General features: G+C 66.9%; 48 protein-coding genes and 1 riboswitch (1 of these 49 running past the window's edge). Of the genes, 23 read left to right on the forward strand and 25 right to left on the reverse strand.

Going from position 1 to position 57,056, the window contains the following annotated elements:
- The 5 genes from AASM09_RS16990 to prpB form a co-directional block, all read right to left on the reverse strand.
- Positions 1–363 (reverse strand): type II toxin-antitoxin system RelE/ParE family toxin, encoded by a 363-nt coding sequence (locus tag AASM09_RS16990; protein WP_049430070.1) that lies wholly within the window; start codon positions 361–363, stop codon positions 1–3.
- Positions 360–602 (reverse strand): type II toxin-antitoxin system ParD family antitoxin, encoded by a 243-nt coding sequence (locus AASM09_RS16995; RefSeq protein ID WP_049430069.1) that lies wholly within the window; start codon positions 600–602, stop codon positions 360–362. The genes AASM09_RS16990 and AASM09_RS16995 overlap by 4 nt, the downstream gene beginning before the upstream one ends.
- 100 nt (positions 603–702) lie before the next feature.
- On the reverse strand, positions 703–3,321 hold the full coding sequence (gene acnD, locus AASM09_RS17000; protein WP_049430068.1) for a Fe/S-dependent 2-methylisocitrate dehydratase AcnD: 2,619 nt from the start codon (positions 3,319–3,321) through the stop codon (positions 703–705).
- A 97-nt stretch (positions 3,322–3,418) separates the two neighbouring features.
- The gene (gene prpC / locus AASM09_RS17005; RefSeq protein ID WP_008265338.1) at positions 3,419–4,576 is read right to left on the reverse strand and encodes a bifunctional 2-methylcitrate synthase/citrate synthase; all 1,158 of its coding nucleotides are present in this window, start codon (positions 4,574–4,576) and stop codon (positions 3,419–3,421) included.
- A gap of 36 nt (positions 4,577–4,612) precedes the next feature.
- Complete coding sequence (gene prpB, locus AASM09_RS17010; RefSeq protein ID WP_010482769.1) at positions 4,613–5,506, reverse strand: methylisocitrate lyase; 894 nt, start codon at positions 5,504–5,506, stop codon at positions 4,613–4,615.
- A gap of 154 nt (positions 5,507–5,660) precedes the next feature.
- On the opposite strand from prpB, the gene prpR reads away from it, so the two are divergent.
- Entirely contained in the window at positions 5,661–7,244 is a 1,584-nt protein-coding gene (prpR, locus tag AASM09_RS17015; protein WP_049430067.1) for a propionate catabolism operon regulatory protein PrpR, read from the forward strand.
- A gap of 74 nt (positions 7,245–7,318) precedes the next feature.
- On the opposite strand, the gene AASM09_RS17020 is transcribed toward prpR, so the two are convergent.
- Both AASM09_RS17020 and pdxH read right to left on the reverse strand, forming a co-directional pair.
- The gene (locus AASM09_RS17020) at positions 7,319–7,780 is read right to left on the reverse strand and encodes a DoxX family protein (protein WP_049430066.1); all 462 of its coding nucleotides are present in this window, start codon (positions 7,778–7,780) and stop codon (positions 7,319–7,321) included.
- A 187-nt stretch (positions 7,781–7,967) separates the two neighbouring features.
- Complete coding sequence (gene pdxH, locus AASM09_RS17025; RefSeq protein WP_049430065.1) at positions 7,968–8,567, reverse strand: pyridoxamine 5'-phosphate oxidase; 600 nt, start codon at positions 8,565–8,567, stop codon at positions 7,968–7,970.
- Between the two features lie 40 nt (positions 8,568–8,607).
- Between pdxH and AASM09_RS17030 the strand changes: the two genes are divergently transcribed.
- A complete protein-coding gene (locus AASM09_RS17030) occupies positions 8,608–9,435 on the forward strand; it encodes a kinase (protein WP_049430064.1) in 828 nt (275 codons plus the stop codon).
- Positions 9,436–9,441: 6 nt separating this feature from the next.
- Here the strand turns inward: AASM09_RS17030 and AASM09_RS17035 are convergent, their stop codons facing one another.
- Entirely contained in the window at positions 9,442–9,645 is a 204-nt protein-coding gene (locus AASM09_RS17035) for a dodecin family protein (RefSeq protein ID WP_005410663.1), read from the reverse strand.
- A 98-nt stretch (positions 9,646–9,743) separates the two neighbouring features.
- On the opposite strand from AASM09_RS17035, the gene AASM09_RS17040 reads away from it, so the two are divergent.
- From AASM09_RS17040 to mdtD, 5 genes are all read left to right on the forward strand, one after another.
- Entirely contained in the window at positions 9,744–10,286 is a 543-nt protein-coding gene (locus AASM09_RS17040; RefSeq protein WP_049430063.1) for a shikimate kinase, read from the forward strand.
- Positions 10,283–11,395, forward strand: a complete 1,113-nt coding sequence (aroB, locus tag AASM09_RS17045) for a 3-dehydroquinate synthase (RefSeq protein ID WP_049430062.1) — start codon at positions 10,283–10,285, stop codon at positions 11,393–11,395. Before AASM09_RS17040 ends, aroB begins: the two co-directional genes overlap by 4 nt.
- Before the next feature lie 119 nt (positions 11,396–11,514).
- Positions 11,515–11,754 (forward strand): WGR domain-containing protein, encoded by a 240-nt coding sequence (locus AASM09_RS17050; RefSeq protein ID WP_032127800.1) that lies wholly within the window; start codon positions 11,515–11,517, stop codon positions 11,752–11,754.
- Between the two features lie 26 nt (positions 11,755–11,780).
- The gene (hemE, locus tag AASM09_RS17055) at positions 11,781–12,863 is read left to right on the forward strand and encodes a uroporphyrinogen decarboxylase (protein ID WP_012481016.1); all 1,083 of its coding nucleotides are present in this window, start codon (positions 11,781–11,783) and stop codon (positions 12,861–12,863) included.
- A 92-nt stretch (positions 12,864–12,955) separates the two neighbouring features.
- Positions 12,956–14,365, forward strand: a complete 1,410-nt coding sequence (mdtD, locus tag AASM09_RS17060; protein WP_010482759.1) for a multidrug transporter subunit MdtD — start codon at positions 12,956–12,958, stop codon at positions 14,363–14,365.
- A 505-nt stretch (positions 14,366–14,870) separates the two neighbouring features.
- On the opposite strand, the gene AASM09_RS17065 is transcribed toward mdtD, so the two are convergent.
- Complete coding sequence (locus AASM09_RS17065; protein WP_343368549.1) at positions 14,871–18,398, reverse strand: hybrid sensor histidine kinase/response regulator; 3,528 nt, start codon at positions 18,396–18,398, stop codon at positions 14,871–14,873.
- 95 nt (positions 18,399–18,493) lie between these two features.
- Entirely contained in the window at positions 18,494–22,039 is a 3,546-nt protein-coding gene (locus tag AASM09_RS17070; protein WP_343368550.1) for a hybrid sensor histidine kinase/response regulator, read from the reverse strand.
- Between the two features lie 164 nt (positions 22,040–22,203).
- Between AASM09_RS17070 and AASM09_RS17075 the strand changes: the two genes are divergently transcribed.
- From AASM09_RS17075 to AASM09_RS17085, 3 genes are read left to right on the forward strand one after another with little or no spacing between them, the layout of a single operon-like run.
- Positions 22,204–22,836, forward strand: a complete 633-nt coding sequence (locus AASM09_RS17075) for a YceI family protein (RefSeq protein ID WP_049428094.1) — start codon at positions 22,204–22,206, stop codon at positions 22,834–22,836.
- A 10-nt stretch (positions 22,837–22,846) separates the two neighbouring features.
- The gene (locus AASM09_RS17080) at positions 22,847–23,419 is read left to right on the forward strand and encodes a cytochrome b (protein WP_049428096.1); all 573 of its coding nucleotides are present in this window, start codon (positions 22,847–22,849) and stop codon (positions 23,417–23,419) included.
- Positions 23,420–23,422: 3 nt separating this feature from the next.
- Positions 23,423–23,995, forward strand: coding sequence for a YceI family protein (locus AASM09_RS17085; RefSeq protein ID WP_006384701.1), 573 nt, complete (start codon positions 23,423–23,425; stop codon positions 23,993–23,995).
- Between the two features lie 105 nt (positions 23,996–24,100).
- On the opposite strand, the gene AASM09_RS17090 is transcribed toward AASM09_RS17085, so the two are convergent.
- Positions 24,101–24,328: a glutaredoxin family protein gene (locus AASM09_RS17090; RefSeq protein WP_049428098.1), complete on the reverse strand. Its 228-nt coding sequence runs from the start codon at positions 24,326–24,328 to the stop codon at positions 24,101–24,103.
- Positions 24,329–24,428: 100 nt separating this feature from the next.
- On the opposite strand from AASM09_RS17090, the gene AASM09_RS17095 reads away from it, so the two are divergent.
- On the forward strand, positions 24,429–25,811 hold the full coding sequence (locus AASM09_RS17095; RefSeq protein WP_024956918.1) for an L-serine ammonia-lyase: 1,383 nt from the start codon (positions 24,429–24,431) through the stop codon (positions 25,809–25,811).
- A 192-nt stretch (positions 25,812–26,003) separates the two neighbouring features.
- Positions 26,004–26,999, forward strand: a complete 996-nt coding sequence (locus AASM09_RS17100) for an alpha/beta fold hydrolase (protein WP_049428099.1) — start codon at positions 26,004–26,006, stop codon at positions 26,997–26,999.
- Positions 27,000–27,108: 109 nt separating this feature from the next.
- On the opposite strand, the gene AASM09_RS17105 is transcribed toward AASM09_RS17100, so the two are convergent.
- From AASM09_RS17105 to metX, 3 genes are read right to left on the reverse strand one after another with little or no spacing between them, the layout of a single operon-like run.
- Entirely contained in the window at positions 27,109–28,176 is a 1,068-nt protein-coding gene (locus AASM09_RS17105; RefSeq protein ID WP_049428101.1) for a homoserine dehydrogenase, read from the reverse strand.
- On the reverse strand, positions 28,173–29,408 hold the full coding sequence (locus AASM09_RS17110; protein WP_049428103.1) for an O-succinylhomoserine (thiol)-lyase: 1,236 nt from the start codon (positions 29,406–29,408) through the stop codon (positions 28,173–28,175). Before AASM09_RS17110 ends, AASM09_RS17105 begins: the two co-directional genes overlap by 4 nt.
- On the reverse strand, positions 29,405–30,436 hold the full coding sequence (gene metX / locus AASM09_RS17115) for a homoserine O-succinyltransferase MetX (protein WP_049428105.1): 1,032 nt from the start codon (positions 30,434–30,436) through the stop codon (positions 29,405–29,407). Before metX ends, AASM09_RS17110 begins: the two co-directional genes overlap by 4 nt.
- A gap of 77 nt (positions 30,437–30,513) precedes the next feature.
- Positions 30,514–30,632, reverse strand: a riboswitch (SAM riboswitch).
- Positions 30,633–30,780: 148 nt separating this feature from the next.
- On the opposite strand from metX, the gene AASM09_RS17120 reads away from it, so the two are divergent.
- The 4 genes from AASM09_RS17120 (at position 30,781) to AASM09_RS17135 (ending at position 36,220) form a co-directional block, all read left to right on the forward strand.
- Positions 30,781–31,677: a M23 family metallopeptidase gene (locus tag AASM09_RS17120; RefSeq protein ID WP_049428107.1), complete on the forward strand. Its 897-nt coding sequence runs from the start codon at positions 30,781–30,783 to the stop codon at positions 31,675–31,677.
- Between the two features lie 66 nt (positions 31,678–31,743).
- A complete protein-coding gene (locus tag AASM09_RS17125; RefSeq protein WP_049428108.1) occupies positions 31,744–33,348 on the forward strand; it encodes a peptide chain release factor 3 in 1,605 nt (534 codons plus the stop codon).
- Positions 33,349–33,525: 177 nt separating this feature from the next.
- The gene (gene trhA / locus AASM09_RS17130; RefSeq protein ID WP_010482744.1) at positions 33,526–34,164 is read left to right on the forward strand and encodes a PAQR family membrane homeostasis protein TrhA; all 639 of its coding nucleotides are present in this window, start codon (positions 33,526–33,528) and stop codon (positions 34,162–34,164) included.
- Between the two features lie 82 nt (positions 34,165–34,246).
- Entirely contained in the window at positions 34,247–36,220 is a 1,974-nt protein-coding gene (locus tag AASM09_RS17135) for an AsmA family protein (RefSeq protein ID WP_049428110.1), read from the forward strand.
- 504 nt (positions 36,221–36,724) lie between these two features.
- Here the strand turns inward: AASM09_RS17135 and AASM09_RS17140 are convergent.
- From AASM09_RS17140 to mtgA, 3 genes are read right to left on the reverse strand one after another with little or no spacing between them, the layout of a single operon-like run.
- The gene (locus AASM09_RS17140; protein ID WP_012511858.1) at positions 36,725–37,156 is read right to left on the reverse strand and encodes a CBS domain-containing protein; all 432 of its coding nucleotides are present in this window, start codon (positions 37,154–37,156) and stop codon (positions 36,725–36,727) included.
- A complete protein-coding gene (locus AASM09_RS17145) occupies positions 37,116–38,135 on the reverse strand; it encodes a glycosyltransferase family 2 protein (protein ID WP_049428112.1) in 1,020 nt (339 codons plus the stop codon). Before AASM09_RS17145 ends, AASM09_RS17140 begins: the two co-directional genes overlap by 41 nt.
- A gap of 46 nt (positions 38,136–38,181) precedes the next feature.
- The gene (gene mtgA, locus AASM09_RS17150) at positions 38,182–38,931 is read right to left on the reverse strand and encodes a monofunctional biosynthetic peptidoglycan transglycosylase (protein WP_049428115.1); all 750 of its coding nucleotides are present in this window, start codon (positions 38,929–38,931) and stop codon (positions 38,182–38,184) included.
- Between the two features lie 77 nt (positions 38,932–39,008).
- Here mtgA and AASM09_RS17155 point away from each other — a divergent pair, with 77 nt between their 5' ends.
- On the forward strand, positions 39,009–39,902 hold the full coding sequence (locus AASM09_RS17155) for an Hsp33 family molecular chaperone HslO (protein ID WP_343368551.1): 894 nt from the start codon (positions 39,009–39,011) through the stop codon (positions 39,900–39,902).
- Between the two features lie 150 nt (positions 39,903–40,052).
- Entirely contained in the window at positions 40,053–40,865 is an 813-nt protein-coding gene (locus AASM09_RS17160; protein ID WP_024956328.1) for a hypothetical protein, read from the forward strand.
- 188 nt (positions 40,866–41,053) lie between these two features.
- Here AASM09_RS17160 and AASM09_RS17165 read toward each other — a convergent pair whose 3' ends face one another.
- The gene (locus AASM09_RS17165) at positions 41,054–44,011 is read right to left on the reverse strand and encodes a TonB-dependent receptor domain-containing protein (RefSeq protein WP_049428118.1); all 2,958 of its coding nucleotides are present in this window, start codon (positions 44,009–44,011) and stop codon (positions 41,054–41,056) included.
- A gap of 231 nt (positions 44,012–44,242) precedes the next feature.
- A complete protein-coding gene (locus AASM09_RS17170) occupies positions 44,243–44,842 on the reverse strand; it encodes a TetR/AcrR family transcriptional regulator (protein WP_005410690.1) in 600 nt (199 codons plus the stop codon).
- Between the two features lie 141 nt (positions 44,843–44,983).
- On the opposite strand from AASM09_RS17170, the gene AASM09_RS17175 reads away from it, so the two are divergent.
- From AASM09_RS17175 to AASM09_RS17185, 3 genes are all read left to right on the forward strand, one after another.
- Positions 44,984–45,901 (forward strand): alpha/beta fold hydrolase, encoded by a 918-nt coding sequence (locus AASM09_RS17175; RefSeq protein WP_049428119.1) that lies wholly within the window; start codon positions 44,984–44,986, stop codon positions 45,899–45,901.
- Complete coding sequence (locus AASM09_RS17180) at positions 45,898–48,375, forward strand: acyl-CoA dehydrogenase (RefSeq protein WP_049428122.1); 2,478 nt, start codon at positions 45,898–45,900, stop codon at positions 48,373–48,375. Before AASM09_RS17175 ends, AASM09_RS17180 begins: the two co-directional genes overlap by 4 nt.
- 76 nt (positions 48,376–48,451) lie before the next feature.
- Positions 48,452–48,919 (forward strand): hotdog fold domain-containing protein, encoded by a 468-nt coding sequence (locus tag AASM09_RS17185; protein WP_049428124.1) that lies wholly within the window; start codon positions 48,452–48,454, stop codon positions 48,917–48,919.
- 506 nt (positions 48,920–49,425) lie between these two features.
- On the opposite strand, the gene AASM09_RS17190 is transcribed toward AASM09_RS17185, so the two are convergent.
- Complete coding sequence (locus AASM09_RS17190) at positions 49,426–49,776, reverse strand: DUF1304 domain-containing protein (protein ID WP_049431740.1); 351 nt, start codon at positions 49,774–49,776, stop codon at positions 49,426–49,428.
- Positions 49,777–49,852: 76 nt separating this feature from the next.
- Positions 49,853–51,181, reverse strand: a complete 1,329-nt coding sequence (locus AASM09_RS17195; protein WP_049431745.1) for an NTP/NDP exchange transporter — start codon at positions 51,179–51,181, stop codon at positions 49,853–49,855.
- Between the two features lie 286 nt (positions 51,182–51,467).
- Here AASM09_RS17195 and AASM09_RS17200 point away from each other — a divergent pair, with 286 nt between their 5' ends.
- Positions 51,468–52,868 carry a serine hydrolase domain-containing protein gene (locus AASM09_RS17200; RefSeq protein WP_049431748.1) on the forward strand — a complete coding sequence of 467 codons (1,401 nt, stop codon included), beginning with the start codon at positions 51,468–51,470 and terminating at the stop codon, positions 52,866–52,868.
- A 142-nt stretch (positions 52,869–53,010) separates the two neighbouring features.
- On the opposite strand, the gene AASM09_RS17205 is transcribed toward AASM09_RS17200, so the two are convergent.
- Positions 53,011–53,769 carry an SDR family NAD(P)-dependent oxidoreductase gene (locus tag AASM09_RS17205; RefSeq protein WP_049431750.1) on the reverse strand — a complete coding sequence of 253 codons (759 nt, stop codon included), beginning with the start codon at positions 53,767–53,769 and terminating at the stop codon, positions 53,011–53,013.
- 114 nt (positions 53,770–53,883) lie between these two features.
- Here AASM09_RS17205 and AASM09_RS17210 point away from each other — a divergent pair, with 114 nt between their 5' ends.
- Positions 53,884–54,777, forward strand: a complete 894-nt coding sequence (locus tag AASM09_RS17210) for a LysR substrate-binding domain-containing protein (protein ID WP_049431754.1) — start codon at positions 53,884–53,886, stop codon at positions 54,775–54,777.
- A gap of 120 nt (positions 54,778–54,897) precedes the next feature.
- Here the strand turns inward: AASM09_RS17210 and AASM09_RS17215 are convergent, their stop codons facing one another.
- The 3 genes from AASM09_RS17215 to gcvT all read right to left on the reverse strand — a co-directional run.
- A complete protein-coding gene (locus AASM09_RS17215; RefSeq protein ID WP_010482724.1) occupies positions 54,898–55,404 on the reverse strand; it encodes a hypothetical protein in 507 nt (168 codons plus the stop codon).
- A gap of 774 nt (positions 55,405–56,178) precedes the next feature.
- A complete protein-coding gene (gene gcvH, locus AASM09_RS17220; RefSeq protein ID WP_005410701.1) occupies positions 56,179–56,574 on the reverse strand; it encodes a glycine cleavage system protein GcvH in 396 nt (131 codons plus the stop codon).
- A gap of 93 nt (positions 56,575–56,667) precedes the next feature.
- Positions 56,668–57,056, reverse strand: partial view of a glycine cleavage system aminomethyltransferase GcvT gene (gene gcvT / locus AASM09_RS17225; RefSeq protein ID WP_049431756.1) — the final stretch only. It continues 724 nt past the right edge of the window; the window shows 389 of its 1,113 coding nt (coding positions 725–1,113); its start codon lies off the right edge, out of view; it ends in the stop codon at positions 56,668–56,670.

Consider the following 57,056-nt stretch of genomic DNA (forward strand, 5'->3'; position numbering starts at 1 on the left):
TCAGTATCCTGGATGCGACGAACCAATATCGGGGTTGAGCTCCTCGCCTTCGAACAGCGCTTCCATGCCCCGCGAAGCATTCCAGATGCGCACGATGGAAACATGCTCAGGTAGCTCCACGTAATAGACCAGGTAGCCGTCGAAGCGACGAACCGGATGAAAACGCAACGGCGCTGGCAGCGAGGGCAACAGACCCGCATGCAGTGCGGAACCAGCACCCGGATGGGCCTCGATCAGCTTGACGACGGATTCCACCGCATCGATGAAGCCGACTTCCAGCACTTCTCCGCCCTGATCTGCATACCAGGCTGCTGCCTGATCAAGATCTCGAACCGCTGAAGGTGACCAATGCGAAGGCTTCACTTGCGGTTCCGTGCGCGCTCACGCAGCTTGTCAAAATGGTCTGGCGCCAAAGGCACGGCAGGCCCCGATGCCAGACCCTCGGCAATCAACTGCCGCAGCAGGTCTTCGGCCTTGCTGCGCTGGCGCTGGCGGATCAGGTCGCGCACGTAGTCGGAGGTGCTGGAATAGCCGCCTTCACGTACTTCCTCGTCCACGAACTGCTTGAGCGGGTCGGTCAGCGAGATGTTCATCGTGGCCATGAGACTCTCCATTGGCAATATTTGCCAAGCAAGTGTGCGCCGCGCCTGTGTGTCGGACAAGCCCGCCCCCAACCGTAGGGGGCAGGCATTCAGCCCACCATCACGCCACCTTGGCGCCTTCCAGGAAGTCCTGGGCGAAGCGCTGCAGCACGCCACCGGCTTCGTAGATGGCCACTTCCTCGTCGCTGTCCAGGCGGCAGGTGACCGGCACGATCACGTCCTGGCCGTCGCGGCGGTGGATGACCAGGGTCAGCTCGGCACGCGGGGTACGCTCGCCGATCACGTCAAAGCTCTCCGTGCCGTCGATGCCCAGGGTCAGGCGGGTGGTGCCCGGCTTGAACTCCAGCGGCAGCACGCCCATGCCGATCAGGTTGGTACGGTGGATGCGTTCGAAGCCCTCGGCCACGATCGCTTCCACGCCCGCCAGGCGCACGCCCTTGGCGGCCCAGTCACGCGAGCTGCCCTGGCCGTAGTCGGCGCCGGCGATGATGATCAGCGGCTGCTTGCGCTCCATGTAGGTCTCGATCGCTTCCCACATGCGCATCACCTTGCCTTCCGGCTCCACGCGCGCCAGCGAGCCCTGCTTCACGCTACCGTCGTCGTTGCGCACCATCTCGTTGAACAGCTTCGGATTGGCGAAGGTGGCGCGCTGCGCGGTCAGGTGGTCGCCGCGGTGGGTGGCGTAGGAATTGAAGTCTTCTTCCGGCAGGCCCATCTTCGCCAGGTATTCGCCGGCGGCGCTGGAGGCCATGATCGCGTTGGACGGCGACAGGTGGTCGGTGGTGATGTTGTCCGGCAGCACCGCCAGCGCGCGCATGCCCGCCAGTGAGCGCTCACCGGCCAGTGCGCCTTCCCAGTACGGCGGACGGCGGATGTAGGTGCTCTGCGGACGCCAGTCATACAGCGGGCTGACCGCGGCGCCGTGCTCGACGCGCACGTTGAACATCGGGTTGTAGACCTTGCGGAACTGCTCCGGTTTCACCGCCGCCTTGACCACGGCGTCGATCTCGGCGTCGCTCGGCCAGATGTCCTTCAGCCGCACCTCGTTGCCATCGGCGTCCACGCCCAGCACGTCCTTTTCGATATCGAAGCGGACGGTACCGGCAATGGCGTAGGCGATGACCAGCGGCGGCGAGGCCAGGAAGGCCTGCTTGGCATACGGATGAATGCGGCCATCGAAGTTGCGGTTGCCAGACAGCACGGCCGTGGCGTACAGGTCACGATCGATGATTTCCTGCTGGATCTTCGGGTCCAGCGCGCCGCTCATGCCGTTGCAGGTGGTGCAGGCGAAGGCGACGATGCCGAAGCCGAGCTGCTCCAGGTCCGGCAGCAGGCCGGATTCTTCCAGGTACAGCTGCACGGCCTTGGAGCCCGGCGCCAGCGAAGACTTCACCCACGGCTTGCGCTGCAGGCCACGCGCATTGGCGTTGCGCGCCAGCAGTGCTGCGGCAATCACGTTGCGCGGGTTGGAGGTGTTGGTGCAGCTGGTGATGGCGGCGATGATCACCGCGCCATCGGGCATCAGGCCCTGCGCCTGTTCGGCCTTGCCCGCTTCCAGCTTGGCTTCGTCGGCGATGCCGCGCTCGGCCAGCTCGGCGGTGGCCACGCGCTTGTGTGGGTTGGACGGGCCGGCCATGTTGCGCACCACGCTGGACAGGTCGAAGTGCAGCACGCGTTCGTACTGCACGGTCGCCAGATCGTCGGCCCACAGGCCGGTGGTGCGTGCGTAGTTTTCCACCAGCGCCACCTGCGATTCCTCGCGGCCGGTCAGGCGCAGGTAATCGATGGTCTGCTGATCGATGTAGAACATCGCGGCGGTGGCGCCGTATTCGGGGCACATGTTGGAGATGGTGGCGCGGTCACCGATGGTCAGTGCCGCGGCACCCTCGCCGAAGAATTCAAGCCAGGCGCCGACCACGCGCTCCTTGCGCAGGAACTCGGTCAGGGCCAGCACCACGTCGGTGGCGGTGATGCCTGGCTGCGGGCGGCCGCTCAGTTCGACGCCGACGGTGTCCGGCAGGCGCATCCACGAGGCACGGCCGAGCATCACGTTCTCGGCTTCCAGACCACCGACACCGATGGCGATCACGCCCAGCGCGTCCACGTGCGGGGTATGGCTGTCGGTACCGACGCAGGTATCCGGGAACGCCACGCCGTCCTGCACGTAGACCACCGGCGACATCTTCTCCAGGTTGATCTGGTGCATGATGCCGTTGCCCGGCGGAATCACATCCACGTTCTGGAACGCCAGCTTGGTCCAGTCGATGAAGTGGAAGCGGTCTTCGTTGCGGCGGTCTTCAATGGCGCGGTTCTTCTCGAACGCCTGCGGATCGAAACCACCGCACTCCACCGCCAGCGAGTGATCGACGATCAGCTGCACCGGCACCACCGGATTCACCTTGGCCGGGTCGCCGCCCTTGTCGGCGATCGCATCACGCAGGCCGGCCAGGTCCACCAGCGCGGTCTGGCCAAGGATATCGTGGCAGACCACGCGCGCCGGGAACCACGGGAAATCGAGGTCGCGACGGCGCTCGATCAGCTGCGTCAGCGCAGCGGTCAACGTGGCCGGATCGCAGCGGCGTACCAGGTTCTCGGCCAGCACGCGCGAGGTGTACGGCAGCGTGGCGTAGGCGCCAGGCTGGATCGCATCGACGGCGGCACGCGCATCGAAATAGTCCAGCGTGCTGCCGGGGAGGTTCTTGCGGTAATCGGTATTCATGGGCTGGCGGAGTACTTGGGGCGGGCCGGGTGCCGGCAATGCGGCGGCGAATGCATCCGGCCGGCGCAGGGCCGGCCGGATGGGTACAGCGGGTGGATCAGACGCGCTTGTCGATGGCGACGAAGTCGCGGTCTTCCGGGCCGATGTAGTTGGCGCTCGGGCGGATGATCTTGCCGTCGATGCGCTGCTCGACGATGTGCGCGCTCCAGCCGGCGGTGCGGGCGATCACGAACAGCGGGGTGAACATCGCGGTCGGCACGCCCATCATGTGGTAGCTGACGGCGCTGAACCAGTCCAGGTTCGGGAACATCTTTTTGATGTCCCACATCACCGACTCCAGGCGCTCGGCAATGTCGTACATCTTCATGCTGGACTGTTCTTCGGACAGCTCGCGGGCCACGTCCTTGATCACCTTGTTGCGCGGATCGGAGACGGTGTAGACCGGGTGGCCGAAACCGATCACCACTTCCTTGCGCTCGACGCGGGCCTTGATGTCTTCCTCGGCCTCATCAGGGTTGTCGTAGCGCTTCTGCACTTCGAACGCCACTTCGTTGGCGCCGCCGTGCTTCGGGCCACGCAGCGCGCCGATGCCACCGCAGATCGCGCTGTACATGTCGCTGCCGGTGCCGGCGATGACGCGGCAGGTGAAGGTCGAGGCGTTGAACTCGTGCTCGGCGTACAGGATCAGCGAGGTGTGCATCGCCTTCACCCACGAATCCTGTGGCTTTTCGCCGTGCAGCAAGTGCAGGAAGTGGCCACCGATCGAGTCGTCGTCGGTTTCCACGTCGATGGCGCGGCCGTTGTGGCTCCAGTGGTACCAGTACAGCAGCATGGAACCGAGGCAGGCCATCAGCTTGTCGGCGATGTCGCGCGCGCCCGGATGGTTGTGGTCATCCTTCTCCGGTGCCACGCAGCCGAGCACGGATACGCCGGTGCGCATCACGTCCATCGGGTGCGCCGACGGCGGCAGTTCTTCCAGTGCGGCCTTCACTGCGGCCGGAATGCCACGCAGCGACTTCAGCTTGGCCTTGTACGAGACCAGCTCGGCGCGGGTCGGCAGCTTGCCGTGCACCAGCAGGTAGGCGATTTCCTCGAATTCGCTGGTGTTGGCCAGGTCCAGGATGTCGTAGCCACGGTAGTGCAGGTCGTTGCCACTGCGGCCAACGCTGCACAGCGCGGTGTTGCCGGCAGCGGTGCCGGACAGGGCGACGGACTTCTTCGGCTTGAAGGTCGGGGTTGCGGTCGTATCGTTCATGTTTCCCTCCGAAAACTTGATGGTGCAGGGTACTGCTTATTTCTTGGCGGCGAACAGTGCGTCGAGCTGCTGCTCGAAGGCGTGGTAGCCGATGCGGTCGTAGAGTTCTTCGCGGGTCTGCATGGTCTCCACCACGTTGCGCTGGTGGCCATCGCGGCGCACCGCCTGGTAGACATTCTCGGCCGCCTTGTTGGCGGCGCGGAAGGCAGACAGCGGGAACAGCTGGATGGCGACGCCGGCCGAGGCCAGTTCATCGCGGCTGAACAGCGGGGTGGCACCGAACTCGGTGATGTTGGCCAGCACCGGCACCTTCACCGCGTCGACGAAGCGGCGGTAGGTGTCCAGATCGTAGGCCGCCTCAGCGAAGATGCCGTCGGCACCGGCCTCTACGCAGGCGATGGCGCGCTCGATGGCCTTGTCCACGCCGTCCACCTGGATGGCGTCGGTACGCGCGATCAGGAAGAAGTCCGGATCGGTCTTGGCATCGGCGGCAGCCTTCACGCGGTCGACCATTTCACCCTGCGAGACGATCTCCTTGCCCGGGCGGTGACCGCAGCGCTTGGCGCCGACCTGGTCTTCGATATGGCAGGCGGCTGCGCCGGCCTTGATCAGCGACTTCACGGTACGCGCGATGTTGAACGCGCTCGGGCCGAAGCCGGTGTCGATGTCCACCATCAGCGGCAGGTCGCAGACATCGGTGATGCGGCGCACGTCCACCAGCACGTCTTCCAGGGTGTTGATGCCCAGGTCCGGCAGGCCCAGCGAGCCGGCGGCAACACCGCCACCAGACAGGTAGATGGCGCGGAAGCCGGCGCGCTTGGCCAGCAGGGCGTGGTTGGCGTTGATGGCGCCGATCACCTGCAGCGGCGATTCGGCAGCCAGCGCCTCACGGAAGCGGGCACCGGCGGAGAAAGGAGTGGAAGCGGTCATGCGGCAATCCAGGTTGAAGTACGGGAAAGAGAGCGCAAGCACCATGCCAAGCCGCAAGCCGTTGATTTCACGGGGATGACCGCCACGCAATAGTGAAACATATGAAACATTGAAACGGCTGTATCATGAAACACCCCGCCGACCTCCCGCCGCCATGTACCTGCCCCGCTCCCCCCTGCGCCACGCCGACGCCGACCCCGGACGCCCGGTGATCTGGACGGTCAGCGTTTCGCGGCTGACCGGTCTGCTCGGCGACGTCATTCCGGAGTTCGACCGCCGCGCGCGCATCGAGCAGATCAACCTCGGTTTCGAGGAAGCGGTGGATGTGATCGGCCAACGCCTGCGCCGCGAGCACTGCGACGTGGTCATCGCCGGCGGCTCCAACGCCGCCTGGCTGCGCAGCCGGCTGGAACTGCCGCTGGTGCCGATCCAGGCCAACGGCTTCGACCTGATGGAGGCGCTGGCGCGTGCGCGGCGCATCGCCAGCCGCATCGGCCTGGTCACCCACGCCAGCGACGTACCGGTGTTCAGCAACTTCCAGCAGAGCTTTGGCCTTGATATCGAGCATCGCCGCTTCGTCACCCGCGAAGACGCCCGCGACTGCATTGCCGACCTGCGGGCCAATGGCATCGAAGTGATCGTCGGCACCGGCATGGCCATCGACCATGCCGAACAGGCCGGCCTGCCCGGTGTGCTGCTGTACTCGGCCGACTCGGTGCGGCAGGCGTTCGAACATGCGCTGGAACTGACCCAGGCGCTGGCCCGCTCCAGCGGCAACCGAGCCGCCCCGCGCCGGCGCCCTGCAGCGCGTGCCGATACGCATGAACTGCTCGGCGACAGCGAAGCGATGGCCAAGGTGCGCGCACAGATCGCGCTCTATGCACCGCATGACAGCACCGTACTGGTGACCGGCGAAACCGGCACTGGCAAGGAACTGGTGGCGCGGCAGCTGCACGCCGCCAGTGGCCGTCGCGGACGCTTCGTGGCGCTGAACTGCGGCGCCATCAGCGAATCACTGCTGGAAGCGGAACTGTTCGGGTATAGCGACGGCGCCTTCACTGGTGCACGGCGTGGTGGTCGCGTGGGCCTGGTCGAGGCCGCAGACGGTGGCACCCTGTTCCTGGATGAAATTGGCGAACTGCCGCTGCCATTGCAGACCCGCCTGCTGCGGGTACTGGAAGAACGCGAAGTGCTGCGCGTGGGCGCCACCGAACCGACCCCGGTCGACCTGCGTGTGGTAGCCGCCACGCTGCAATCGCTGGAGCAGCGCGCAGCAGCAGGCAGCTTCCGTCGCGACCTGTATTACCGGCTGGCGGCGCTGCGCATCGCCCTGCCCTCGCTGCGTGCCCGGCGCGGGGACATTCCGCTGCTGGCACAGCACTTCTTCCGCCAGCTGCGCGGCATCGACGCGCCACTGGACGAAGCTGCGATGGCAATGTTGACCGCCGCCGAGTGGCCCGGCAACGTGCGCGAACTGCGCAATCTGGTGGATCGCCTGCGCATCCACTGGCAGCCCAGTGAAGGCCCGATCGATGCTGCGCGACTGCTACAGCTGGCGCCCGAGCTGGCAAGCGAAGGTGCAACGGCACTGCCACTGGAAAGCAACGGCAAGCGCCCGCCGCGTGCACAACTGGAAGCACTGCTGCAGGAACATCGCAATGACCGCGAAGGCATGGCGCAGGCGCTGGGCGTATCGCGCACCACACTGTGGCGCTGGCTGCGCGCGGAGGGCCTGTAGAGCCGAGCCCATGCTCGGCTGCTGTCTCCGTAGAGGCAGCCGAGCAAGGGCTCGGCTCTACAGGATGCGTGCCGTCAGCGCGCCCAGCGCGCCTCTATCGCGAACCGGCCACTGCCCACCGCCGCCACCCACAGCAACAGCACACCCAATGGCACTTCGCTCAGATAGAAGAACCAGCTGAACCAATCCGGCACGCTCAGGCCAGCAGGAATGCGCGCGATACCATCGGTCAGCGCCGCCACCGCGCAGATCGCCGCCAACAGCAGGGCCGAAGGGCGGCTCAACAACCCCAGCACCAGCAGGCCACCCGCAATCCATTCAATCGCACCGAGCACCGGCGCACTGAACACCGGGAACGGGATGCCGGCATCGACCAGCGTATGCACCATGCGCTCGCGCCCGGCATCGGTGAACACCTTGTTCCAGCCGGAGACACAGAACATCACACCGGCGACGATGCGGGCGAGCAGCAACAACAACGCTTCCACGCCGCGGCGTGGTGGCGGCACGGCAAACAGGCAACGCCAGCAGGGCATGGCAACTCCGCAGATCGAGGGCATCGCAGCGAGTGTGCCTGTGGCCGACCTGCTCGCGCATGAAGCGGACCAGTCCGTTCGCGACAAACGCAGGTTTCTGTAGAGCCGAGCCCATGCTCGGCTGATGTTCTCGCAGGAGCAGCCGAGCGTGGGCTCGGCTCTACAGCAACCCCAGCACCACCCCGACTTACGGGTACAACAGGCGCTTGCTCCAGCGGCCTTCGGCACCGGCTTCATAGCACCAGCGTTCGTGCAGGCGGAACTGCGCGCCGTACCAGAACTCGATGCGGTCAGGCACCACGCGCAGGCCGCTCCAGCCGTCCGGGCGCGGCACGTCCTTGCCTTCGAAGCGGGCTTCGACCTCGGCCACGCGCGCATCGAACTCCTCGCGCGTGGCCAGCGTCTTCGACTGCTGCGAGGCCCAGGCACCGATCTGGCTCATGCGTGGGCGGCTGGCGAAATAGGCGTCGGCCACGGCATCGGCCACCTGCTCGACACGACCCTCGATGCGCACCTGGATGCCGGCCTCGCGCAGGCTGCGCCACAGGAACAGCAGTGCAGCCTGCGGATTGGCCTGCAGCTCCCGGCCCTTGTGGCTGTCCAGGTGGGTGTAGAACACGAAGCCTCGCTCATCGAACGCCTTCAGCAGCACGGTGCGCGCCGACGGACGGCCATGCGTATCTGCGGTGGCCACGGTCATCGCGTTCGGCTCGACCTCGCGGCTCTGCCTAGCCTCTTCGAACAGGCTGGCAAACGTGGACAGGGCTTCGGCGTACAGGTCGCTCATGATTGCGTTCTTCTCACACGGATTGGGCTATTGTGGCTGCATGGCCGCTGCTGCGTATATGCCCCAGGTGAAAGGATTCCCCGAAACATTGGCCGAACAGGTGCTGGACGACGCACTGGGCAGTGGCGCAGCGGTTCCAGTATTGGCGATCAGCGGCCTGCAGGGGAGCGGCAAATCGACGCTGGCCGCGCAGGTCGTGGCCCGCGCCCAGGCACGCGGCCTGAACGCGGCCACGCTGTCGATCGACGACGTGTACCTGACCCGCGCACAGCGCCAGCGGCTGGCCCGACAGGTGCATCCACTGCTGATCACCCGCGGCCCGCCCGGCACTCATGACCTGCCACTGGCCCACGGAGTATTGGACGCCGTAGCCGCACGCCAGCCCTTTGCGATGCCGCGCTTCGACAAGCTGGCCGACGAACGCCTGCCCGAAGCGCAATGGCCACGTATCGAGCAGCCCCTCGACCTGCTGGTGTTCGAAGGCTGGTTCCTGGGCACGCCCGCGCAGGATGACAACGCGCTGGACAGCCCGTTGAACGCGCTGGAGCGCGAGGCCGACGCCGATGGCCGCTGGCGGCGCTGGTGCAACCAGGCGCTGGCCCGCGACTACCCCGCGCTGTGGCAGCGCTGCGACCGCCTGTGGTTCCTGCAACCGCCGGATTTTTCAGTGGTGCCGCGCTGGCGCTGGCAGCAGGAGCAGAACCTGCAGGCCGCGCAGCCGGGCCGGCACGGCATGAGCCGGCCACAGCTGGAGCGCTTCGTGCAGTACTACGAGCGGGTCAGCCGGCAGGCGCTGCAGGCCTTGCCCGCCCTCGCCGACCACGTGGTGATGCTGGACGGACAGCGACAGGTGCAGGCGCTGCGCTGAACGCGCTTATTCGACCAGGAAAGTCACCCGCAGGTTGACCCGCCATTCGGTGATCTCGCCGCTGCCATTGGTCACCACCTTGGTCTCGTTCACCCAGGCGCCCTGGATGCCCTTGACCGTCTCGGAGACCTTCTTCAACCCACTGCGTACCGCGTCCTCCACGCTTTTCGGCGAGGAGGCGGTGATTTCGATGACCTTGGCGACCGTCATGGCCTGTACTCCGGCTGGCGCGGGAAACCCCGCAGGAACGCCCACCCTGACGTGAAGAACGTAAAGGCCGGGGCACGGAGGTGTTAGCATCAGAGGGCATGAATCCTGCTCCGAACCTGATCCTGATCGGCCCGATGGGCGCCGGCAAAACCTGCATCGGCCGCCGCCTGGCCGAGCGCTTCACGCTGGACTTCGTCGACGTCGACCAGGCCATCGTCGATGCCGCCGGCGCCAGCATCCCGACCATTTTCGAGCACTCTGGCGAAGCCGGCTTCCGCAACCATGAACGCGAGGCGCTTGCGCGCGTACTGGAAGGCCGCGGCAAACTGGTCTCCACCGGCGGCGGCGCGGTGCTGGATCCGGACAACCGTGTACTGATTGCCCAGCGCGGCTTCGTGGTCTACCTGCGGGTCAGCGTGGCCGCGCAGCTGGAACGCCTGGCCCGCGACAAGGGCCGGCCGCTGCTGCAGCGCCCGGACCGCGAGCAGGTGCTGCACGATCTGGCCGCACACCGCGACCCGCTGTACCGCGAACTGGCCGACCTCACCCTTGATACCGACCCGTATACCGCTGCCGACGCGACCGCCCACCTGGTGGTCAAGCTGGCCACGCAATGGCAGCGCCAGGACCTGACCGCATGACTTCCCCCGCCCTGCTGCAGGTCGCCGTCGGCGGCGACCGCCCTTACTCCATCACCATCGGCGCCGGTGCGCAGGCAGACGGCACCGCGCTGGCCTCGCACGTGCGTGGCCGCCACGCGCTTTTGCTCAGCGACAGCGAAGTGGCCCCGCGCTATCTGGATGCCGTGAAGCAGACCCTTCTGACCGCACGCCCCGACCTGATCGTCGGCGAGCACGTGCTGGCCGCGGGCGAAGCCTCCAAGACGCTGGCCGAATTCGGCCGTGCCATCGAAGCGCTGGCCGCGCTCGGCGCCACCCGCGACGCCTGCGTGTTCGCCCTTGGCGGCGGCGTGGTTGGCGATCTGGCCGGTTTCGCCGCAGCCTGCTGGATGCGCGGCGTGGACTGCGTGCAGCTGCCAACCACCCTGCTGGCGATGGTCGATTCGTCGGTGGGCGGCAAGACGGCCGTCGACATCCCCGCCGGCAAGAACCTGGTCGGCGCTTTCCATCCACCGCGTGCGGTCATTGCCGATACCCGCGTGCTGGCCACCCTGCCGCCGCGCGAACTGCGTGCCGGCCTGGCCGAAGTGGTGAAGTACGGTGCGCTGGGCGACGCGGTGTTCTTCGAATGGCTGCAGCAGCATGCCGATGCGCTGGTCGCCGGTGAAGACAACGTGCTTTCCGAAGCCATCGCACGCAGCTGCCGGCACAAGGCCGCGATCGTCGAACGCGATCCGTTCGAGAAGGGCGAGCGTGCCCTGCTCAACCTGGGCCACACCTTCGGCCATGCCATCGAGACCGAACAGGGCTACTCGGCCCCCGGCCGCGACGCACTGAACCATGGCGAGGCGGTGGCGGTGGGCATGGTGCTGGCGGCTCAGCTGTCCACCGACCTGGGCCTGGCCGACGATGCCGACCGCGCGCGCCTGCAGTCGCTTCTGGAACGCCTTGGCCTGCCGGTGGCGATCCCGGCCGGGCTGGACCCGCAGGCCCTGCTCGGCCGCATGCGGCTGGACAAGAAGAACGTGGCCGGCCGCCTGCGCCTGGTGCTGTGGCGGGGCATGGGCCGCGCCGAAGTGGTGCCGGACGTGGATGAGGCAGCGGTGCTGAAGGTGCTGGGCGCGGGCTGACCCTTCCGTGTTCGCCGGGCATGGCCCGTCGCTGCCGGATTGTGTCGCGGCATGAAGCGCAGCCGAGCGTGGGCTCGGCGCTACAGGTCCGTGCCGCCCCGGAGCGATACAATCGGCCCATGCACGTCTACCTGCAACATCCCGACGCCGGTGCGCAGGCACCGCGCTTCCTGCGCTTGAGCCTGCAGCCGGACCTGTTCGGCGGCTGGGAGCTGCTGCGCGAGAGCGGCCGCGTCGGCAGCCGGTCGCAGCTGCGGCGCGAGCTGTTCCTGCAGGCCGACGAAGCCCGCCATGCCTTCGAGAAAGCCCGCGATGCCGAACTGCATCGCGGCTTCCAGATCCTTTCGCACGGCGACTGACGCCGCTGCCAACTTTCGTCCAAGGAATGCCCATCGTGACCAGCCCTCTCCGCAACGATCGCCTGCTGCGCGCCCTGCGCCGCGAACCGGTGGACTGCACCCCCGTCTGGCTGATGCGCCAGGCCGGCCGCTACCTGCCGGAGTACCGCGCAACCCGGGCCAAGGCCGGCAGCTTCCTGGCCATGGCCAAGAACCCGGAGATCGCCTGCGAAGTCACGCTGCAGCCGCTGCGCCGCTTCCCGTTGGACGCCGCCATCCTGTTCTCGGACATCCTCACCATTCCCGACGCGATGGGCCTGGAGCTCTACTTCGTCGAAGGCGAAGGTCCGAAGTTCCGCCATCCGGTGCGTGACGAGGCGGCCATCGCCCGGCTGGCAGTACCGGACATGGAACAGGACCTGGGCTATGTGATGGACGCAGTGCGCCTGATCCGTCGCGAGCTGGACGGCCAGGTACCGCTGATCGGTTTCTCCGGCAGCCCCTGGACACTGGCCTGCTACATGGTGGAAGGCGGCGGCAGCAAGGATTTCGCCCGTATCAAGGCGATGGCGCTGAACCACCCACAGGCCCTGCACCGCCTGCTGGAGGTCACCACCGACGCGGTGATCGCCTATCTGGGCGCGCAACGCGCGGCCGGCGCGCAGGCACTGCAGGTGTTCGATACCTGGGGCGGCGTGCTGTCACCGGCCATGTACCGCGAGTTCTCGCTGCGCTACCTGCAGCGCATCGCCGAAGGCCTGGAGCGTGGCGAAGGCAGCGAGCGCACGCCGCTGATCCTGTTCGGCAAGGGTACCGGCCTGCACCTGGAAGCACTGTCGCAGACCGGCGCCGATGCGCTGGGCCTGGACTGGACACTGGACCTGGACGAGGCCATGCGCCGCACCGGTGGTCGCGTCGCCCTGCAAGGCAACCTCGACCCGACCACGCTGTACGCCTCGCCGGATGCGATCGCCGCCGCTGCCGCGCGCGTGCTCGACACCTATGCCGCGGGCAATGGTGGTTCGCGCGAGGGCCATGTATTCAACCTCGGCCACGGCATGTCGCCGGACATGGACCCTGCCCACGTGCAGGTGCTGGTCGACGCGGTGCACGCGCACAGCCAGCGCTGAGCATTCGGCATACGGTTGCGGCGCGATGTTGATCGCGCCGTGACCCGCAGTGCGCGATCATGGCAGCCCCCACGCTGCACCGGCCGCACCCCATGTCCACATCGCCATCGACCTACAACCGCCAGCGCCCCCTGCTGTGGCTGGTGTCCTTGGCGATCTTCATGCAGATGCTGGACTCGACCATCGTCAACACGGCGTTGCCGGCAATGGCCGCCAGCCTGGGCGAAAGCCCCCTGCAGATGCAGTCGGTGGTGTTCAGCTACGCGCTGGCAGTGGCCACCTTCATTCCTGCCTCCGGCTGGATCGCCGACCGCTACGGCACCCGCCGCACCTTCCTGGTGGCGATCATCCTGTTCACCCTCGGCTCGCTGGCCTGCGCACTGGCCCAGCACCTGCACCAGCTGGTCGGTGCGCGCGTGCTGCAGGGCATTGGCGGTGCGATGCTGCTGCCGGTCGGGCGGCTGGCAGTGATGCGGTCGGTGCCGCGCGAGGATTTCCTGCGCGCGATGAGCTTCATCGCCATCCCGGCCCTGGTCGGCCCGCTGATCGGTCCCACGCTGGGCGGCTGGCTGGTCGAGATCGCCTCGTGGCACTGGGTGTTCCTGATCAACCTGCCGATCGGCGTGATCGGATTCATCGCCGCGATGAAGATCATGCCCGACCACTACGCCAGCCATCGCACCCGTTTCGACCTGCGCGGCTACATCATGCTGGCCTTCGCGATGGTGGTGCTGTCACTGGCACTGGACGGCATCTCCGGGCTGGGCACGCCACATGCGCTGGTGATGCTGATGACCGTTGCAGGCCTGGCGGCACTGGTGGGTTACTGGCTGCATGCGGCCAATTCGACGGCGCCGTTGTTCTCGCTGGCGCTGTTCCGCGTACCCAGCTACCGCATCGGCATTCTCGGCAATCTGTTCTCGCGCATCGGCAGCAGCGCCATGCCGATGCTGATCCCGTTGCTGCTGCAGGTCGGCCTGGGCCTGGGCCCGATGAACGCAGGGCTGATGATGGTGCCGGTGGCCGCCGCTGGCATGGTCTCCAAGAAACTGGCAGTGAAGCTGGTGGAGCGCTACGGCTATCGTCGCGTGCTGATGGTCAACACCGTGCTGGTAGGCCTGGCCATGGCCAGCTTCATTCTGATGACACCCGGCCAGCACCTGGCCTGGCGCCTGCTGCAGCTGGCGTTCTTCGGCGCGGTCAATTCGCTGCAGTTCACCGTGATGAACACCGTGACCCTGCGTGATCTGGACCGCGAATTCGCCAGTTCCGGCAACAGCCTGCTGTCGATGGTGATGATGCTCGCGGCCGGCTTCGGTGCTGCTGCGGCCGGCAGCCTGCTGGCCGCGTTCGGCAATCACCTGGACAGCAACAGCGCGACCGCCGCGCTGCATGCCACGTTCCTGTGCGTGGGCGCGATCACCCTGACCTCGACGATGATCTTCTGGCAGCTGCCCGATACCAAGCCGGAGCCACGGCAGGTCGAGCACGTTGCGGAGTGAGGGTGGTTCGGCAGGGCTGCGCCCTGCACCTGCTGCAAGCCGGAGCAACAGCAACAGCCGAAGCAAAAGCTGGCTTCCTGTGGGAGGCGGGGTGGATCCGGTTGCGGGAGACGCCGTAAACCCATCCATGGGGGCTTGGCCGCGGCATCCATGCCGCGGACACTCCCGCAACCGGACCCACCCCGCCTTCGACAGTTTTCCGCGATCTGTCGGAGCACAGGGTCGGATCCCGTTGCTGCGCAACGGGCTCTGACCCCAATCTGGAATTCGATATCTGACAGATGTGTCGACCAAGGTCGACACCTACCAACAGCTGTCGGAATCTGTCGGGGGTGGGGCGGTGTGGGCTTGCAGGACCGTTGGCGCCATGGATGGCGCCATCGAGCCCCCATGGACGGGTTTACGGCGTGTCCTGCAAGCCCACCCCGCCCCGCCAACCCACGGAATGCTCGCTGTTGCTGTTGCTTCGGCCTCTGCAGGTGCAGGGCCGCAGGCCCTGCCGAACCTACCTACCCATCACCCTGGCGATCGCTTCCACCAGCAGCTCACCGGTCACCGGCTTGCGCAGGAAGCCGCCGATGCCGGCCGCCTCCACCTGCTGCTGCAGGTCCGGATCGGTGCGCGCTGTCACCGCCAGCAGCGGGAGCATGTAGCCCTGGTTGCGCAGGTGCTGGGCCAGCTCAAAGCCGCTCAGGCCCGGCAGGTCCAGATCCAGCAGACCGACATCGAAATCACCGGCACTGATCTCGCGCAGTGCCGCCAGCGCATGGCCCGCGTGCACCACTTCATGGCCGCGTGCACTCAACAGCCCGCGCACCACATCAGCCACGGTTGCATCATCCTCGACCAGCAGCACGCGCAACGGCGGCATGTTGGCCGCATCCTCGCGGTGCGCTTCGCCCTCGGCCTCTGCGCTGGCATCGACCACCAGCGGCAACGGCAGGGTCACGCCAAAACACGTGCCGCGGCCAAGCTGGCTCTCCACCTGGATACGCCCCTGCATCGCCTGCGCCAGTTCGCGGCAGATGGCCAGGCCCAGGCCACTGCCACCGTACTGCGCAGCGGTGCGGGCACCGTCGGCCTGCTCGAAACGACGGAACAGGCGCTGCTGCTGTTCCTGGCTGATGCCCGGCCCGGTGTCGCGCACTTCGAAGTGCAGCGCGCGCAGCTCGCCGTCGCTGCGCGCATGCAGGGTGATGGTTCCGCGGCTGGTGAACTTGACCGCGTTGGAGAGCAGGTTGAGCAGGATCTGCCGTACCCGCATCGCATCGCCGGTCGCCTGCAGGCCCGGCGGCAGCTGGTTGTCGAGGGTGAAGCGCAGGCCCTTCTGTGCTGCCAGCGGTCCCATCAGGGCGGCAAGATCCTGCAACAGGCAGCTCAGCGCGAACGGCTTGGACTGCAGTTCCAGCCGTCCGGACTCGATCCGTGCCAGGTCCAGGGCATCGTTGACCAGGTGAAGCAGGTGTTCGCCGGCATGCCGGATCGACTGTGTGTAGCCGCGCTGCTGCGGGTCCAGCGGTGAAGCCAGCAGCAGTTCGCTCATGCCGAGCACGCCGGTCATCGGCGTGCGGATTTCGTGGCCGAGATTGGCCAGGAAGCGGGTCTTGGCCGCCGAGGCCTGCTCGGCCAGTTCCTGTTTGTGCAGTGCCAGCTGATAGGCGTGGCGCCGCTGCAGGCGGCGGCGATACAACCAGGCAAACCAACTGGTCAGCAGAAGCGCGATCGAGGCCAGTACCAGCAGTCCGGACAGGCTGCGCCACCACGGTGGCTGCACGCGGAATTCCAGGCTCTGCACCCGCGACCAGACGTGGTCAGCCGAGCGCGCCTGTACTTCCAGACGGTAGCTGCCCGGCGGCAGGCGCGAGAACAGGCGCTCACCGGCCGGTCCCACTTCCACCCAATCGGGGTCGTAGCCGGCCAGGCGGTAGCGGTAGCTGTTGGAAGCAGAATCGGCGAACGACAACAATCGCGCGACGATGCGCAGGTCACGATCACCATCGGCAATCTGCAACGGCGTGTCGTGGGTCAGGTCGAGTACCTGCTCGTTGCGGCGGACTTCGACCCGCTCGATCACCAACGGCGCGCGCCGTACCGACGGCCGCACCTGCTCCGGGTTGAACACCACCACGCCAGCCGGTGTACCGGCCACCAGATGGCCATCGCCGGACATCGTCAACGTGTGCTCGCGGAACTCCTGGCTGGGCAGGCCGTCGTGCACGCCGTACAGGCGCACACTCTGCCCATCGGCGCCAACGCGGACCAGGCCGCGCGCACTGGTGGCCCAGGCCACGCCCTGCGCATCGACCACCAGCCCGGAGGCGGAGATCGCCGGATAGCCCTGCTCCGCGCCGACCACGGCCTGCCGCTCCAACCGGCCCTGGCTCCAGCGGTAGCGCGACAAGCGACCATCCTCCGACAACCAGACCTGGCCATCGCGGCCCACGTGCAGCGCATGGATCGCCGTCGCCGGTGCACCCGGCACCGGCTGGAAGCGCTCGCTTTCCGGCAGCCACTGCAGCAGGCCACGGCTGCTGGCCAGCCAGATGTGGTCCTGCGGTCCGCATTCCACGTCGAGGTTGAGCTGGCCCTGCTGCAGGCCGCGCTGGCCGTTGTCCAGCTGGCGGCGCAGGCGACCGTCGAGGTCACGCTGCTGCAGGCCTGCAGGCAACATCAACCACAGACTGTCGCCGTCGCAGGTCATCATCGACTCGATGACCCCTTCCATGGTTGCGTCGGCCCCGGCATCACGGCCCCAGCGACGCAGGTCACGCCGCTTCGGGTCATAGCGCAGCAACGCATCGGTCGAGCCGATCCAGACCTGGCCACGGCGATCCTCGCGTACCGAGGACAGCCAGTACATGCCATTGACCCAGGTGCGGTGCTGCTCGATCTTGCCGGTCTTGGGATCGAACCGGTCCAGCGCGCCGTGGCTGCCGACCGTCCAGATGCCGCCATTGCTGGAAGGGCTGGTGCCCAGCACGAAGGCATTGCGCAGCGAGCCAGCATCATCCTCCAGCCGCGACAGCACGGAGAACTGCCACCAGCGCGGCAGCAGGTGCCACAGGCCGGCATTGGTACTGGCCAGCCAGATGCCGCCTTCGCGGTCCTCGTAGGCGCCAGTCCAGTTCGGCCGCACCGGCCCACGCGCAACGGCGCTGTACAGCGGAACGGTCTGGTACTGCCCATCCACGGCCCGCCCCAGCCCGGTACGGGTATCCAGCCAATGCCCGCCCTGTTCATCGCGCAGCATCATGCCAAGCACCTGCTCGCCCGGCGGTAGTTTCCATGGCGGCGATTCAAAACGCCCGTCGGGGCGACGCACCGTGGCGCCGGCCATCGTACTGATCCACAGGCTGCCATCGGGTTCGCTGGTCAATCCATTGATCAGCAGGCTGGGAATGACATCCGTGCCGACCCGCTCGAAATCGGTGCCGGTCCAGCGCGCCACGCCATGCTTGGTGCCGACCCACAGGCTGCCATCGGCCAGCGTCGCCAGGTACGGCACCGAGGCGGCAGGCAGGCTGCGCGGATTGTTGGCCTCGGGCAGGAAACGCTGCAGGCGGTCCTGGCTGTCCAGCCGGTACAGCCCACCTTCATGGGTGCCGAACCAGATCGCACCGTCGGGTGTGGTCGCCAGGCTCCAGACCGTGTTGGTCCCCATCAACGGCTGGCTGCTGCGGTCGTAGAAATGCAGCTGGCGGCGGTCGGCCGACATCCGTACCAGGCCCGCATTCTCGGTCCCGATCCAGAGCTGGTTGCGCGCATCGACCAGCACCGTCCAGACGCGGTTGTCGCGCAGGCCATCCTCCGAGCGCCAGATCCGGTAGTTGCGCCCGTCGTAACGGGCCAGGCCGTCTTTGGTGGCGATCCACAGGTAGCCGTAGCGGTCTTCGGCCATGCGGTTGACGGTATTGGACGGGAGGCCGTCGAACACCGTCACCTGGCGCGGGCTCGGTGGCACCGGCTGCGCGGCAGCGGGTGACAGGCCGCACAGGAGGATCAGCAGCAGCATCGCCGCCCGCAGATACGCCACCGATTGCCTCCTCACGCTGCCCTGATGATTCCCGCGCCGCGGGCGTCGGCATGGTAAACCGAAAGTCGCGCCGTTCACGCCCGGCGCCGACGTTTTCAAGTTGTGGTCTGTCGTTGGGCGCGAGCCTGGATGATCGCTGCCACCAGCATGTCGCCGGTGACCGGCTTGCGCAGGAAACCATCGAAACCGGCAGCGAGCACCTGCGATTCGGCATAGGCATCGGAGCGGGCGGTCACCGCCACCAGTGGCAGCTCGTAGCCCAGGGTGCGCAGCTGGCGGGCGATCGCAGTGCCGTCCAGCGCCGGCAGGTCGAGATCGAGCAGGCCAACATCGAAGCCGTCGGTGGCGATCTCCGACAAAGCCCCCAGGCCGTGCAGCACATGCACTACGTCATGGCCGCGGCTGCGCAGCAGGCCGGCGATGACCTCGGCCACGGTGGCATCGTCCTCCACCAGCAGGATGCGCAGTGGCGGCAGCACCGGCTGCGCAGGCGCTTCGCCCGCGGCGGCGGCGGCCTGCCGGGTCCAGGGCAGCGGCAACCGCACCCGGAAGCGCGCGCCCTTGCCTGGCTGGCTGTCCACTTCGATGCGCCCGCCCATGGCCGCGGCCAGCTCCTGGCAGATCGCCAGGCCCAGCCCGCTGCCGCCATAGCGCGAGGCCGTGCGCGGGCCCTCCGCCTGCTCGAATCGGTGGAACAGCCGCTCCTGCTGCTCGACATTGATACCCGGACCACTGTCGTGCACTTCGAAACAGAGACCGCCGCCGTACCTTTCCAGGTGCACGGCCAGGCCGACATGCCCGCGCTCGGTGAACTTGATCGCATTGCCCAGCAGGTTGAGCAGGATCTGCCGCACGCGCATCTCGTCGCCACTGACGCTGATCGGGCCGGGCGGATCGTCGCCACGCTGGAAATCCAGCTTGCGCTGTTTCGCCATGGGCTGCATCAGCGCCTGCACCTGGTCGAGCAGGCCGGCCAGGTCGAACGGGCGCAGATCCAGCTCCAGCCGGCCCGCCTCGATGCGCGCGAGGTCCAACGCATCGTTGACCAACCGCAGCAGATGGCTACCGGCCTGCTGGATGGAGCCGGCATAGCTGCGCTGCACCGGGTCCAGCGGTGTGGCCAGCAGCAGCTCGCTCATGCCCAGCACGCCGGTCATCGGCGTGCGCACTTCATGCCCCAGCGTGGCCAGGAACCGGCTCTTGGCCTGCGAGGCCTGTTCGGCCAGCTCCTGCTTGTGCACGGTCAGCTGCCATTGCTGGCGACGGCGCAGGCGCGCACGGATCGACCAGACCAGGATGAGCAGCAGCAGCGAACCGATCAGGATGTAGCCGAAGATCGCCATGCCGCTGCGCCACCACGGTGGCAGCACCTTCACCTGCAGCTGCTGCGAAGGCATCCATGCACCATTGGCGGTGGCCGCCTGCACTTCGATGACGTAACTGCCGGTGGGCAGTCGCGACAGCGTGCGCTGGCCGTCGCCGCCCTGCTCCACCCAGTTCTGGTCATACCCGCGTACCCGGAAGCGGTAGCGGTTGCCCTGTGGATTGGCATACGACAGCAGCCGCGCATCGATCTGCAGATCGCGATCATCCGGTCCCAGCAGCAGGGTGCCGGTGTTCGGCAGCGGCTGCCAGCCGCGTGCATCGTCGCGGCGCACGCGCACCTCGGCAATCACCAGCGAAGACCCGGGCAGCACCACGTCGTCGGCATTCACGTCGAAAGCGACCAGGCCGGTCTGGGCCACGGCCAGCACGCGGCCATCGGCATTCACCGCCGGCGGCCGGCTGGTGAATTCGGCATCGGACAGGCCATCGCGTTCATTGAACAACTGCAGGCGCCGGGCTTTCGGGTCCCAGCGCAGCAGGCCGCGCGGCGTGGTCGCCCACACCCGGCCATTGTCGGCCAATGCCAGGCCACCCATGCTGACCGGCGGCACACCGGCGCTTCCATCAATGCGCTGGATCAGGCGCAGGCTCATGCCATCCCACTGGTAGCGCTCCAGCGCGCCCTGGCGGGCCAGCCACAGCTGCTGCGGATCCACCCACACCAGGTCGTAGATCAGCCCGCGCGAGACCCCCGGCACCGCTTCGAAGCGACCGGCCTGCTCACGCCAGATGCCCATGTCGCCCATCACCCATGCCTTGCCATGGGCATCGAAGCGGATCTGCTCGATGGGTGAATCGGCCGCTTTGCGGAAATCCTCGAGTGGATAGCTGTGCAGCACCCGGCCATCCGCGCTGCGCTGCTGCAGGCCCAGGTTCATCACCGAAAGCCAGACCGTGCCATCGGGCGCCTGCCGCATCAGGTCGATGCGCTGGCGCAGGTCGGCGCCTCCATCGATATGCCAATCGTGCAGCGCGCGGGTGGCCGGGTCATACACGCTGATGCGGCCGGCACGCCCCAGCCACAGGCGCCCGTCCGGCCGCGGTAGTACCGACCACACCGCACCGCTGCCGATCTCGCGGTCGCTGGCCAGCAGGCGCAGCGTGCCGTGCGCATCCAGCTGATACACGCCGTGCGCCGAACCCACGTAGTAGTTCTGGCCGTCACTCGCCGCGCCCAGCAGGTACTGGCTGTCCAGCGGCTTGCCATCGAGCTGGTTCCAGATCGAGAAGCGGCGCCAGTCCGGCGGCAGGTAGGCCAGCCCCTGGGTCAGCAGGGCCACCCACAGTCCGCCCTCGTGGTCCTGCAGCAGATCGAGCACACCGCTCTGTGCAGTGAGGAAACCACTGCCGCGGTCGCCATCGAGCCGCCACAGCGCACTTGCGTCGCCGCGCAGCAGGCCGTCGGACGTGCCCGCCCAGTAGCCGCCCTGGCGATCGGCCAGCACCAGTGCCGAGCGCAGGCGGGCGCTGTCGCTCCAGCGCGGACGACTGACCCGGTCCTGCGCATCGATGCGGTACAGGCCGTCGTTCTGGCTGCCGAGCCAGATCGAACCGTCCGGATCACGGCTCATCCTCAGCACGCTCAGCGCGCCCAGTTCGCGCGATGCCACCGGCTCGAAGCCAACGCCGTTCCAGCGCGCGACCCCGGCCTCGGTGCCGATCCACAGGCGTCCCCGGGCATCGACCAGGCTGCTGTAGATGGTGTTGCTGGGCAGGCCGTCGGCACGGGCCGGGTCGTGCTTGAAGAAACGCAGGCTGCCGTCCTCGCCGAAACGGCAGATCCCCTGGCTGCTGGTGCCGATCCACAACGCATCCCCGGCGTAGGCCAGCGTCCAGAACTGGCTCATGCAGGGGCCATTGACCGCATCGAAGGTCCTGAAGCGCTCGCGGTCGGCATCCAGGCGGGCCACGCCCTTGCCATTGATGCCCACCCACACCCGGTCCAGCGGATCGACCAGCAGGGTCTCGATCTCGTTGCCGGGCAGCGAGCCGGGCTGTTCCGGATCGTGCTCCCAGACCCGCAGCGAGCTGCCGTCGTAGCGCACCAGCCCGCCATCGGTTGCGGCCCAGACATGGCCCTGGCGGTCTTCGGCCAGTGCCAGCACCATGCGCGACGGCATGCCTTCGGCGGCACCGAAGCGCCGCAGGCGCGGCGTTTCTGCCATGTCCAGGGCTGCAGCCGCCGTGGCAGACGCCAACAGCAGCAGCCCCATTGCCGCGATGCCCATGCACCACAGGCGCCAGCTGCTCGTCATCCTGAACCCCCTGTCCTGCCCCGATTGTCACACAGGGCCGGGGTCATGGCTGCAACAGCCTGTTGCCGGGGCAGGACCACCACGAACTGTTGCAGCCATGCACGCATCCTTGGCAGGGGCCTGTGCGTATGATCACAGCGTCCCCCTTCCGGAGCCCGCCATCGATGCGTCCCTGCCTGGCCCTGCTGCCGATGCTGCTCGCCACCGCTCCCGCCTGGGCGGATGCAGATACCTATCGCCTCGATCCGGTACATACACGTGTGCTGTTCGGCATCGACCACGCCGGCTATTCGCAGGCCATGGGTACGGTGTCTGGCAGCGAGGGCCGCCTGCAGTTCGATCCCGACAACTGGCGCGAGGCCACGCTGGACGTCGAGGTCCCCGTGTCGCGATTGGACCTTGGTGATGCCAAATGGAACCAGGCCACGCTGGCCCGCAGCCTTCTGGATGGCGAGCGTTTCCCGAAGGCACACTTCGTCTCCACCCGGGTCGAACCGATCGATGCCAAGCGCGCCCACGTGATCGGCACGCTGACCCTGCGCGGGGTCAGCCAGGAAATCACGCTGGATGTGACCCTCAACGCCATCAAACGCTACCCGCTCCCCCCGTTCCGACGCACCGCCGGCTTCTCCGCCAGCACCACCCTGAGCCGGCGTGCGTTCGGCATCACCGCCTGGCCGGGCGTCATCGGTGATGCAGTACAGCTGAGGATCGAGGCTGAAGCCACCCTCGACCGCAGCGACGCCCCGGGAACTCCCGCTCCCGTTCCGCACTCCGACCCCAAGACGGCCCCCTAGAGGACCCTTCATGACCGCCAAGAACACCCCCGCCGCCTGGGGGAGTGTCAGCCAGATCCTGCATTGGTTGATTGCACTGCTGATCCTCGCCCTCGGCGTGGTCGGCCTGACCATGGGTGAACTGCCCAAGACCCCCAAGTATTTCTGGGTCTACACCGCACACAAGTCGATCGGCATCACCGTGCTGGCGCTGGTGCTGTTCCGCCTCGGCTGGCGCATGTACGCCGGCGCGCCCAAGCCGGTGCCGGGCGTGCCCAGCTGGCAGGAACGCATTGCCGGCGCCACCCACGTGCTGCTGTATGTGCTGATGTTCGCCATCCCGCTGTCGGGCTGGCTGTACGACTCGGCCAGCGGCCTGCGCCCGTTCCGCTGGTTCGGCCTGGTCGACGTGCCCAAGCTGAGCGGCCCCGATCCGCAGGTGGTCGCGGTATCGCACGCCATCCACGAATACGGCTTCTGGCTGTTGATCGCGGTGGTGCTGGCCCATGCCGGCGCTGCCTTCTACCACCACCTGTTCCAGCGCGATGCGACCTTGTCCCGCATGTTGCCGCGCGGCTGGCTTGCCTCCCCTCAGAAGGACTGACCGATGAACCTGAAACTGACCACTCCGGCCGCCGTGGCCGCCGCCCTGGCCGGCATGCTGGCCACCGCCCCGGTGCTCGCCGCCGACTACGCGCAGGCCCCCGGCGCCGGCTCGATCCTGGTGTTCGCCACCAAGTACGACGGCGAAGTGTTCACCGGCAGCTTCCCGGGCTTTGCCACCAAGCTCAGCTTCGACCCGGCCAATCCGGCCGCCGGTTCGCTGGACGTGGTGATCCCGCTGGCCGGCGCCAAGAGCGGCAACAGCGACCGTGACTCGACCCTGCAGACCGCCGATTTCTTCAATGTCGGCAAGTTCGCCACCGCTCGCTACACCGCCAAGGGTTTCCGCGCGGTGGGCAATGACCAGTTCGCCGCCGATGGCACCCTGGAACTGCGCGGGGTCAGCAAGCCGGTCACCCTCACCTTCACCTGGAAGCCGGGCACCCAGCCGGTGCTGACCGGCAAGGCCACGGTCAAGCGCCTGGACTTCGGTGTCGGCGGCGGCGACTGGGCCGACACCAAGACCATTCCGGACGAAACCGCGATCAGCACGATCGTGAAGTTCGACGCGAAATGAGCAATGGGCCGGGGCATGGCCCCTGCCGCATCCTGTAGAGCCGAGCCATGCTCGGCTGCTGCGTGCGGCGCGACCGCGCCTGCCGCCGGGCCATGCCCGGCGGATTCAACCCTCGGCCAGCCAGGCCTGCACACGGGCCGCGTCGAACGGCCAGTCCAGCTCACGACCGCCAGTCTCGTCGCGCAGCACCGGCACCCGCGCGCCATAGCGCGCTTCCAGCGCCGGCTGATCGTCCAGGAACACCGATTCGAACTCCGGTGCCCCCGCCTTGGCCAGCTCGGCCAGGGCCATGTCACACAGATGGCAGTCGTCGCGCTGGAACAGGGTCAACACCGGTTTTGCTCCCTCTGCCGAAATGCTGCGCCGCAGCCATGGAAGTGCGGCATGAACCGCTAGAATAGCGGTCTCCTCCGGTACCCGCAGTACGGCAACCATGGCTGTCAGCACGTTCGACGTTTTCAAGATCGGCATTGGCCCGAGCTCCTCGCACACCGTCGGGCCGATGAAGGCCGCCGAGCGATTCATCCATCGCTGGCTGCTCGACCCGGGTCGCCTGCACGAAGTCGCGCGCATCCGCGCCGATGTCTATGGCTCGCTGGCACTGACCGGCCGCGGCCATGGCACCGACAAGGCAATCCTGCTGGGCCTGGAAGGCCAGCGGCCAAACCTGATCGACCCGGACATCATTCCAGCCACGCTGGAGCGCATCCGCAGCAGCAAGCGCATCCAGCTGATGGGCCAGCACGAAATCGCTTTCGACGAGAAACGCGACCTCGGCATGAACAAGCGCCAGAAGCTGCCGTACCACACCAACGGCATGCGCTTCACCGCGTACAACGCCGAGGACGAAGTGATCGCCACCCGCGACTATTACTCGGTCGGTGGCGGCTTCGTGGTCAACCAGGACGACGCGGCCGATGACCGCATCGTGCCCGACGAGACCCCGCTGCCCTACCCGTTCAAGAGCGGCGACGAGCTGCTGGCGCAGACCGCGCGCAGCGGCCTGAGCATCGCCCAGCTGATGTTCGAGAACGAGAAATGCTGGCGCAGCGAAGACGAGATCCGCGCCAACCTGCGCGAGATCTGGAGCGCCATGCAGTCGTGCGTGGCACGCGGCATCCGCGAGGAAGGCGTGCTGCCGGGTGGCCTGAAGGTGGGCCGTCGTGCGCCGGCGCTGTACCGCGAGCTGTCGTCGAAGCCGGAAGCCGCGATGCGCGATCCGCTGACCACGCTGGACTGGGTCAACCTCTATGCGCTGGCGGTGAACGAAGAGAACGCCGCCGGTGGCCGTGTGGTCACCGCGCCGACCAACGGCGCAGCCGGCGTGCTGCCGGCGGTGCTGCACTACTTCGATCGCTTCTGCCCGGGTGCGAACGAGCAGCGCGTATTCGACTTCCTGCTGACCTCGGCGGCGATCGGCATCCTCTACAAGGAGAACGCCTCGATTTCCGGCGCCGAAGTGGGCTGCCAAGGTGAAGTGGGCGTGGCCTGCTCGATGGCGGCCGGCGGCCTGGTCGCCGCGCTCGGCGGCAACCCCAGCCAGATCGAGAACGCCGCGGAAATCGGCATGGAGCACAACCTCGGCCTGACCTGCGACCCGATCGGAGGCCTGGTGCAGATTCCGTGCATCGAACGCAATGCGATGGGCGCGGTGAAGGCGATCAACGCCTCGCGCATGGCCATGCGTGGCGACGGCAAGCACAAGGTGTCGCTGGACAAGGTGATCAAGACCATGCGCGATACCGGGCGCGACATGCAGGACAAGTACAAGGAAACCAGCCGCGGTGGCCTGGCGGTGAACGTCATCGAGTGCTGAATTGTAGAGCCGAGCCCATGCTCGGCTGATGGGGCAGTGGGTAGAGGCGACCGTTGGTCGACTATCGCGCGCAGCGCGGGATTTTCGCGGTCGGGACGAAGAGCAGTCGACTGACAGTCGACTCTACCCAGTCGCACGACGCCATCACCGGTTTGCGGTTAGGCTCGGGGCTCCCCCGCCCAGGACCACCCCATGCGCGTGATCGCTGCCGCCCTGCTTGCCTGCCTTCCGCTGTCCGCCCTCGCCGCCTCCACCTACGGGCCACGCCTGGAAGGCTTCGACTACGGCTATCCGGTGAAGACCTTCGCACTGGAGTCGCAGCGGCAGTCGCTGGAAATGGCCTACCTGGACATCGCGCCGAAGAAGGCACCGGTCGGCGTCGTGGTGCTTCTGCATGGCAAGAATTTCTGTGCGGCCACCTGGAAGGAATCGATCAAGCCACTGATCGCCGCCGGCTACCGGGTGATCGCCCCGGACCAGGTGGGCTTCTGCAAGTCCAGCAAGCCCGAGCGCTACCAGTACTCGTTCGCGCAGCTGGCCGCCAACACCCATGCGTTGCTGCAGCAACTGCAGCTGGGGGATGTACCGGTACACCTGGTCGGCCACTCGATGGGCGGCATGCTGGCGGTGCGCTACGCGCTGATGTACCCGCAGGACCTGCGCAGCCTGTCGCTGGTCAACCCGATCGGACTGGAAGACTGGAAGGCGCTCGGCGTGCCCTGGCGCAGCGTGGATGCGTGGTATGCCGGCGAAATGAACATCAGCTATGAGAGCATCCGCCGCTACCAGCTGGAGGTTTACTACGACGGCAAATGGAAGCCGGCCTACGAGCCGTGGGCACGCATGCAGTCGGGCATGTACGAAGGCCCGGGAAAGCAGGCCGTTGCCTGGAGCCAGGCACTGGCCTCGGACATGGTGTTCAACCAGCCGGTGGTCTACGAATTCAAGAACGTGCAGGTGCCGACCACGCTGTTCATTGGCCAGAAGGACCGCACCGCGATCGGCCGGGATCTGGCGCCGCTGGCGGTGAAAGCGACGCTGGGCAATTACCCAGTGCTTGGCAAGGCCGCGGCAGCCGCCATTCCAGGCGCAACGCTGGTCGAGTTCGCCGAGCTGGGCCATTCGCCGCAGGTGCAGGACCCGAGGCAGTTCAACAGCGCGTTATTGAAGTCCTTGAAGTCACGCTGACCGGCAGGCGTGCCCCTGTAGGGCCGAGCCCACGCTCGGCTCATACGGCAGGATGGGGATTCGGTCAGTAGCAGCCGAGCATGGGCTCGGCTCTACAAGAACCGTGCGATCAACCCACGATCCTCAGCACGTCATCCAGCAACGCAGCGGCAGTGACTTCCGCGCCCGCACCCGGCCCCTGGATCAACAGCGGCTGGCGTTGGTAGCGATCACTGTGGATGGCCACGCGGTTGTCGGTGCCTGCCCCCTGCGCCAGCGGGTGATCCGCAGGCAGCTCACGCAGGCCCACCTGCGCGCCCTCGCCATCAACACGGCCAACGAAACGCAGCACGCGGCCGTTGTCGCGCGCCTGCTGCCAGCGCGCCTGCAACGGCGCGTCCAGTTGTTCCAGCGCGCCTACCGCTTCCTCCAGCGGCAACGCCGCCAGCGCCGCAGGCACCAGCGAATCCACCTGCACCTGCGCGGCATCCAGCGCCAGGCCACTGCTGCGGGCGAGGATCAACAGCTTGCGCCGCACGTCTTCGCCGGACAGGTCCAGGCGCGGATCGGGCTCGGTGTAGCCGGCCGCCAACGCCTCGCGCACCGCCGCCGAGAACGGCGACTGGCCGTCGTAACGATGGAACAGCCAGGCCAGCGAACCGGACAGCACACCCTCGATGGCATGGATGTGATCGCCACCAGCCACCAACGCACGCAGGCTGCTCAGCAGCGGCAGGCCCGCGCCCACCGTCGCGCTGTCGCCATAGCGCGCGCCACTGTCGGCGCAGCTTTCGGCAATCGCCTGCGCGCGTGCCAGCTGCGCACCACGGCCCAGCTTGTTGGCGGTCACCACGTGCACGCCGCGCGCCAGCCACTGCACGTGGCGCGCGGCCACGTCTTCGCTGGCGGTGGCGTCGACCACAACATCGCCACGCTCCAGCCCCTCGGCGCTCGCCCACGGCGGCGAACTCTGTCCATCGCGCGGTGCACGTCGTGCCAGCTCCAGCGGCAACGCCAGGTCACGATCGATTTCCAGCGCAGTGCGTGAATTGGCCAGCCACTGCACGCTGGGCAGTTCCAGCCCACGCGCCCGCAATGCCTGGTAACGCTGCACGAAGGCCGAGCCGACCGTGCCGGTGCCGAGCAGCGCCAGGCGTCCCACGCCCAGCGCAGGAATTTCAGCGGCGAGCGCGCTCATGCATCCACCACCTGTTTGCGGCGTGCAGCCGCATCGATCACTGCTTCGGCGCGCTGCAGCGCGGCGCCCAGGTCGGCCAGCAGGTCACGCTCGGCCTCGATGCCCACCGACAGGCGCAGCAGGCCTTCGCTGATGCCGGCGGCGGCACGCGCTTCGGCGGTCATCGCCGCATGGGTCATGGTGGCCGGATGCGCGACCAGGCTTTCAACACCGCCCAGCGATTCGGCCAGGGTGAAACAGCGCAGGCCATCGACAAAGGCACGCACTGCCGCATGCGGATCATCACCTTCGCAGTCAGCCAGTTCGAACGACAGCATCGCGCCGAAGCCACTCTGCTGGCGGGCGGCGATGGAGTGGCCCGGGTGATCGGCCAGGCCCGGATAATAGACGCGGCCGACCGCCGGATGCTGGTCCAGCAGCGCCACGATCGAAGTGGCGTTCTCCTGGTGCACGCGCAGGCGCGCATCCAGCGTGCGCAGGCCGCGCAGGGTCAGGAAGGCATCGAACGGCGAACCAGTCAGGCCCAGCGCGTTGCCCCACCACACCAGCTGCTCGTGCAGTTCCGGATCGCGCGCAACCACCGCGCCGCCCACCACATCGCTGTGGCCATTGATGTACTTGGTGGTGGAGTGCAGTACCAGGTCCGCACCGAACGACAGCGGTTGCTGCAGGGCCGGCGACAGGAAGGTGTTGTCGACCACAACCAGAGCACCTGCCTTGTGCGCGGCATCGATGACGAAGCGCAGGTCGGTGATGCGCAGCAGCGGATTGGACGGGGTTTCCACCAGCACCAGCTTCGGCTGGGTGGCCAGCGCCTGCGCCAGCGCGCGTGGATCGGTCAGGTCGGCGGTGACCAGTTCGAAGTGCCCCTTCTTTGCCAGCGCATTGAACAGGCGCCAGCTGCCGCCGTATGCATCGTGCGGCACCACCAGGGTGTCACCTGGCTGCAGCAGTGCGTTCAGCACCAGGTTGATCGCGCCCATGCCGGTGGCGGTGATCACGCCGCCCGCGCCGCCTTCCAGCTCGGCCAGCGCTTCCCCCAGCAGGTCGCGGGTCGGGTTGCCACTGCGCGTGTAGTCGTACTGGCGCTTGTTGCCGAAGCCTTCAAAGCTGAAGTTCGACGACAGCACGATCGGCGGCGTGACCGCGCCATGCGCGGTGTCGCGATCGATGCCGGCACGGACGGCGGCAGTGGTGCGGCTACAGGACGGCTCGTTGGCGTGCAGGCTCATGCGGACTCTCCAGAGGTGCGGAAGGCGGTGGCGAGGATCGCGTCGATGCGATCGGTTTCTTTGAGGAAGGCGTCGTGGCCGTAGGGCGAGCGCAGCACGCGCAGGCTGCCGCGCGGCCCCAGCCCCTCGACCAGGCCGACCAGGTCGGCCAGCGGTACCAGGCGGTCACCTTCCACGGCCACCACCACGGTCGGCGGCAGGATGGCGGCGGGGTCGACGCGGTGCAGGTCGATCGATTCGGACAGGCGCAGGTAGGCGGTCACCGGTGTGCGCGCGACGTACTGCGCGCCGGCAGCATCCAGGTAGTCTTCGGCGGCGACGCGCACGCGGCCGTTGATCACTTCGGGCGCGGCGTCGAAGCGCTCGCCGAATTCTTCCGGGGTGCGGTAGCTGAGCATGGCGAACTGCCGGGCCAGCGCCAGGCCGTGGTCTTCGCCGCACTGCAGTTGGCCGAGGGCGACGGCACGGCGCTGCAACGCGCGCCAGGCGGCGGCATACGGGTGCGGGCGATGCGCACCGCTGGCCAGCACCAGCTGGCGCACGCGGGCACGATGGCGGATCGCGAACTGCTGGCCGACCAGCGCGCCATACGAGTAGCCGACGAAGGCCCTCAGCGTGCGGATACCCAGATGATCCAGCAGCAGCGCCAACGCATCGGCCTGGTCGGCGGTATCGATCGGCACGTCCAGCGCACCATCAGCCCCGATGAAGTCGAACGCCAGCACGCGCAGCTGCTGCGGATCCAGCGTGCGACCACTGCCGACCAGCTCTTCGGCCCAGCCCTTCTCGCTGAACTGCGGGTTGGAGGCCACATGGCGATGCGCGGAAATGCCGCCGGCCAGCACCACCACCGGCGCGTTGGCCGGGCCGACCCACTCGTAGCGCAGGCGCACCGGGCTGGGGCCGGCATGACGCATCGACAGCACCGCAGCGAACTCGCCGCGCTCGGCATGCACGCGGTCTTCGACCGGCACGCTGACGGGGACAAAGGGTTCGGGGCGAACGGCGGTACTGGCAGCGAAGCTCATGGCGGGATCCGGTTGGGGAATCGGCCATCGAGCCTTCGCGGGGCTCGCGTTCGAGATGCACGTGCGGTGCATGGTTCGAACCATCTTTCGGTGGACGCCACGGTCCCCGCAGGATTTGGCACCTACGCAGACGCTTTCGCATCCGCGGGCTGCCCCGGCTTCAAAGGGCCTGTCCCTCTGCCGGTCTCGATGGTGACGCCACGATGCCAGCCCTTCCCGGCACTGTCAATCCCTTCATGCGGATAAAGCGATGAATATTTTCATCCTCAGTATGCGAGAGGCGTCGCGGTCGCTCCGTTCAGGATCGGGTACAGTCCCGGCGGTCCATTTTTCTGAATCCGCTGATGCCACGCCTGCCCTTGACCTGCCTGCTCCTGCCGCTGCTGGCCAGTGCCTCCGCCGGCGCCAGCGACTGGCGACAGGGCTGGGGGATGCTGCCGAAGGCGCCCACCACCGCCAGCGCCGACGCGAGGACAGGGGCCGCGAAGGAGGCCCTTCCGATGGCCCAGCTGCGCCTGCAGCCGATCGGCGAGCAATGGCAGGCACGCATCGACAACACCCTGGCCGGCCCGTTGCAGATCGAACTGCGCGCGGCCCCCGGGCACCCGGTCGACGGCCTGCCGGTGCAGTCACTGATACAGGGCGACAGCAGCCTGGTGGTCGGCCACCTCCCCGCGCCGGTCAACGGCCGGATGCTGGACCTGCGCCTGCAATCGGTGCCGGGCAACCCCGCTGCACAGGCCGAGGATGTGGCCTACCGCCTGCCCTTCGATGATGCGCGCCCGCGCGTGGGCCAGGCGCCGCAGGGCCGGTTCAGCCACGATGACGAGGAAAACCGCGATGCGGTCGACTTCGCGCTGCCTGAAGGCACGTTGGTGCTGGCCGCACGCGAGGGCACGGTGATGCAGATCCAGGATGGCTTCCGTGGCAACGGCCAGGACCGCGAACGCGATGGCGGCCGCGCCAACTTCATCCGCGTGCTGCACAGCGACGGCAGCATGGCCCTGTATGGCCACCTGCAGGCGGGCGGCATGCGCGTGCGCCGTGGCCAGGCAGTGGGAGCCGGGCAACCCCTCGGCCTGTCCGGCAACAGTGGCTACAGCAGCGCCCCGCACCTGCACTTCGTGGTACAGGTCAACCGCGGCATGGGCCTGCGCTCGGTGCCGGCGCGCATCTTCACCGAGCAAGGCCAGCTGCAGTTCGCCCGCCAGGGCGAGGCCGACGGCGGCACCGGGCGCTGACCGGCCCCGGCCGGTATAATCGGGCGCTTATCTCTTTGAAAAGCGCCCCGGGCGGGCGCCACTGCCATGTCCGAAGTCGCCAACGAAGCGTCGCGTCGCCGCACCTTCGCCATCATCTCCCACCCTGACGCCGGCAAGACCACGCTGACCGAAAAGCTGCTGCTGTTCGGAGGCGCGATCCAGATGGCCGGTTCGGTCAAGGGCCGCAAGGCCGCCCGCCACGCAACGTCCGACTGGATGGCGCTGGAAAAGGAGCGCGGCATCTCGGTCACCTCCTCGGTGATGCAGTTCCCGTACGAAGGCAAGATCGTCAACCTGCTCGACACCCCCGGCCACGCCGACTTCGGCGAGGACACCTACCGCGTGCTGACCGCGGTGGACTCGGCGCTGATGGTGATCGACGTGGCCAAGGGCGTGGAAGAGCGCACCATCAAGCTGATGGAAGTCTGCCGCCTGCGCGACACCCCGATCATGACCTTCATCAACAAGCTCGACCGCGAGGGCAAGGACCCGATCGAGCTGCTGGATGAAGTGGAAACCGTGCTGGGCATCCAGTGCGCCCCGGTCACCTGGCCGATCGGCATGGGCCAGCGCCTGAAGGGCGTGGTTCACCTGCTGACCGGGGAAGTGCACCTGTACGAACCGGGCCGCAACTTCACCCGCCAGGACTCGACCATCTTCCCGTCCATCGATGCACCCGGCCTGGCCGAGAAGATCGGTGCACAGATGCTGGCCGACCTGCGCGACGAACTGGAACTGGTGCAGGGCGCCAGCCACCCGTTCGACCTGGACGCCTACCGCGCCGGCAAGCAGACCCCGGTGTTCTTCGGCTCGGGCGTGAACAACTTCGGCGTGCAGCCGCTGCTGGACTTCTTCGTCGAGCATGCGCCGTCGCCGCAGGCACGCTCCACCACCGGCCGCGAGATCGCCCCGGAAGAGAACAAGCTCACCGGCTTCGTGTTCAAGATCCAGGCCAACATGGACCCGCAGCACCGTGACCGCGTGGCGTTCATGCGCGTCTGCTCCGGCCGTTTCAGCGCAGGCATGAAGACCTTCCACGTGCGTACCGGCAAGGAAATGAAGCTGGCCAACGCCCTGACCTTCATGGCCAGCGATCGTGAAATCGCCGCCGAAGCGTGGCCGGGCGATGTGATCGGCATCCACAACCACGGCACCATTTCCATCGGCGATACCTTCACCGAAGGCGAAGCGGTCACCTTCACCGGTATTCCGAACTTCGCCCCGGAACTGTTCCGCCGCGCGCGCCTGCGCGATCCGCTCAAGCTCAAGCAGCTGCAGAAGGGCCTGGCCCAGCTGTCCGAAGAGGGCGCCACCCAGTTCTTCCGCCCGCTGACCAGCAACGACCTGATCCTCGGTGCCGTCGGCGTGCTGCAGTTCGACGTGGCGGCCTATCGCCTGAAGGACGAGTACGGCGTGGAAGCCACCTTCGAGCCGGTCAGCGTGACCACCGCGCGTTGGGTCCACTGCAGCAACGAGAAGAAGCTGGAAGAGTTCCGCGAGAAGAATGCGCTGAACCTGGCACTGGATGCGGCCGGCCACCTGGTCTACCTGGCACCGACACGGGTCAACCTGCAGCTGGCGCAGGAACGCTCGCCGGACGTGCGTTTCTCGGCCACCCGCGAAGCGGCGCATACCGTTTCGGCAGGCTGATGCCCCGGGGTCGGATCCCTTTCCGCAGGAAAGGGCTCTGACCCCAGCACCCGTCGCCGGTTCATCCGTGCAACCCGGGGATTCATCGACCATACGGTGACAGGCGTGCAGATGCCGCCCATCGCGGCGATGATAGGGGGGGTGCGGGTCCCCCTCCCCGCGAACGATGCCTACGCCATGTCCACGACTTCCGTTGCTTCGATCCGCGAAGAAATCGCCAGCGCCCTGACCCACGGCCTCGGTGCCGTGCTCGCCCTGGGCGCCGGTGCAGTACTGATCACCCTCGCCGCCATCTACAGCGATGGCTGGCAGCTGGCCGGCGCGATCGTATTCGGCATTGCGCTTCTGCTGCTGTACACCGCCTCCACTCTGTACCACGCCATCCAGCACCCGGTCGCCAAGGGCCGCCTGAAGGTGTTCGACCACTGCGCGATCTACGTATTGATCGCCGGCACCTATACCCCGTTCACCCTGATCGGCCTGCGTGGCCCGTGGGGTTGGGGCCTGTTCGCCGCGATCTGGACCCTGGCCCTGGCCGGGGTGGTGTTCAAGCTGTTCTACACTGGCCGCTTCAAGGCGCTTTCCACCGGCATCTACATCGCCATGGGCTGGCTGGTGATCGTTGCGATCAAGCCGATGCTGGCCTCGATCGACGGCTGGACCCTGGGCTGGCTGCTGGCCGGCGGCCTGTCGTACACGCTGGGCACCTACTTCTACCACCGCGAATCGATCCCCTATTCGCACGCGATCTGGCACCTGTTCGTGATCGGCGGCAGCGTCTGCCACTTCGTCGCGGTGACCATGCAGGTGCTGTAACACGAACCAGCGCGCCGCATGTGCACATGATGCACATGGACGCTTCGCGCCCCGTCCACGATGAGGGGGCAACCATGGCGGCGTGAATGATGCCGCTTCCCCTGCCACAACGCGCGCTCCCCGCTGGCGCCTCCGCAGACCTGGCCCGCGCGGCCGGCGCTGGCTGACGGTCCTGGTCTTCCTGCTGGCGGTGATCCTGGTGCTGATCGCGCTGTGGGACTGGAACTGGTTCAAGGGTCCGGTCGAGCGCGCGGTGCAGGCACGCACCGGTCGTGCACTGCACATCGGGCATCTGGATGTCGACCTCGGCCGCACCAGCACCATCCGTGCCGATGCCATCACCTTCGCCAATGCCGGCTGGGCGAAGCAGCCGAACATGGCCACGGCTGACCGCGTCGAGATCGACGTGCGGGTGTGGCCCCTGCTGCGCGGCAGCGTGCAGCTGCCGGAAGTGCGCCTGACCCGACCGGACGTGCTGCTGGAAACCGCCCCGCGCAAGGGCGAGCCGGGCAACTGGGATTTCCTGGGCGACAGTAGCGGCGGGACAAGCCCGCAGCTCAAGCGCCTGCGCATCGACGACGGCCGGCTGCAGTTCCTCGACGCAATGGGCCGCACCGACATCCGAGTGGGCGTGCGCAGCGGCCAACCGAAACAGGCCGATGCCTCGCCGCCGCTGCTGGTGCAGGGCAAGGGCCATTGGCAGGGCAACCCGTTCACCCTGCAGGGCGGAACCGAATCACCGCTGGAGCTGACCGACAGCGACCATCCGTTCCGCATCCACCTCGACGGTCGCGCCGGCGCTACCCGCGCGGTGGCCAGTGGCACGCTGACCAATCCGTTCCAGCTGCGGGTGTTCGACCTGCAGTTCGCGCTCAGTGGCCAGGACCTGGCCGATCTCTACCCGCTGCTCGGCATCGCCATCCCGCCCTCACCGCCCTATGCATTGGACGGACGGCTGAAGCGCGACCACAACGTCTGGCGCTACGACAGCTTCACCGGCAAGGTCGGCGACAGCGACCTCGGTGGCAACCTGCAGTTCGAGGTGGGACGCGACCGTCCACGGCTGACCGCAACACTGGAATCCAAGCGCCTGGACTTCGATGACCTGGCCGGCTTCGTCGGCGCGCCACCGAAGACCGGCGGCGGCGAAACCGCGAATGCGGAACAGAAGGCACAGGCCGCCCGTGTCGCCGCCAGCCGCCGGGTATTGCCCGACACGCCCTACAACCTGGGCAAGCTGCGCGCGATGGATGCCGACGTGCGCTGGAAGGCGCACCGTATCAACGCACCCTCGTTGCCGCTGGACGACATGGACGCGCATCTGCTGCTCGATGACGGCGTGCTGCGGCTGGACCCGCTGAACTTCGGCGTGGCCGGCGGTGACATCCGCAGCACGATCCGCATGGATGCCCGCCAACCGCAGATCCGCACCGCGCTGAAAGCCAGCGTGCGCGGCGTGCAGCTGGGCCAGCTGTTCCCCGATGCGAAGCTGGCCGAGCAGGCCAAGGGCGGCATCGGTGGCGAAGTGGACCTGAGCGGACGCGGCAACTCGATCGCCGCGATGCTGGGCAGCAGCAGCGGCAAGGTCGGCCTGGCGATGGGCCGCGGCCATGTCGGCAACCTGGTGATGGAACTGGCTGGGCTGGACATCACCGAATCACTGAAATTCCTGGTGACCGGCGACAAGCAGATTCCCCTGCGCTGCGCCTTCGCCGACTTCGGCGTGCGCGACGGCCTGATGACCAGCCAGGCACTGGCGGTGGATACCACCGATACGATCCTCATCGGCGAAGGCACGGTCAGCCTGCGCGACGAGACCATGGACCTGCTGCTGAAGCCACGCCCGAAGGACAAGAGCATCCTGGTGCTGCGCTCGCCGCTGCACATCACGGGCACGTTCAAGGACCCGTCGTTCCGCCCGGACTTCAAGGCGCTGGGCATTCGAGGCGCCGTGGCACTGGCGCTGGGCAGCATTGCCCCGCCGGCGGCGCTGCTGGCGACGATCGAACTGGGGCCGGGGAAGGATGCCGACTGCGGTGGGCAGTATGCGAAGTAGGGTTACAGCGTTGTTCGCGGCGCCTCTTTTTCCGCGCATAGAGCCGGAGCAAGGCGACAGGCAGGACACGCCGTAAATACGTCCCTGTAGGCTCGGTCGGCGCATCCATGCGCCTCACGGTCCTGCCTGCCGCCTTGCTCCGGCTCCGGACAGTTTCCCGCGCGCGCGGAACGAGAGCGGAAATTCAAAGTCAAAAGAAAAAAGCAAAGTCAAAAGCTGTTGCCAACCAAGGTTGGCAGCTACCAAGGGCGAGGCACCGCGCATGTACGCACCGCGCTCGCAGAAATGTGTCCAGAGGCGGAGGGCATGGGCGTGCAGGACCGTTGGCGCCATGGATGGCGCCATCGAGCCTACAGGGACGTACTTGCGGCGTGTCCTGCACGCCCATGCCCTCCGCCTCCCGACATATCAGGAAGGCGCTGCTCTCAGCTCTGGCTCTGGCTCTGGCTCTGGCTCTGGCTTCGAAAAGCGGGCCGGCGGGCCGCAGGCCCGCCAGCGAACACCTCACCCGGCAACGATGTACTGCTGCAGCTGATCCAGCTCGCGCCGCTGCGCATCGATCACCGACTTCACCAGGTCACCGATGGAGATCACCCCCAGCACCTGCGCGCCCTCCACCACCGGCAGGTGGCGGATGCGGTAGTCGGTCACCAGCTGCAGGCAATGCTCCACCTGCTCGCCCGGCGACACCGTCACCACCTGTGCCGTCATGATCTCCGCCACAGCCGTATCGCGCGAAGAACGATCACGCAGCACGATCTTGCGCGCGTAATCGCGCTCGGACAGGATGCCGACCAGCCTCGGGCCGTCCATCACCAGCACCGCACCGATGCCCTTTTCCGCCATCAACCGGATCGCATCGATCACCGCCGCATCCGGCGCGACCGCATGTACTTCAGGAGACTTGCCGTCCAACAGTTGCCGTACCGTGGTCATCCGCCTGCCCTCCGAGGGTGGGTTGCAGGGCCGAGTCTGCCACGGACGATGCTAGCCACGCGTCAACCAGGTACAACGGCCGCTGCTTGGACTCTTCGTACAGCCGCCCCAGGTACTCGCCGATCAGGCCCAGCGCGATCAGCTGCACCCCGCCCAGGAACAGGATGACCGCCATCATCGTCGGCCAGCCCGCCACCCGGTCGCCATACAGAGCCGCCTTTACGATTACCCACAGGCCGAACACGAAGGCCACCGCCGCGGTTGCCAGCCCCAGGTAGGTCGCCGCACGCAGCGGCACGGTCGAGAACCCGGTAATGCCTTCCAGGGCGAAGTTCCACAGCCGCCACAGGCTGAACTTGCTGGTGCCGGCCACGCGTGCCTGGCGGTGATAGGGCACCGCCACGCGCTTGAAGCCCACCCAGCTGAAAAGCCCCTTCATGAAACGATGGCGCTCACGCATCTCGCGCAGCGCACTCAGCGCGCGCGGAGACAGCAGGCGGAAATCCCCGGTGTCAGCCGGGATCGGCGTACGCGACAGGCGCCCCATCACGCGGTAGAAGATCGCCGCCGTGGCACGCTTGATCCAGGCCTCGCCATCGCGCGCCAGCCGCGTGCCATAGACATTGTCATGGCCCTCGCGCCAGCGCGCGACGAACTGCGGCAGCAGTTCGGGCGGATCCTGGCCGTCGGCGTCGAGGATCATCGCCGCACCTTCGCGCACCAGGTCCAGGCCAGCGGTCAATGCCGCTTCCTTGCCGAAATTGCGCGACAGCTTCAGCGCGGAGACCCGCGCGTCGGCCTGGGCCAGGCGGGCGATCACCTCCCAGGTCCCATCATGGCTGCCGTCGTCCACGTACAGGATGTGGCCGTCGATGTCGGGCAGCACATCGAGCACCGCGCACAACCGCGGATGCAGCAACGGCAGTGCCAGTGCCTCGTTGTAGGCGGCGATGACGAAAGTGAGCCGTTCGCGGGTCATGCCCGGATTGTACGTTGCCGCCGCCCACAGATCAGGCGGCGCGCGCTCACTCGTCCGACAGGTACGCGGCCCCACCCAGCTGCCGTGCCTGGCGCTGGATCCAGGCGGCGCGCCGCTGCACGTACGGCCCTGGCTTTGCGGCGTTGTAGCGCCGTGGCGCCGGCAGCACCGCTGCCAGCCGCGCGCTCTCGGCCGGGCTCAGCCGCGCCGCATCCTTGCCCCAGAACGTCTGCGCTGCCGCTTGCGCGCCATAGACACCGTCGCCGAACTCGGCAATGTTGGCGTACATCTCCAGGATGCGTTCCTTCGGCCACAGCGCTTCGATCAGCACCGTGTACCAGACCTCCAGGCCCTTGCGCACCCAGCTGCGGCCCTGCCACAGGAACAGGTTCTTGGCCACCTGCTGGCTGATCGTGCTGGCACCGCGCAGGCGCCCGCCCTTGGCATTGTGGTCACGGGCCTTCTCGATGGCCTGCAGGTCGAAGCCGTTGTGGTCGGGGAAGCGCTGGTCCTCCGCCGCCACCAGCGAGATCGGCAGGCTCGGCGCCATCTGGTCCAGATCGCGCCACTGGTAATGCAGGCGATAGGACCAGTCCGCCTCGCACAGCGCCTCGCCGTAGCGCCACAGCATCACCGTGGACACCGGCGGGTCGATGAACCGCAGCACCAGGACCTGCAGGCAGCTGAAGGCGGCCAGCAGTACCGGCAGCCACAGCAGCCGTTTCCAGCGCCAGCGCCTGCGGCGCGGGCCTTCTGCCACGGCTTCCACCTTGTGCTGCTCTCCCCCTGCCCCCATTACTGGTGCATCCTTCTTCTATCTGGTTGTCGGCGCATTATCCGGCAACCGCCCCCGTTTACGCGCGATGTGAGCCGATGACCGCCAACCCCGATTCCCTGATCCGCTTCCTGCTCCCCGACGCTGGCGTCCGTGGCGTCCACGTGCGCCTGCAGGCCACCTGGCAGGAAATCCTGTCCCACGCCGAGTACCCGGATACCGCTGCCGAGCTGCTGGGCGAAGCCTGCGTGGCTTCGGCGCTGTTCACCGGCCACACCAAGATCGATGGGCGCCTGTCGATCCAGCTGCGCAGCAGCACCGCCCTGCGCACCCTGTCCGCCGAATGCACCGCCGCCGGTACCCTGCGCGGCATCGCCCAGCTCAGCGAAGGCGCCGATGCGCCGCGCGACCTGTCCAGCCTTGGCGATGACGCCCTGCTCGCGATCACCATCGAGAACCCGGGCCTGGACCCGCGTGAACCACAGCGTTACCAGAGCCTGGTCGGACTGACCGCACCGGAGCTGGACGAAGCCTTCGAGGACTACTTCCGCCAGTCCGAGCAGCTGCCGACCCGCCTGCTGCTGGCCGCCGACCGCAATGGCGCCGCCGGCCTGCTGCTGCAGAAGCTGCCGGGCGACGAAGGCGACGAGGACGGCTGGGCGCGCGCCAGCGCCCTGTTCGAGACCCTGGGCAAGGCCGAACTGCTGGCCACCCCGGCCGAGCAGCTGCTGCACCGCCTGTTCCACGAGGAGAAGCCGGCGCTGATGGGCGAAAAGCCGCTGTCCTTCGCGTGTTCGTGCTCGCGTGAGCGGGTCGCGTCGATGCTGCAGTCGCTGGGTGAGGACGAGGCCCGCGCCGCCGCCGAAGACACCGGCGCCGTCGAGGTGCGTTGCGAATTCTGCGGGCGGGAGTATCACTTTCCGTTGACGGAGTTCGGCATACTGTTCCACGGTGCCGAGGGGACGGTGCCGGCACCTGAACGGCTTCAATAAAACAGCTTGTCTTGCATCTGGGGGGATCAAGGCTTGTTAAGAATTCATAAACACCCTACGATCAAGTTCCCGTATCTGCGGGAACTTCCGTTGCCCTTTCCTGTCTGAACTGGTTCGATGCGTACCTTCCTGCGTCTACCGCTGGCCATGATGATCGCCCTTGGCGCGATCACGGGCGTGCATGCGCAGAGCAAGGATACCCGCACCGTGCTGCCGGTATGGAACAAGGGCAGCGGCAAGGTCGAGGCCCTGCTGTACCTGGAGCCGACCGGTGAACAGGCGGCCGGGGCGCGCTGGCATTTCGGCCGCAACTCGCTGGATGCAGCCTTTGGCCTGTCTTCTGGCGATTCGTTGGGCCTGCTCTGCAGCAGCAGCGGGACCAGCATGAGCGGTCTGGCCAGTCACTGCATGCTGGCCAGCCTCGGCGACGAGGACGACCTCAACAGCCGGCGCTTCACCGGCACCGCCGCCTTGAACCGTGGCAGCAGCCGCCTCGGCATCACCGCCGGAACCGGCCGTGAAACCCTGCCGGCGTGGCTGGCAGGCCCGAACAAGACCCCTTCGCTGCGTGCCGAGCAGAATGACCTGACCGTGTTCGCGCAGAAGAACATCGGCCGCGAAGGCTTCGTTTCCATCGCCGGCACCTACGCCAAGGCTCGCCTGGTACCGCTGGCCGATGCTTCGCCGGCCATCGCCGACCGCTGGGACAGCAAGAGCCTGAGCATCGGCGCCGGCTACGGCAATTTCACCGGCAGCATCATTGGCCGCGTCATCGATGTGCCGGGCAAGCCCGGCAAGTGGGAAGGCCTGGGCATCGGCCTGACCTGGCGCACACCGTGGTCCGGCCAGCTCACCGTGGGCGCCGAGAACGTGATCAGCCGCGGCAAGAATCCGTTCTCGCCGCGCAACGAAAGCAACGACGACGGCACCGTGCCGTACGTACGCTACGAGCAGGACCTCTAAAGGCCCTGGTCTCGTCGCAGCGGCAACGCTGCCGAACGCCCTCCCTTTTTCCATGGTGCCACCGCCACCAGCGTCGCGCTGCGCGCAGCTTCCGCTCGTGCGCCAGACATGCATCGCCTTCGCGCCCATGAAAAAAGCCACGCCCCTTTCGGGGCGTGGCCATGTCACACGTACGGATTACGCCGCGGTCAGAAGCGCTGGGTGTACTTCATGTACAGGAAGCGACCGATGTCGAAGCCACCGTAATAGGAGACGTTCGCGCTCGGCTGGCTGTACATGGTCGGGCCCACGCGGCCGAACACGTTGTTGGCACCCACGGCCACGGTCGCATTCCACGGTGCGTTCCAGCGCAGCTGGACGTCGTTGAACACGGTCGCGCCACGCTGGTTGGTCGCGCTGCCCACCGCCACGCCCTGGTTGTTCGGCGAAGCGTAGTTCGGCAGGTTGCACTCTTCCGGGAACGTCACGGCGCTCAGGCACGATTCCTTCATGCCGGAGAAGTAACGGACGGTCCAGCTGGCACCGAAGTCACCCATTTCCCAACCCAGGTTCAGGTTCGAACGCACGCGGAAGGCGCCGCCCGCCCAGCCCACGCCGGTGCGGGGATTCGGGTGGGTGACCGGGTTCTTGGTGGTGACCAGGTCGTCACGCGAGGTGTAGGTGCTGGTCCACTGCGCGCTGAAGTTGCCGAAACGATCGGTCGGCAGGCGGTAGCTGACATCCAGGTCGAAGCCTTCCACCTCGCGGTAGCCGGCGTTGATGCCGGTGCGCTTGAGGTTGTTGACGATGCCGGTCACCGGATCACGCGTGAACGCCGAGCAGCGTGCCGCGATATCGTTGATGTAGCAGTCGTTGAGGATCAGGTTGGCCGTGTCCGAGATGATGGTGTTCTCGACGCGGATTTCCCACCAGTCCAGCGACATGTTGAAGTTCTGGATGAAACCCGGGCTCCAGACGAAGCCCAGGGTCTTGGACGTCGAGGTTTCCGGGGTCAGCTGGTCGTTGGAACCGGAGACGAAGGCCAGCGGGGTCTGCGACGATGCAGCGGTGGTCGGGGTGAAGCCCTGCTGCTGCTGGCGGAAGTTGTTGACGTTGACGCCGGCCGGCAGTGCAGCGGCGCAACGGGCACGCACCGCAGCGTTGGTGCGCGCTGCACCGTAGACCGAATCGCACGGATCGGTGAAGAAGTCGAACGACTGCGAACCGCCGCTGTACAGGTCGGCGATGGTCGGGGCACGGAAGCCTTCCGCCCAGGTACCGCGGATGAGCAGCGAGTCGATCGGCTTCCACTTGAAGCCGAACTTGCTGTTCAGCGTCGTGCCGAAGGTGTCGTAGTCCGAATGACGGGTGGCCGCGTTGAGGCTCAGCTCGCGGGCGCCCGGCAGGTCGGCCAGGATCGGCACGTTGAACTCGGCATAGACTTCGTCAACCTTGTAGCCACCACCGGTCGGGAAGTTGGCCAGGCCGGAGGTGTTGCCCGACTGCACCAGCGCGTCCGGGCTGAAGCTGCCCGTTTCCTTGCGGTGTTCGATACCCACGGCGAAGCCCAGGTCGCCGGCCGGCAGGGTGAACAGGCTGCCGGCGAGGTTGGCGGTGACGACCTTGGTGGTGGTCTCGGCGGTGGAGTGCGCAGACGGGAACAGCAGGTTCTGCAGGGCGGTATTGCCGGTCAATGCGCCATTGGCACCGTTGCTCTGGATGCCGGCATGCAGGAACGGGTTGTACGGCACGCACTGGTTCAACCCGATCGGGTTGGCCACGGTACCGCACTGCGCCACGCCGCTGCTGTTGATGAACGACGGACCCACGGCCGCACGCAGCGCGGTCAGGTTGAGGTCGCCGGTGCTGGTCTGGACCAGCTTGTTGTTGTTGTACAGGTAGCCGACATCCCAGTCGAACAGGCGGTCGGAGAACTCGAAGCTGCCTTCCAGGCCGCCGCTGAAGCGGAAGGTGGTCAGCTCGGCGCGGGTGTTGCGCGGTACTTCCGAAGTACGACGCCACCAGTTGGCGATGTCAGCACCCAGCGGATTGAACACACTTCTGGCCGAAATCGGCGAACCGAAGGCCAGTGCGCCGTACGGATAGCCGGCGATCTGGCGGTTCGAATCGCGGAAGCTGTACAGCATGTTGGTGCGCAGGCGCACGTTGTCGGTCAGGTCGTAGATGCCATCGACGAACACCGCACGGCGCTCCTGCGGGGTACGCAGGTCGGTCTGCAGGTTGGTGTTGGTCTTGTCCTGGGTGGAGAAGCTGTTGACGTTCTGCGCGATGTAGTCGGCCTTGTTGCTCGCGTTGCCACCCTCACGCAGGATCACGCGCACTTCGCGGTTCGGGTTGGATGCACTGGCGGCCGGATAGGTGACGCCCGGCAGGCCATCGGCCGGACGGCTGACGAAACCGCCGAACTCGCCGACGGTGGTCCAGCCGAAGTCCGGGTGGTTGGCGCTGCGCGGGAACGCACCGTACGGACGATCCGCCGCCCGCACCTTGTCTTCCTTGGCGTACTCGGCACCGATGGTCAGCGAACCGCGCTCACCCTTCACGCCCATGGTGAAGTCCATGGTGCGGGTGGCACCGTCGCCTTCACTGTACTGGCCGTAGTAGACGCTGCCGGTGGCGCCTTCGAAGTTGGTACGGGTGATGATGTTGATGACGCCGGCGATGGCATCGGAACCGTAGATCGACGAAGCGCCGTCCTTCAGCACTTCGATGCGCTCGATGGCCGAGACCGGCACGGTCGAGATGTCCTGCAGGCCACCGGTGGTGATGCCCAGGCGCTTGCCGTTGAGCAGCACCAGGGTGCGGGTGGCACCCAGGTCGCGCAGGCTGATGTAGGTGCCGCCGACGGCTTCGCCCGAGGACAGCGGCTGGGCACGGCTGATCGGCGGCGTACCCACGGCGCTGATGTTCTGCAGGATGTCAGCGACCGACGAGAAGCCCTGCTTCTCGATGTCGGCGCGGCTGAGGGTCAGGACCGGCTGGGCAGTTTCGACGTCGACGGTACGGATGCGCGAACCGGTGACTTCAATGCGGTCCAGGTTGGTGGCGGTCTGGGCAGACGCCACACCGGTGCCGGCAACGGATGCGGCGCTGGCGGCCAGCGCAACGCACACTGCATCGCGCAGCTTGTTGCTGTTCAACTTCATGGGCTCTCTCTCCATGGATCTTGGGTTGTGTGCTGAGTCCAACCGACGTACCCCAAAAGGGAGGCACAAAAAACGGCTGGTGACCCGATAGTAGCCACACTTGATCTGGAATTAAAGAGTCGTTAAGAAAACGCCCAAATCGCGTGAAACCAGTCTCACTACGACATACGTTGGCGCATTGAGGTCGCCCTGCAAGGCGCATTCGGCACTTGCAGGGCGCCGTTTTCCCATTCAGCTGGGAATGAGCGTCTCGATCAGATGCTCGACATAGGCCTCGAAATCCTCGCGGGCCTGCTTGGGTTGCTGCAGCTGCAGCGAAAGCTGCAGGAAGCCAACGTAGGCTGCATAGGCCAGGCGTGCGCGATGCCGTGCATCGGTGGAGCTGAGCCCGGCCTGGCGGAACGAAGCAACCAGGTAGTCGAGCCGGCGCTGCGACACGCGGTCGATCACCGGGCGCACCATCGGGTGGTCCAGCGCCTTCAGCAGTTCGCTGTAGATGATGTGCGGCTGCACTTCGTGCGCCACCATCTGGAACAACTGGCGCAGGCGCACGCGCGGATCCGGCACATCCTCCAGGCTGCCGAACACCTGTTCCTGTTCGAACAGTTCCCAGCGTTCCAGCGCCGCCTGCAGCAGCGCATCACGCGACGGGAAGTGCCAGTAGAAACTGCCCTTGGTCACACCCAGGCGCCGCGCCAACGGTTCCACCGCGACGGCACCCACACCTTGTTCAGCAATCAGATCGAGAGCTGCCTGGGCCCAGTCTTCGGCACTCAGGCGGCTGTTGCGGCCGGCGCGCGGTTCGCCGGCGGAAGCGTCAGGTTGATTCATGGGCTGATTTAACCATACGCCGGGGTTCGTTGCAGTACGCGGTTGCGGCCGAAACCGTCGCGGCGCCCGCCTGGGCACCTGCCGCAGCGCACCATACCGTGCAGTATTGACTTCCCTCACAAGCGCTCCATACTAGCAAGTATGGTTACGTCCCCTACTCCCGCTGCGTTCCATGATCTTCGCCTGGAGGCCGCCCATGGCGCGCGCCTGGCTGCGACTGCCAGCGACCATGGCCGCCGTGGCCGGGTGCTGTTCGCGCATGGCTTCGGCCAGACCCGGCATGCCTGGAACGCCACCGCGCGGGCCCTGTCTGCGGCGGGACTGCAGACATTGGCCTACGACGCTCGTGGCCACGGCGATTCGGACTGGAATGCCGCCGAACTGCCCTATCACGGCGAACAGTTCGCTGATGACCTCATCGTGCTGGCCGGGGAACAGCCGCGCCCGCCGGTGCTGGTCGCAGCCTCGATGGGTGGCCTGTTCGGCCTGCTGGCCGAATCGCGCTGGCCGGGCCTGTTCTCGGCGATGGTGCTGGTGGACATCACCCCGCGCTGGGATACCGCCGGTGTTGAACGCATCCTGGCCTTCATGACCGCCCATCCCGACGGCTTCGCCTCGCTCACCCAGGCCGCCGATGTGATCTCGGCCTACATGCCGCACCGTCCGCGCAAATCCGAGCAGTCGCTGCGCGCGCTGCTGCGCGAGGACGGCCAGGGCCGCTGGCGCTGGCACTGGGACCCGCGCCTGGTGGCCGAACTGGCGCGCGACAGCGAGCAGCACCAGGATGCGCTGGCCGAGGCCGCACGCCAGGTGAAATGCCCGCTGCTGCTGGTCAGCGGCGGCCGCAGCGACCTGGTCACGCCACAGACCGTGGCCGAATTCCTGGCGTTGGCGCCGCACGCGCGTCACGTACAGCTGCCGCAGGCCACGCACATGGTCGCCGGCGATGACAACGACGCCTTTACCGCTACTGTGTTGGACTATCTGGACGTGTTGCCCGCAGCGGATGCTGCGGCTTCGTCCGCCACAAACGAGCACGTCACCGGAGCACGCTCATGAGCATCGTTCTTCCCTTCCTCGCCCTGCTGCTGGCAGGCGCGTTCGTCGCCTACCACCGCATGCGGCTGGTTACCTGGACGCTGATCAGCGTGGCCCTGCTGGTCGCCTGCTGGTTCATCCCCTACGTCAACCAGACCGCCACGATCGTGGCTGCCGCCGTGTTGGCCGTCATCGCCGTGCCGCTGCTGCTGCCGTTCATCCGCAAGCCGCTGCTGACCGGCCCGATGATGAAGGTGTTCCGCAAGGTGCTGCCGCCGCTGTCGCAGACCGAGCGCATCGCGCTGGAAACCGGCTCGGTCGGCTTCGAGGGCGAGCTGTTCACCGGTGATCCGGACTGGAACATCCTGCTCAACTACCCCAAGCCGCAGCTGACCGCCGAAGAACAGGCCTTCCTCGATGGCCCGGTCGAAGAGCTGTGCACGATGGTCAACGACTGGGAAATCACCCACGTCCACGCCGACCTGCCGCCGGAGCTGTGGGCCTTCATCAAGAAGAACAAGTTCTTCGGCATGATCATTCCGAAGGAATACGGCGGCCTGGGCTTCTCCGCGCTGGCCCACCACAAGGTGATCCAGAAGCTGGCCTCGGTGTCCTCGGTGGTCAGCTCCACCGTGGGCGTGCCGAACTCGCTGGGCCCGGGTGAACTGCTGGTGCACTACGGCACCCAGGAACAGAAGGACCAGTACCTGCCGCGCCTGGCCGATGGCCGCGAAGTGCCCTGCTTCGGCCTGACCGGCCCGTTCGCCGGCTCCGACGCTACCTCGATTCCTGATTACGGCATCGTCTGCAAGGGCGAGTGGAACGGCGAGCAGGTGCTCGGCGTCAAGCTGACCTTCGACAAGCGCTACATCACGCTGGCCCCGGTTGCCTCGCTGATCGGCCTGGCGTTCCGCATGTACGACCCGGATGGCCTGATCGGCGATACCCGCGACATCGGCATCACCCTGGGCCTGCTGCCGCGCGACACCGCCGGCGTTGAAATCGGCCGTCGCCACTTCCCGCTGAACTCGACGTTCCAGAACGGCCCGATCCGCGGCAAGGACGTGTTCATTCCGCTGACCCAGCTGATCGGTGGCGCTGCCATGGCCGGCAAGGGCTGGAACATGCTCAACGAGTGCCTGGCCGTGGGCCGCTCGATCACCCTGCCCTCCACTGCCAGCGGCGGCGCCAAGGCCGGTGCTGCCGTGACCGGCGCCTATGCACGCATCCGCAAGCAGTTCGGCCTGTCGGTCGGCCGCTTCGAGGGCGTGGAAGAAGCGCTGGCCCGCATCGGCGGCAAGGCGTACAAGATCAGCGCGCTGTCGCAGGCCACCGCTGCCGCCGTGGACCGCGGCGACGTGCCGTCGGTGCCGTCGGCGATCGCCAAGTACCACTGCACCAACATGAGCCGTGAAGTGATCTCGGACATGATGGACGTGATCGGCGGCAAGGGCATCATCCTGGGGCCGCGCAACTTCGCCGGCCGCAGCTGGCAGGCGGCGCCGATCGCGATCACCGTGGAAGGCGCCAACATCATGACCCGCAGCCTGCTGATCTTCGGCCAGGGTGCGATCCTCTGCCACCCGTGGGTGCTGAAGGAAATGAAGGCGGCGCAGGATCCGGACACCCGTGCCGGCCTGCAGGAGTTCGACCGCAGCCTGTTCGGCCACATCCGCTTTGGCCTCTCCAATGCCGTGCGTTCGTTCTGGTTCGGCCTGACCGGCGCCCGCTTCGGTGCCGCCCCGGGCGATGCCTACACCCGCCGTTATTTCCGCAAGCTGGACCGCTATTCGGCCAATCTGGCGCTGATGGCCGACATCTCGATGATGACGCTTGGCGGCAAGCTGAAGTTCAAGGAATCGCTGTCCGGCCGCCTGGGCGATGTGCTGAGCCATGTCTACATGACCAGCGCCATGCTCAAGCGCTACCACGATGAAGGCGCACCGCAGGCCGACCAGCCGCTGCTGGCCTGGGCCTTCCATGACAGCGTGCACAAGATCGAGGAATCGCTGTCGGCCGCCCTGCGCAACTTCCCGATCCGTCCGATCGGCTGGCTGATGTGGGCGCTGATCTTCCCGCTGGGCCGCCGTGCCGAGGCCCCGGGCGACCGCCTGAGCCGCCGCGTCGCCGCCCTGCTGATGGCGCCGAACGAAGCCCGCGACCGCCTGGCCAGTGGCGTGTTCCTGACCCCGTGCGAGAACAACCCGGGTGGCCGCATCAACAGCTACCTGAGCAAGGCGATCATGGCCGAGCCGGTGGAGCGCAAGTTCCTGAAGGCGCTGAAGAGCAAGGGCATCGAGGCGCTGGACTTCAAGGCACAGCTGGACGAAGCCGTGGCCGAGGGCGTGATCACCCAGGACGAGCGCAGCCTGCTGGAAGAGCTGCGCACGCTGACCCTGGACACCATCACCGTGGACGACTTCGACACCCATGAACTACGTGCGGCCAGCTACTACGACCGCCAGCACAAGGACCCGCATTCGCAGGCGGCCTGATCGCCCGCGACACGCGTTGCCTTCGACGGCGGGCCTTGGCCCGCCGTCGTTCTATCCGACGACCGGAATACAGACCATGTCCACGCCCCTGCTCTCGCTCTACCACCGGCTGCAACGCTGGCCTGCCGGCACCTGGCTGTTCTCACGCGCGGTGTGCTTCAAGGCGCCCTACTTCGCCAGCATCGCACCGCGCATCACCCGCCTGGAACACGGCCGCTGCGAGGGCACGCTGACCGACCGCCGCAGGGTACGCAACCACATCGGCACGGTGCATGCGATCGCGATGTGCAACCTGGCCGAACTGACCGCTGGGTTGATGGTGGATGCATCACTGCCGAAGGGCATGCGCTGGATTCCGAAGGGCATGCAGGTGCAGTACCTGGCCAAGGCGCGCGGCACGCTGCAGGCGGTGGCGCTACCGGCGCAGCCGATCATGGCGGCGGCACAGGGCTATGCGTTGCCGGTGACGGTGAGCGTGCGCGACCGCGCGGGAACGGAGGTGTTCAGCGCGGTCATCGACATGTGGATGTCGCCGGCGAAGTAGTGTGTTCCCGCGAACGGCGCAGCCCCTCGTGGATGGGTCGCCAAATGCGGTTTATCGGCTGGGCCGGAGGGGTGAGGCCGGGCGGGGACGCCGCAAGTACGTCCGTGTAGGCTTAGCCGCGCCATCCATGGCGCGGATACCCCGCCCGGCCCCACCCCTCCGACCTCTGACAGATCTCTGTGGCGTCCACCCACGCAAGAGAAAAAAGAAGAGCAAGAGCAAAAGCAGAAGCGGTCCGCCGGCCGCTTTTTTCGTGCGCGCAGAACCCACGAGCGCAGCGACCCGCTGTTGCTCTTGATCTTCTCTTCTTCTCCGTGGGCTGGCCGCACACGGAACCTGTCAGGGGCCGGGCGGATGGGCTGGGCAGGGGTGTCCGCGGCATGGATGCCGCGGCCAAGCCCCCAAGGATGGGTTTACGGCGTCCCCTGCCCAGCCCATCCGCCCGGCCAAACCCACGACCCGCATTCCGCGGCCCACCCACGAGGGGCTGCGCCGTTGGCTGGAAACTACGCCACCGCGCGAAGAACCAGCGCCAGGATCGCCGGCACCGCCTGGATCATGAAAATGCGCCGGCTCACGCTGTACGCGCCATAACACCCCGCCACCACCACGCACGCCAGCGAGAACGTCACCAGCGCCGGCTGGTCGATCACCAGCCCCACCACGATGCCCGCCGCCAGGAAGCCGTTGTACAAGCCCTGATTGGCCGCCAGCACGCGCGTGGTCTCTGCCTTCTGCGGCGTGTTGCGGAACGTCTTCAGGCCCAGCGGACGGGTCCACAGGAACATCTCCAGCACCAGGAAGTAGACGTGCAGCAGGGCGACCAGCAGCGTCAGGGCGAGTGCGATCCAGTACATGGGCGGTTCCTTGGACAGGGATGGGGAATGGGGTCAGATCCCTTTCCCTGAGGGAAAGGGATCTGACCCCGGAACATCAGCGGTCGCGCGGCAGTTTCTTTTCTTCGCGCAGCACGCCGAACGCGGCGGCGGTCATGCACGCGGCCACCAGCATGCCGCCGATGAACACCACATGCGAGCCGAACAGGGACAGGCCCTTGTGCACCCAGGCAAAGCTCAGGTCCGCACCGCGGTAGACCACGGTGTCGATGGCTGCGCCGGCCTTGTAACGCCACTGCCGGTCCACGCGGGTGTAGATGGTTTCGCGGGCCGGCTTGGCCAGTGCGAACTCGCTTGCGCGGGTCATCACCTGCACCACCGCCACCAGCAGGGGCATGGGCGAAGCGGCCAGCACCGAGAAGCCGATCAGGATCGCGAAGCCGGGAATCAGCAGCGCCGGTGCGATCCCGTGGCGGGACAACAGCCAGCGGGTCAGGCCCAGCTGCATCAACAGCGCCAGCGCATTCACTGCCAGGTCGATGCGCGAGAAGAACGCGGTGCTCGCTGCGGGGTCGGTGAACGCCGCACGCACGATGGCAGCCTGCTGGTTGTAGAGCAGCGTTCCCACGCCCACGCCGAACACCACCATGATCGCCAGCCAGCGCAGCAGAGGTTCGCGAACAATCAGCTTGAGACCATCCAGCACACTGCCGCCCATCGGCTTTTCGCCCGATACCAACTGCTGCTCCTGCTCGCGAAGCACCGCCCAGTGCCGCAGCCTCCAGATGCTCAACAGGCAGATGGCAAGGAAACCGGCCGACACCAGCATCAGGTTGGCGATGCCCACGCGCTGTACCAGCGCACTGGTGATGATCGGGCCGAGGAAGGCACCGATGGTGCCCGCCGCGCCGATGTAGCCGTAGTAGGCCCGTGCCTGCACATTGGAGAACACGTCGGCCATGAAGCTCCAGAACACCGCCACCGCGAACAGGTTGAAGACGGTGATCCAGAAGAAGAAGGCCATGCCGCGGCCCGGCACGCCGCTGTCGAACATCACGTAGAACCCGAGCAGGGTGACAATGAAGAAGCCGTACACCGCCGGCAGGAACACCCGCCTCGGAAAGCGGCTGACCAGCCAGCCATAGACCGGCTGCAGCACCAGCATGATCACGAACACGCAGGTGAACAGGAACTGCAACACGAAGTCCTTCAGCGCGATGCCATGGCTTCCGAACCAGGCGATCAGCAGCGGTGGGAACACCGTCTCCAGGTCGGCCGACGCGGCCATCGCCTCGCGCACCGGGCGCAGCACGTAGTAGCCGCTGAGCAGGCAGAAGAAGTACAGGAACGACCACCACAGCGCCGGCGACTCGCGCAGCGCCGCCGCCAGCCCCTGCAGCGGCCCTTTCCCCCGTACCGCACTCACGCGGTGTCCCTCGCCTGAAGACGGCGGTTGGACAGCGGCATGGCAGGCTCCGGGGGCGGTGAAGCGCGTACGTTATCCAATGCACTGCAACATCGCCAGCAGGTGGCCGTTTGAAGGCTGCAACGCACTGTCATGGCCGGGCCCGGATGACACGTTCCGATACACGCTTCGGAGGCGTCAAAATTCCAACTTTTTCAACGAGATGCGCATTCATCTTCGCTTTGTTTGTGCACAAGGGAAAAGCGGCGCTAGAATCGCCATCAGCAGTCGCGCACGGGTCACAACGATGAAAAAGAACAGCCTGCGTCGTCCGATCCGTTCGGCGGCCACCGGTTTGCTGGGCATGCTGATGCCTGTTGCCTTGTCCACCACCGCGCAGACACCGCCGGCATTGCCGCCGATGCCGACCAACATCGAATCCGCTGCGGGTCCCACTGTCGCCCACACCCAGCCGGCGGCCTACCGCACCGGCCTGGTGCCGCGCGTGCAGGCCCCGGCGCCCGGCTTCAACGTCGCCAACATCGAATCGATGGCGCAGCAGCTCACCTATGGCGAACGCGTGCCGGGCATGGCCGTGGCGATCGTGCAGGGCGGCCGTATCCTCAGCGCGCGCGGCTATGGCGTTACCGACGTCAACAATCCGCTGCCGGTCGATGCGCACACCGTGTTCCGCCTGGCCTCGCTGTCCAAGGCCTTCGCCGGCACCATGGCCGGCCTGCTGGTCAACGACGGCACGCTGCGCTGGGACAGCAAGGTCACCGACTACGTGCCGGGCTTCCGCCTGAACTCGCCGGAAGCGACCGATCGCCTGACCGTGGCCGACGTGCTCAGCCATCGCGTGGGCCTGCCGTACAACGCCTACGACCGCGACATCGAAGGCAACGCCGAGTACTACGCGCTGACCCAGAAACTGGCCAACACCAGCCTGAAGTGCCTGCCGGGCGACTGCTATGCCTACCAGAACGTGGCGTTCAGCCTGATCGGCGACGTTGTCTACGCCGCTTCCGGCAGCTTCTACGAGCAGTCGGTCGAGCGCCGCATCTTCAAGCCGCTGGGCATGAACGATGCCAGCCTCGGCCTGGCCGGCATCCAGGCCAGCTCGCGCTGGGCGCGTCCGCACGTGCGCAGTCGCAACGGCTGGGTGTCGCTGACGCCGAAGCCGACCTACTACCGCGTCGCCCCGGCGGCTGGCGTCAATGCCAGCGCCAGCGACATGGCGCAGTGGCTGCTCGCCCACACCGGGCACCGCCCTGACGTGCTGCCGGCGCCGCTGCTGGCCACCCTGCACTCCAGCCTGATCAACACCCCCGGTGAGATGCGTTCGGGCTGGCGCCGCGAGCGCCTGCATTCGGCCGGCTACGCACTGGGCTGGCGCACCTTCGACTATGCCGGCCACGACGTGGTGTTCCATGCCGGCGCCGTGCAGGGCTACCGCGGCCTGGTGGCATTGGTGCCGGAACGCGATCTCGGCATCGCCATCATGTGGAATGGCGAAAGCGGCCTGCCCAGCGGCCTGCTGCCGACCGTGCTCGATTCCGCGCTCGGCCTGCCGGCACAGCGCTGGCTGGATGTGGACACCGACTTCGGCAGCGACAACCTGATGGCCGAAGGCGCAAGCCCGGCGCAGCAGGACAAGCGCAAGGGCAAGGGTGCCTCGAGCAACCGCGCGGTGGCGTCGCCACGCTGATCTGGCGGGCGCGACCGTGAACGGAAGGGGCGGCCTCCGGGTCGCCCTTTTTTGTTGTTTCGTAGAGCCGAGCCGTGCTCGGCTGAGCGGAATTCTGGCGCAAGGCAGCCGAGCATCGGCTCGGCTCTACAGCTCCGCAGCGCTAGTGCGCGAAGTAGTGCATGCCGCCGTCCACTGGAATCACCGCGCCGGTGATGTAGCCGGCCAGCGGCGAAGCCAGGAAGGCCACCAGCGGCGCCACTTCGTCCGGATCGCCGAAGCGCCCGATCGGAATGTTGCGTGCAATGAACTCGCGCCGGCTTTCCTCGGTGGGATGCAGGCGATCAAGAATCTGCGGGCTGTTGATCCGCCCCGGTGCGATTGCATTCACCGTGATGCCCTGCCCGGCCACTTCGGACGACAGGCCCTTGCTCCACAGATGAAGCGCCGCCTTCGCCGCCGTGGCCGCGTTCACCGTGCGCGGTTCCATCGAACCGCTGAAGTTGATCACCCGCCCCCAGCCCTGCGCCTGCATTGCCGGCAGCAGTGCCTGGCTCAACCGTCGTGCGGCAGAGAAGTTCAGCGCCAATGCCTCCTCCCAGATCGCGTCGGCGGCATCGACGGTCGTTGGCCGCGAGCCGCCAGCTGCGTTGACCAGGATGTCCACCCGCTGCAACGCTGCCAGCGCGGCGTCGGCGATGCGGCGCACGTCCCCGGCGTCGGTGACATCGCCCAGCAGGATGATCGGCGCGAGTGCGCCCGCCGCTTCGATTTCCGCCGCCAGCGCCTGCAGCGGTGCCTGACGCCGTGACGAGATGGCGACACGCACGCCCTGCGCGGCCAGTTGCCTGGCGACAGCGGCACCGATGCCACTGCCCGCCCCGGTGACCAGCGCGGTGCGTCCCTCAAGGTTCAAATCCATGGTGTTCTCCTGTCAGCGCGGCCGGTGGATCCGGCCCGTGCGGTGCATGCTGTTTGATCCCCCCTGATTGATAAACTCCGCACAGGTTTCAGCATTCAACACCCGGAGTGTCAGATGAACCTGCTGGAAAGCATGCAGGTCTACGTGCTGATCGTGGACAAGGGCAGCCTCAGCGCTGCGGCGGCAGCACTGGACATCTCCGCGACGATGGCCGGCAAGCACCTGCGTGCGTTGGAGGCACGGCTCGGCATGCAGTTGCTCAGTCGTACCACCCGGCGCCAGCACATGACGCCGTTCGGCGAGGACTACTACGCCCGCTGCCGGGAGATCCTGCGGCTGGTGGAGGAAACCGATGCGCAGGCCCAGCACCAGCACCTGGCACCGGCAGGCACGCTGCGCGTCAGCGCGCCGGTGATCTTCGGCACGCATGCACTGCTGCCGGCGTTGGCCGATTACATGGCGCACTACCCCGAGGTGCGTGTCGACGCGGTGCTGACCGACCGCGTCGTCAATCTCGCCGAAGAAGGTTTCGAAGCCGCCCTGCGTATCGGTACGCTGGCTGACAGCAGCGCGCTGGTCGCCCGTGCGCTGACACCCTATCGATTGATGATGTGCGCCTCGCCCGGATACCTCGCCCGGCATGGTACGCCTTCCGACCTGCAGGCACTTTCCCGGCACCAATGCCTGTCCTTCGAACCCAGCGCACTGGCGCAGTGGCTGCAGGCCGATGCTGGCGGGCTCGACCATGTGCCCACAGGTCGCCTGCAGATCAACAACGGCGAAGCGCTGCGTACGGCGGCGCTGCATGGGCTGGGCATCGTGCTGCAATCGGCACTGCTGCTGGCTGCCGACGTCGAAGCCGGGCGCCTGGTGCAGCTGTTCCCGGAGCATGGCCGGACCGGCCGGCCGATGCACGTGGTCTATGCCCACGACCGCTACCACTCGACCCGCCTGCGCAGCTTCATCGATTTCCTGGTGGAGCGCTTTCCACCGGCGCCGCACCGCTAGCGTCAACTATCGGAAAGGCAGTCGAGCATGGCTCGACGCGGCAAATGGCCCCATAAAAAAACCCCCTCCCCGCTGGGCAGCCAGGGAAGGGGGTTTCAGGATGCGGCTATCGGGAAGTACTTAGATCAGCGGCGCCGGGGTTGCCGGCAGAGCGACCGGAGCGGCCTTCTTCTTGCGGGCGGCCGGCTTGCGCTTGGCAACCTTCTTCGCTGCCTTCTTCGGGGCAGCCTTCTTGGTGGCCTTCTTCGCGGTCTTCTTTACTGCCTTCTTGGCAGTCTTCTTGACGGCCTTCTTGGCAGTCGCCTTCTTGGCGACCTTCTTGGCAGGCTTGCGGGCCGTTGCCTTCTTGGCAGTCTTCTTGGTGGCCTTCTTGACGGCCTTCTTCGCGGTCTTCTTGACAGCCTTCTTGGCAGTGGACTTCTTGGCTACCTTCTTTGCCGCCTTCTTCACTGCCTTCTTCGCAGTGGCCTTCTTGGCGACCTTCTTCGCAGCCTTCTTCACTGCCTTCTTGGCGGTCGCCTTCTTCGCGACCTTCTTCACTGCCTTCTTGGCAGCGGCCTTCTTCGCGACCTTCTTCACCGCTTTCTTGGCGGCGGGCTTCTTCTTCGCAGCTTTCTTGGTTGCCATGGGATGGCTCCTCGTCAGTGATAGGGAGTTGAAACGCCCAGGTGGATCAAACCCGCGGATGCTGCGTGCGGGGACCGCCGGCGCGTCAGGCGCGCCGTTACGGATACGGCAATGCCCGCCTCGATCGGCGGAGCGGGCATCGGAACGGGAAGTGCCTTGCATTTCTCCGGGGGAAGCGGGGCCATGTCCACCGTCATCAGGGTCGCGGTGGTCTTGAAGGGGCTGCTTCGCATCGGACGATTGATTCTGCGCACTCGGTTGGGCAGGCAAGGTCTGCTGAGGCGAAACCTAATCACGGTTTTTTTTACTGTCAACAACCCCCGCGAAAAATTTTCACATCCGCGCCATCCACGGTGTTGCCTGCACGGTCGCCACGCTCCGCCTTCGACGACCACCAAAGCGCCACGCACGCACGTTACCTGCAACGACAACGACGCAAGCGTTGAACAAAAAGCACTTGAAATAAGCACTCCGCGCAGATGCATGCATGTTGGCGGCCACTGCATGCACGCATCGCCAGCAGCGGTCGCCGCCCCCACCAACGCCAGCACAACGGCACCGCAACGGGGGGCGAAAAGTTTTCACATCCGGACGCGTCGGCGCGGGGTGGAAACGCGGATTTGCGCAAAACTGCGCACGCCCCTCGGTACCGTTCGCGGGTCTGCTGATGCCGCGTCGAGGGCGCGCAGCAAACCCTGCGTCATGAGCCGACGTACTCGCCAAAACAAAAACGGCCACCCGAAGGTGGCCGTTGCAGAACCCGGAAACGACGACTCAGTGGTCGTCGTTCTCCAGGGCTTCGGCGTACGCGTCCGGGTCCAGCAGCTCGTTGACCTCTTCAGCGTTGGTCAGTTCGACCACGAACATCCAGCCTTCGCCGTAGGCATCTTCGTTGATGGTTTCCGGCTTGTCGGACAGGGCCGAGTTGACCTCGACGACCTTGCCGCTGATCGGGCTGTAGACGTCCGAGGCGGCCTTCACCGACTCGACGACGGCGATCTGTTCGCCGGCCTTGGCGTCGGCGCCGACTTCCGGCAGTTCGACGTAGACCAGGTCACCCAGCAGGCCCTGGGCGTGGTCGGAAATACCGACGGTGACGCGGCCATTGCCTTCGACACGGGCCCACTCATGGGACTTGAGGAACTTGAGGTCGCCGGGGATCTCGCTCATGGGACTGCTCCAGAGATATGCAGGGGTGGAAAAAACGGGGCTAGTGTAACCAACCGGCCGCCACTGCTGTCAGTGACGACCGGCATGTTCGGATCAGGCGTCGGCGAGCACGCCGGGCTGGGCCTGGCCTTCGCGCACGAACGGGAACTTGACCACGCGCACCGGCACCTGCCGGCCGCGGATGTCGACGGTGACTTCGCCGAGTTCACCGGCCGGTACACGGGCGAAGGCGATGCCCTTGGCCAGGGTCGGCGAGAAGGTGCCGGACAGGATCTCGCCCTGGCCACCCGCGGTGGTCACCGCCTGGCCGTGGCGCAGCACGCCCTTCTCGTCCATCACCAGGCCGATCATCTGGCGTGCGGTGCCGGCAGCCTTCTGCGCTTCCAGCACGTCGCGGCCGATGAAGTCGCGGCCTTCGTCCAGCGACACCGTCCAGGCCAGCGCCGCTTCGTACGGGGTGATCTCTTCGTCCATGTCCTGGC

Origin of the sequence: Stenotrophomonas maltophilia (assembly GCF_039555535.1) — a bacterium.
GTDB lineage: Bacteria > Pseudomonadota > Gammaproteobacteria > Xanthomonadales > Xanthomonadaceae > Stenotrophomonas > Stenotrophomonas maltophilia_Q.

Excerpts from the sequence above, each read along its gene's own strand:
- AASM09_RS16995 (WP_049430069.1), bottom strand. The coding sequence starts at position 602 with ATGGCCACGATGAACATCTCGCTGACCGACCCGCTCAAGCAGTTCGTG.
- acnD (WP_049430068.1), bottom strand. The coding sequence starts at position 3,321 with ATGAATACCGATTACCGCAAGAACCTCCCCGGCAGCACGCTGGACTAT.
- prpC (WP_008265338.1), bottom strand. The coding sequence starts at position 4,576 with ATGAACGATACGACCGCAACCCCGACCTTCAAGCCGAAGAAGTCCGTC.
- prpB (WP_010482769.1), bottom strand. The coding sequence starts at position 5,506 with ATGACCGCTTCCACTCCTTTCTCCGCCGGTGCCCGCTTCCGTGAGGCG.
- prpR (WP_049430067.1), top strand. The coding sequence starts at position 5,661 with ATGTACCTGCCCCGCTCCCCCCTGCGCCACGCCGACGCCGACCCCGGA.
- AASM09_RS17020 (WP_049430066.1), bottom strand. The coding sequence starts at position 7,780 with ATGCCCTGCTGGCGTTGCCTGTTTGCCGTGCCGCCACCACGCCGCGGC.
- pdxH (WP_049430065.1), bottom strand. The coding sequence starts at position 8,567 with ATGAGCGACCTGTACGCCGAAGCCCTGTCCACGTTTGCCAGCCTGTTC.
- AASM09_RS17030 (WP_049430064.1), top strand. The coding sequence starts at position 8,608 with ATGGCCGCTGCTGCGTATATGCCCCAGGTGAAAGGATTCCCCGAAACA.
- AASM09_RS17035 (WP_005410663.1), bottom strand. The coding sequence starts at position 9,645 with ATGACGGTCGCCAAGGTCATCGAAATCACCGCCTCCTCGCCGAAAAGC.
- AASM09_RS17040 (WP_049430063.1), top strand. The coding sequence starts at position 9,744 with ATGAATCCTGCTCCGAACCTGATCCTGATCGGCCCGATGGGCGCCGGC.
- aroB (WP_049430062.1), top strand. The coding sequence starts at position 10,283 with ATGACTTCCCCCGCCCTGCTGCAGGTCGCCGTCGGCGGCGACCGCCCT.
- AASM09_RS17050 (WP_032127800.1), top strand. The coding sequence starts at position 11,515 with ATGCACGTCTACCTGCAACATCCCGACGCCGGTGCGCAGGCACCGCGC.
- hemE (WP_012481016.1), top strand. The coding sequence starts at position 11,781 with ATGCCCATCGTGACCAGCCCTCTCCGCAACGATCGCCTGCTGCGCGCC.
- mdtD (WP_010482759.1), top strand. The coding sequence starts at position 12,956 with ATGTCCACATCGCCATCGACCTACAACCGCCAGCGCCCCCTGCTGTGG.
- AASM09_RS17070 (WP_343368550.1), bottom strand. The coding sequence starts at position 22,039 with ATGACGAGCAGCTGGCGCCTGTGGTGCATGGGCATCGCGGCAATGGGG.
- AASM09_RS17075 (WP_049428094.1), top strand. The coding sequence starts at position 22,204 with ATGCGTCCCTGCCTGGCCCTGCTGCCGATGCTGCTCGCCACCGCTCCC.
- AASM09_RS17080 (WP_049428096.1), top strand. The coding sequence starts at position 22,847 with ATGACCGCCAAGAACACCCCCGCCGCCTGGGGGAGTGTCAGCCAGATC.
- AASM09_RS17085 (WP_006384701.1), top strand. The coding sequence starts at position 23,423 with ATGAACCTGAAACTGACCACTCCGGCCGCCGTGGCCGCCGCCCTGGCC.
- AASM09_RS17095 (WP_024956918.1), top strand. The coding sequence starts at position 24,429 with ATGGCTGTCAGCACGTTCGACGTTTTCAAGATCGGCATTGGCCCGAGC.
- AASM09_RS17100 (WP_049428099.1), top strand. The coding sequence starts at position 26,004 with ATGCGCGTGATCGCTGCCGCCCTGCTTGCCTGCCTTCCGCTGTCCGCC.
- AASM09_RS17105 (WP_049428101.1), bottom strand. The coding sequence starts at position 28,176 with ATGAGCGCGCTCGCCGCTGAAATTCCTGCGCTGGGCGTGGGACGCCTG.
- AASM09_RS17110 (WP_049428103.1), bottom strand. The coding sequence starts at position 29,408 with ATGAGCCTGCACGCCAACGAGCCGTCCTGTAGCCGCACCACTGCCGCC.
- metX (WP_049428105.1), bottom strand. The coding sequence starts at position 30,436 with ATGAGCTTCGCTGCCAGTACCGCCGTTCGCCCCGAACCCTTTGTCCCC.
- AASM09_RS17120 (WP_049428107.1), top strand. The coding sequence starts at position 30,781 with ATGCCACGCCTGCCCTTGACCTGCCTGCTCCTGCCGCTGCTGGCCAGT.
- AASM09_RS17125 (WP_049428108.1), top strand. The coding sequence starts at position 31,744 with ATGTCCGAAGTCGCCAACGAAGCGTCGCGTCGCCGCACCTTCGCCATC.
- trhA (WP_010482744.1), top strand. The coding sequence starts at position 33,526 with ATGTCCACGACTTCCGTTGCTTCGATCCGCGAAGAAATCGCCAGCGCC.
- AASM09_RS17140 (WP_012511858.1), bottom strand. The coding sequence starts at position 37,156 with ATGACCACGGTACGGCAACTGTTGGACGGCAAGTCTCCTGAAGTACAT.
- AASM09_RS17145 (WP_049428112.1), bottom strand. The coding sequence starts at position 38,135 with ATGACCCGCGAACGGCTCACTTTCGTCATCGCCGCCTACAACGAGGCA.
- mtgA (WP_049428115.1), bottom strand. The coding sequence starts at position 38,931 with ATGGGGGCAGGGGGAGAGCAGCACAAGGTGGAAGCCGTGGCAGAAGGC.
- AASM09_RS17155 (WP_343368551.1), top strand. The coding sequence starts at position 39,009 with ATGACCGCCAACCCCGATTCCCTGATCCGCTTCCTGCTCCCCGACGCT.
- AASM09_RS17160 (WP_024956328.1), top strand. The coding sequence starts at position 40,053 with ATGATCGCCCTTGGCGCGATCACGGGCGTGCATGCGCAGAGCAAGGAT.
- AASM09_RS17165 (WP_049428118.1), bottom strand. The coding sequence starts at position 44,011 with ATGAAGTTGAACAGCAACAAGCTGCGCGATGCAGTGTGCGTTGCGCTG.
- AASM09_RS17170 (WP_005410690.1), bottom strand. The coding sequence starts at position 44,842 with ATGAATCAACCTGACGCTTCCGCCGGCGAACCGCGCGCCGGCCGCAAC.
- AASM09_RS17175 (WP_049428119.1), top strand. The coding sequence starts at position 44,984 with ATGGTTACGTCCCCTACTCCCGCTGCGTTCCATGATCTTCGCCTGGAG.
- AASM09_RS17180 (WP_049428122.1), top strand. The coding sequence starts at position 45,898 with ATGAGCATCGTTCTTCCCTTCCTCGCCCTGCTGCTGGCAGGCGCGTTC.
- AASM09_RS17185 (WP_049428124.1), top strand. The coding sequence starts at position 48,452 with ATGTCCACGCCCCTGCTCTCGCTCTACCACCGGCTGCAACGCTGGCCT.
- AASM09_RS17190 (WP_049431740.1), bottom strand. The coding sequence starts at position 49,776 with ATGTACTGGATCGCACTCGCCCTGACGCTGCTGGTCGCCCTGCTGCAC.
- AASM09_RS17200 (WP_049431748.1), top strand. The coding sequence starts at position 51,468 with ATGAAAAAGAACAGCCTGCGTCGTCCGATCCGTTCGGCGGCCACCGGT.
- AASM09_RS17205 (WP_049431750.1), bottom strand. The coding sequence starts at position 53,769 with ATGGATTTGAACCTTGAGGGACGCACCGCGCTGGTCACCGGGGCGGGC.
- AASM09_RS17210 (WP_049431754.1), top strand. The coding sequence starts at position 53,884 with ATGAACCTGCTGGAAAGCATGCAGGTCTACGTGCTGATCGTGGACAAG.
- AASM09_RS17215 (WP_010482724.1), bottom strand. The coding sequence starts at position 55,404 with ATGGCAACCAAGAAAGCTGCGAAGAAGAAGCCCGCCGCCAAGAAAGCG.
- gcvH (WP_005410701.1), bottom strand. The coding sequence starts at position 56,574 with ATGAGCGAGATCCCCGGCGACCTCAAGTTCCTCAAGTCCCATGAGTGG.